Here is a 57,671-nt window from a genome sequence, read left to right as displayed (position 1 = left end):
CGTCGGGATTGCGATCGTGACGTCGACCGCGGCGGCATTCGTGCCCCTTGAGGGGCTCGACGCCGAAGCCGAGCAGGTGCTGGCGCACTGGCTCGAGGACCTCGACGCGCCAAAGGTGGTTCACGACTTCAAAGAGGCGTATAAACTGCTCGCCCCACGCGGACTGCGCCTGGCCGGGGAGGTCGACGACACGGCGATCTCCGGTTACCTGATCCAGCCCGACCGCCGCAATTACGACCTCGCCGACCTGAGCCAGTACCACCTGAGGCTGACCCTCGGCGCAGGGCCCGGCGACACCTCAGGCCAGCTCGCCCTCGAACTAGGGGAGAAGGACGTAGCGGGCCCCGCGGTGGTGCGGGCCTTCGCGGCGCTGCGCCTGAGCGAACACTTCGCCGGGCAGCTCGTGGAGCGCGGCGCCAACCAGCTCCTTGGAGGGCTCGAGCTCCCACTCTCCGAGGTGCTCGCGGAAATGGAACTCACCGGCGTCGCCGTCTCCGTCGAGCGCCTCGACCGGCTCCTCGATGACTTCTCCAAGACCATCAGCTCCACGGGCGCCGAGGCATTCCGCATCATTGGCAAGGAGATCAACCTCGGGTCGCCCAAACAGCTGCAGACGGTCCTGTTCGACGAGCTCGGGCTGCCCAAGACGAAGAAGATCAAGACCGGGTTCTCCACCGACGCCGACGCCCTGACGGACCTCATCGTCAAGACAGGCCACCCGTTCCTCGAACAGCTGCTGGCCTACCGAGATGCGACCAAGCTCCGCCAGACCGTCGAGGGACTGCGCAAGTCAGTCGCCGATGACGGCCGGATCCACACGACCTACGCGCAGACAGTCGCCGCAACGGGCCGGCTCTCCTCCATCAACCCGAACCTGCAGAACATCCCGGTGCGTTCCGATGAGGGCCGGCGCATCCGCGAAGTGTTCGTCGTCGGAAGCGGAACCGACGGGACACGCTACGAGAGCCTCATGACCGCGGACTACTCGCAGATCGAGATGCGCATCATGGCCCACCTCTCCGGCGATGAGGGGCTGATCTCCGCCTTCCAGGAGGGGGAGGACCTCCACCGGTTCGTCGGATCCCACATCTTCGGGGTGGCGCCCGAGGAAGTGACGAGCGCCATGCGCTCGAAGGTCAAGGCCATGTCCTACGGACTCGTATACGGGCTGAGCTCCTTCGGGCTGTCCAAGCAGCTGGCGATTTCCGTCGACGAGGCCCGCACCCTGATGCGCGATTACTTCGAGCGGTTCGGCGCCGTTCGGGACTACCTGCGGGGCATCGTCGAGCAGGCCCGCAAGGACGGCTACACCTCAACCATCGAGGGAAGGCGGCGCTACCTGCCCGACCTCTCCAACGACAACCGCCAACTGCGCGAAATGGCGGAACGGGCGGCACTGAACGCGCCGATCCAGGGCTCGGCGGCGGACATCATCAAAAAGGCGATGCTCGGCGTGGACCGGGCGCTGAAGGCCGAAGGCCTCTCCTCGCGCATGCTGCTGCAGGTCCACGACGAACTCGTGCTTGAGATCGCCGAGGGTGAATCGGAAAAGGTCGAAGCCCTGGTCCGGCAGCAGATGGCCGGCGCCGCGGAGCTGTCGGTTCCCCTGGATGTGTCTGTCGGAACCGGCCTGAGCTGGCACGAGGCGGCCCACTAGGTCCCGCCCCGCCGCCTGCGGGAGGGTGGCGGTGAAGGGGGTGGCAGGGAAGGCGCCCGCAGTCTAGGGTGGGTCGGTGTGACCGACAACATGCTTCCCACAGGCCCCGCCGCTCCCTTCGATGTCCATTCCTTCCTGGTGTCGGGGAAGGAGGATGCTTCGCCCGACGGACGGTTCGCCCAGTGGTTCATCGCGGAGAACCTCGGATTCCACGAGCCGGACGTCGCCGACGAGGACTACCCGAAGTACGTGGAAGCGTTCTCCGCCGACGCCCGCACCCTCACGGGCGTGCATGATCGGGAGCAGGCCGCGCCGTCGCTGGATGCGAAGGTTCCGGTTGCCACGTACGGGACGATGGTGAACTCGCTGAACGTGGGCGGGGGAGCCCAGCTCGATGCGCACCTGATCACTGGAGTCACGGTCCGCGCAAGCCACCGACGCAGGGGGATCCTGCGTTCGGTGATGAGCGATGACCTGCGCGCGGCCGCGGCCGGCGGCAAAGCCGTGGCTGCATTGATGGCCTCGGAGGCGACGATCTATGGGCGGTTCGGCTTCGGCTGCGCCACCTTCGCGAACAGCATCGAGGTCGATGTCACCGAGCGGTTCGCCATTTCGGCGCCCCGGATCGGCACCACGGCCATCGTCGCGCCCGAAAGCGCCGTCGAGACGGCGGAATCCGTGTTCGCCCGGTTCCAGGCCGGCACCCTCGGCTCCGTCGGCCGGCAGTACTCCTACGCCCGCAGGGCAAGCGGCCGGTGGGGGCGGGAGCGCCCGGTCGAGGACCGCGGAGTGCGCATGGCGGCCCACTACGACGCCGACGGCGAGGCCGTCGGATACGTCAGCTACAAGTTTGCCGGCTGGGACACCACCCCCTACACGATGAAGGTCCTCGACCTCGTCGCGGCGACACCCGAGGCTTACCGGGAGCTGTGGCGGTACCTGGGCGACCTCGATCTCGTGCAGCGGGTCACCTGGGGCGGCGCGCGGCTCGACGACCCACTTCCGTGGGCGCTGCAGGACAGGAGGTCCTACCGGGTGACGGGCAGCGACGACGTGCTCTGGCTGCGCATCCTCGACCCGACCGCCGCCCTTGAGGCCCGCCCGTACACGTCGCCGGGCCGGCTGGTACTCCGCGTGGGCGACCCCCTCGGGATCGCTGCCGGCACCTTCGAGATCGACACGGCCGACGGCGGCGCCCGCGTCCGGGAACTCGACGCGGGTGCGCCCGCCGATGCTGAACTGGACGTCACGGCCCTCGGTTCGCTCTACCTCGGAGGGGTGCGCGCCCCGGCCCTCGCAGCCGGCGGCTCAATCACCGCTCTCACCGCTGGTGCCGTCGAAAGCCTGGACGCGCTGTTCCACGTTCCTGAGAACCCTTACTGCATCACGCATTTCTAGGAGGCAGCAAGCGGGGGAGAGTACCTTTCCCGCTTTGACTGGGTTGCCCCGCGAAGTTAGACTAGACGGGCGCGTATTGCGCTGTGGTCCGGGTCGGCTCCGCCGAACCCGGCCTTGCGTATTACCAATAGAACCGCTTTTTAGGTTTTATCCAATCTGTCCGCTTCCGGACATCGGATTCCCCTGGATCGCCAGCCTTTGGGCTGACCTTCAGCGTCCGTAATGACCGGATCAAGAAAACTTCCACAACGGAGCCCCAACTACATGACCATCACCACCACCGAGAAGCAAGGTACCCCGCAGGTCGCCATCAACGACATCGGTACCGCTGAGGACTTCCTCGCAGCAATCGACGCAACCATCAAGTACTTCAACGACGGCGATCTCGTCGAAGGTACGGTCGTCAAGGTTGACCGCGACGAGGTCCTGCTCGACATCGGTTACAAGACCGAGGGTGTCATTCCTTCCCGCGAGCTTTCCATCAAGCACGACGTTGATCCCGGAGACGTTGTCTCCGTCGGCGATCAGGTCGAAGCCCTGGTGCTCACCAAGGAAGACAAAGAAGGCCGTCTGATCCTGTCCAAGAAGCGCGCACAGTACGAGCGCGCCTGGGGCGACATCGAAAAGGTCAAGGAAGAAGACGGCGTCGTCACCGGTACCGTTATCGAAGTTGTCAAGGGTGGACTTATCCTCGACATCGGCCTGCGCGGCTTCCTGCCCGCATCGCTCGTCGAGATGCGTCGTGTTCGCGACCTGGCTCCGTACATCGGCCAGCAGATCGAAGCGAAGATCATCGAGCTCGACAAGAACCGCAACAACGTTGTGCTGTCGCGTCGTGCATGGCTCGAGCAGACCCAGTCCGAGGTCCGCTCGACCTTCCTCAACAAGCTCGAAAAGGGCCAGGTCCGCCCGGGCGTCGTCTCCTCGATCGTCAACTTCGGTGCGTTCGTGGATCTCGGTGGCGTCGACGGCCTGGTTCACGTTTCCGAGCTGTCCTGGAAGCACATCGACCACCCGTCCGAGGTTGTCGAGGTTGGCCAGGAAGTCACAGTCGAGGTTCTCGAAGTCGACCTGGACCGCGAGCGTGTTTCGCTCTCGCTGAAGGCCACGCAGGAAGATCCCTGGCAGACCTTCGCCCGCACGCACGCGCTGGGCCAGGTTGTTCCCGGTAAGGTCACCAAGCTGGTTCCGTTCGGTGCGTTCGTTCGCGTCGAAGACGGCATCGAAGGCCTTGTCCACATCTCGGAGCTGGCAGTCCGCCACGTTGAGCTTGCAGAGCAGGTCGTTTCCGTTGGCGACGAGCTCTTCGTCAAGGTCATCGACATCGACCTCGAGCGCCGCCGCATCTCCCTCAGCCTCAAGCAGGCCAACGAGGGCGTCGACGCCGACAGCACCGAGTTCGACCCGGCGCTCTACGGCATGGCCGCAGAGTACGACGAAGAGGGCAACTACAAGTACCCCGAGGGCTTCGACCCCGAGTCGAACGAATGGCTCGAAGGCTACGAGACCCAGCGCGCCGCCTGGGAGGCTCAGTACGCCGAGGCCCAGGCCCGCTGGGAGTCCCACAAGAAGCAGGTTGTGCAGCACGCGTCCGACGACGCCGCTGCAGCGAACGAGCCTGTGGAGTCGAACGCAACGAGCTACTCTTCGGAGCCCGTTGCTGCCGAGACCGGTTCAGGCACGCTTGCTTCGGACGAGGCGCTTGCGGCTCTCCGCGAGAAGCTGACCGGAGCCTAAACCCTCCGGCTTCCGCCGAACACTGAGAAGGACCCCCGCCGGCTGGTGGGGGTCCTTCTTTTTGCCCCGGCATGCCCAAGGGTGTCCATCGACAGTGCAGTACTTGCCGGCGCACCCATCGAGGGTGCAGCAATGACCGGGCCAAGGGCGTATGGGGCGTCGGTTGTGCGTCCTCGATGGGCTAGCGCCGCACGGAACAGGTCACAGTGAAGCGGGGGTTGCGGTCGATCTGCCGGGTCGGGCCGACGAGGCGCTCGAGCGTGGGCCGGTAGGCGAGATGGCTGTTCCAGACCGTCCAGAGCTCGCCGCCGGGAGCCAGAACGCGTGCGGCGTCGGCGAACAGCTTCACCGCGATTCCGGTGTGGACGCTGCTGCCGATATGGAAGGGCGGGTTCAGGACGATCAGGTCGGCGGACCCGTCCGGCTGGGCCGACAGCGCGTCGTCCCTCACCACACGTATCCGGTCCTCGACGCCGTTTGCCTGGGCGGTGCGGCGGGCCGAGGCAACCGCTGAAGCCGACTGGTCGGAGGCGAGCACCGTGATGCCCGGGCGGGTGAGGGCAAGGTAGGCGGCGATCGCCCCGTTGCCGCAGCCGAGGTCGATGACGTGCTCAGCCGTCCGGGCCGAGGCGAGGTGCGGCAGGAGGAACCGGGTGCCGGGATCGAGCGCCGCTCCGCCGAACGTTTCCCCGTAGGCGCAGAGCGTCAGGGGCTCACCGAGGCCGACGTCGTGGGCCTCCGAGAGGGGAAAGGCCGAATCCCCGGCGTGCTGGGGGGAGTGCGCCGTAAGTACGCGGGACTTCTGGCGGGCCAGTCCGGCCGACACCGAACCGAAGTGTTTCCCAAGGACGGTGTTCATGGCCCGGGTCATGTGCTTGAGCCGCCCGGCGGCGTAGACGGTGACCGACGAATCAGCGTAGGCCGCAATGTGCCAGGCGGCCTCATCGAGGGCATTGAGGGAGCGTGGAAGCTGCATCAGGACCGTGCGTGCACCGAGCAGCAGATCGGTACCGAGTTCCTGCCGGGTGAACCGGGCTTCGGCCCCGAAGCGGGCAGCGTTGGCGTCCAGGGCGAGCTCGTGGGAAAGCGGATCCTGATGGACACGCGGATTCCCGGCGCCGTGGAACAACACCGCACCGAGGGTGAGGGCTCCGTACCTGTCACCAAGCACTACAACACCGCCGGGGTCAGCCGCGAGTCGCTGCGCAGCGGTGTCGAGCAGCAGGGTATCGGCTGAGTCGAAGGCCTGGAGATTGCCCGCTTCGACATCGGGCCGGCGGCGCAGCCCCGCAAAATCGAAGGCCCGGGATTCGGACTCCGTCAAGGCGTGTTCCCTGCCGCCCGGGAGGAGGACCCGGCAGCGCACCCCATCGGGCCGGGGGCCACTGGGGCGGCCTGTTGCTTGGAAGTCACCTGCGCCATTCTAGACGGCGCCGGTACCCCGCGGCGTAAGGGTCCGCCCGCCAGGATGCTACGGGGAACCGTCAGGGTCCCTGTTGGCGGCGTCGTCGTCCTGTTCTTCGCCGCCGTCACGGATTTCGGCGCGCCCGGCCATGCTGCTTCCGCGGCCGTTGCGTTCGCCGCCGGGGCTGTCGTCCCGCTTGTCGTCCCAGCGGCCGGAACGGGCGGCTGCCCGTTCCTGAGTGCCGTCGGTGCCATCGGCATCGGTGCTGTAGGGGGCGCGAGGAGGCGGCGGCTGCACATCGATCAGCTCGTTCGCCGCATGCGCAAGGAGATCCCGTTGGAGCGGCGGAAGCATGAAGGAGCCATGGAGGTAGGCTTCAATTTCGTATTCTCCTGCGTCGCCGCCGATGCCGAAGTAGTAGATCCAGAGGTCATTCAGGGAGATGTGGGCGTGGCGCATGGCACGCAGCAGCAGCAACCGCTGCTGCTCCTGGTCAAATGAGTTGCTCACTGACAGTCCTCAGCGCGGGAGGTCGGCGGAGCCGTCAACGAGGTTCTGGGCGACGCTCCGCAGGTCACTTCCGCAATGCATTGCCGCGTCAAGCATTCTGCGCATCGCTTCATCGGACCCAACGCCGCGGCGCTCCATCACGATGCCGCGTGCAGTGTGGATGGTGTCCCGGCTGTGCATGGCAGCCTGGAGTGTCCTGCTCAGTTCGGCGGGTGCCTTGTCCGGCTGCGCATTTCCGAGGAGCGTCGCCGCAGGCGTCGCGAGCAGCGCCAGCTGGCGGCGATCCCGCTCGGTGAAGGCATGGGGAAGCGGCGAGTAAACCTTGAGCGCCCCGATCGCTACGCCGTCATAGATCAGCGCCGTACTGAGCACCGACCGGATGGGCAGGTCGGCGACGGCGGCGCACCACATCGCCCAGCGGGTCTCCGTGCGCACGTCATCGATCTGTACCGTCGAACTGCCGGCCCAGGCGGTGAGGCAGGGGCCCTGCCCCAATTCGTACTGAATGGCATCGGCGGCGGCAACCACGTCATCGGTGTAGCCCGTGCTCCTGCGCCCACCCTCGGCGTCCATAATGCTGACGCCCGCACCGATCGAGCCGGGGATCGATTTCTTGATCGCCTCGGCAAGGCCTTCGACGGCGGTGCCGGCGCGGGACTCAGTGAGGAGGAGGCCCCGGATGCGCGCCATGACAAGTTCTTCCGGCGGTAGGTTCATCATTGGCACTCCACACAGGGGGTTGGCGCCGCGGGCTGCGGGCCAATTCAGCATACACAGTGCGCCGCGGCGGAGGAGAAACCGGGACCGGCCGTGACGATTCAGATGACCAGTGCCCCCGCATAATCGCCGCCACACTGGTCGCACATCGCGAAGACTGCCTCGGGTGGCAGCTCAGCAGCGTGAGCTACCTCAACCACGGTGCCGCCGTTGCCGACTGCCTCGAGAACCAGGGACTGAAGAGCACTGGCGGCCTGGTCCCGCTGGAACTCCGCCGACTCAAGTTGAGCTGCCGCGGTTTCGAGAATTCGGAGGGTATGAGTGTTCACGGGAATGTCTTTCTACGGGCGGCAGGGAACCGGAGTCTTGCGGATCTGAATCTGGCTACATTCCCTTTTCCGAAGACACGGCACCGACCCCGGTGCAACACCACGTGCGGTGGGTTCCGGCAGGTGGCGGCTGTTGGGGAGCGTTGTCGCTGGATGTCGAAGGGCGATTCCGTAGGCAGCTCCATGGCTGTCTGCTCAACCTCTCCCAGCCTATGGTGCGCGGTCACTGCCTGCAAGAAAAAGGTGGAAGCGCCGGCCGGACGCGCTTGCCCGGCCCGGGGGAGCGGCGGAGAACGGGGTTCCCGGGATTGGTTGCCGGTGGCAGTCCGGCATCTATACGCTGGCTCCACGGCACCGACGAGGTTGGAGGAACAGTGAACGATTCCCCTAAGCACAACGAGCTTCCCCTTGCGGATTATGACCATATTCCTTTGGGAACCCTTCCGTCGCGGATCACATCCCTCGACGAAGGCCAGCTGACAGCCCTCCTTGCCTTCGAGGAACAGCACGGCAACCGCCTGCCCGTCGTGCAGGTGCTGCAGCGGCGGCTTGAGGCCGTGCGGAACGGCGCCGATCTTTCGGATGCGGCGGCGACGAGCATGCCGGAGATGACGCAGGGCCGGGCGGGTTCACCGGTCAGCCCCTCGACGTCGGGACCTCCGGTGAATCCGCCGTCGCAGGGGGATCCAACCAACCCCAGCCAGCCCCGCTGAGCGCCTTGCCGCCCGGCGGGTCAGGCTCAGGTCATCGGTCGGCGGCGGGACGCAGGAGTCTCCTGGCCTCGACGAGTTCAAGCGAGAGGGTCTTGTACCCGGTGGATTCGAAGAGGACCGTCACAGCGCCCTCCTCGTAGCTCATGACAACGCCTGGACCCCATTCGGCGTGCTCCACGCCCGACTGCAGCGGGTACGGCCCCGCGGTTCCCTGGATTTCAACGGCAGGCTCCGGGTCGTCGGCGAAGTTGGCGCAGTTGTCGCAGTTCCCGCACGCCTCGGGCAGATCCTCGCCGAAATAGCCGAGGAGGAACTGGCGCCGGCATCCCCTGGTCTCGGCGTACCTGCGGATCATCTCCACCCTCGACTTGTCGATCGCCTCCCGGATCTCCGCCTGCCGGGCGGCACGGTCGGCGGCCAGGTCCGAGGATATGTCTTCCGCGGTGTACCCGCCGTCGCGTGCGGAGACGGCTCCGGCTGCCTCAAGCAGATTCAGCAGCCCCGCGGTCCTGCGCCGGCTGTATCCGGTGAGCGTTGAGAGCGCGGCGGCCGTCGCCGGCTCCTGCCCGGCCTTCACCACGGCGAAGATGCCGGCGAGGTCGGCGCGGTCAGCGGTCTTCGCGGCGAAGAACCGGCGCAGGGAGAGGTCTTCCGGCCGGTAGTGAAGGGTGGCGGTTGCCGGAAGTGCGTCGCGCCCTCCGCGGCCAATCTCCTGGTAATAGCTGTCGAGTGAATCGGCAATCGCCTCGTGGAGCACGAACCGCACGTCGGGCTTGTCGATTCCCATGCCGAACGCCGTGGTGGCGACGACGACGTCGACCTCCCCTCGCATGAACCCCTCATGCACGGCATTCCGTTCCCCGGCGCGCCGCCCCGAATGGTAGGAGTCGGCCCTGACGCCGCGTTCCCGGAGCTCGGCCGCGAGGGTGTCGGCGGACTTCCGTGTGGCGACATACACGAGCCCGGGCGGTTCGAGGCCGGGCACCTGCTCGAGCACTGCGCGGTGCTTGTCCCGCTCCCCGACATGCTGGATCACGTCGAGGAAGAGGTTCGGCCGGTCGAAACCCTCGACATGCACGACGGGGGAGTCGAGGTGGAGCCGTTCGGCAATTTCCTGTTGCACCGGTTTCGACGCGGTGGCGGTCAACGCCAGGACCGGGCAGCGCAGCGCGTCGACGAGGTGCCCGAGCTGCAGATAGTCCGGGCGGAAGTCGTGCCCCCACGCCGAGACGCAGTGCGCCTCATCGACGACAAGCAACGACACCTCAAGGGACTGCAGCCGTTCGATGACCTCGGCCCGGGCAACCTGTTCCGGGGCGAGGAACAGGAACTTGGCCCTGTGCGCCTCATCCGTTTCCGTCAACGCGGCCCACGCCTCCTCGGCGTCTGCCTGGCCGAGCGAGGAGTTGAGCACGTACGCGCGGGTGTCACCGGTGCTCTCGTTGATCGCGTCGGCCTGGTCCCGCTGCAGGGCTATCAGGGGTGAAATAACGACGGCGGTACCCGGCAGGACCATTCCGGGAACCTGGTAGATGGCCGACTTTCCGGATCCGGTGGGCATCACGCAAAGCGTGTCCAGCCCGTCAAGGAGCGCCTGCATCGCGTCGCGCTGGCCCTGTCGGAGGTCGTGCCAACCGAAAAGCGACGACGCCGCTTCCTCGAGGTGGGTAAGTGAAGTGGCCATGAACCTTCCCCGGCAAAGAACTAAGGCGACTTAGCATATCGTGCCGGAGGGGTGCTCCGGGCAGGATGGTCGGCCTTGACAGGGTTCGCCGCGCTACCCTAGGCGGATGCTCAACGTGGGATTGACCGGAGGGATCGCTGCAGGGAAATCGCTTGTGGCCCAGCGGCTGCGAGGCCTCGGCGCCGTGCTTGTCGATGCCGACATCATCGCGCGGGAGGTGGTGGCCAGAGGTACCGACGGGCTGAAGGAGGTGGCGGCCGAATTCGGCAACGAAGTCCTCCTCCCCGACGGCACCCTCGACCGCGCGGCCCTCGGCGAACGGGTCTTCGCCGATGCCGAGGCGAGGAAGCGGCTGAACGCCATCGTTCACCCAAGGGTGCGCGCGCGGGCGGAAGAGCTCGTCCGTGCCGCCCCGCCCGGTGCCGTGGTCGTCGAAGACCTGCCCCTGCTCGCCGAAACCGGCCAGGGGGCGCGGTTCCATCTGGTCATTGTCGTCGATGCCCCCGACGACCTGCGGGTGGCACGCATGGTGCGGGACCGCGGGCTCAGCGAGGCGGCGGCCCTCAGCCGCATCGCTGCCCAGGCGGGCAGGGAGGAACGCAAGAGCATCGCCGACATCGTGATCGAGAACTCGGGGCTTCCCGAAGACACGCTGGCCGAGGTCGACCGCCTGTGGGAGCAGCGGCTCGTACCGTTCAGGGACAATCTGACGGCCCGCGTGCCCGCGGTGCGCCCGGCGGCGCCGCCTGTGGCATACGACCCCCGCTGGCCCTCCCAGGCGGCGCGTCTCGCTGCCCGGCTGGAGAGGGTCGACCCCCGCGTGCTCGCCGTCGAGCACATCGGACCGACGGCCCAGCCCGGTGCCCGGGCGTTGGACGTCCTCGACTTCCAGGCCGGTGTGGGTTCGGCGGACGACGCCGCCGCCCTTGCGCAGGTGTTTGCGGCGGCGGGATTCCCGCCGGTCGGCCCCACGGGCGAGCCCGGGGCTGTGGAACGCCGTCACGCAAGCGCCGACCCGGGAAGGGCGGCGGAGCTGCGCGTGCGGACGCTCGACTCGCCGGCCTGGACCGCAAAGGCCCTCTGACGCCGCGCACCGTCACCTGCCGGAACCGGGTTCAGCCTCAAGCAAAGCGGACCGCCGTTGTCCGCGGAAGACGCTAACGTACTAGGTATGAGTCTTGCGCAGGATATCAAGCGGGTTGTTGCCCCGTTCGAGGTAATCAGCGAATATCAGCCGGCGGGGGACCAGCCCACCGCGATCGCCGAATTGAGCGAACGGATCAAGGCCGGAGAGAAGGACGTCGTCCTGCTCGGCGCCACCGGCACCGGCAAGAGCGCGACGACGGCGTGGCTGATCGAACAGGTGCAGCGGCCGACGCTGGTGATGGTGCAGAACAAAACGCTTGCCGCCCAGCTGGCCAACGAGTTCCGGGAACTGCTGCCCAACAACGCGGTCGAGTACTTCGTCTCCTACTACGACTACTACCAGCCCGAAGCGTACGTGCCCCAGACTGACACGTTCATCGAAAAGGACTCCTCGATCAACGAGGAGGTCGAGCGCCTCCGGCACTCGGCCACCAACGCCCTCCTGACCCGGCGCGACGTGATCGTTGTTGCGACAGTGTCGTGCATCTATGGCCTTGGCACGCCCGAAGAGTACATCGAGAAGATGGTCACCCTCCGCAAGGGCCAGGAGATGAACCGGGATGCCCTGCTGCGCCAGTTCGTGGGCATGCAGTACACCCGCAACGACATGGACTTCCACCGCGGGACCTTCCGTGTGCGCGGCGACACCGTGGAGATCATCCCCATGTACGAGGAGCAGGCGCTGCGGATCGAGTTCTTCGGCGACGAGGTCGAGAACATCTACACCCTCAATCCGCTCACCGGCGACGTCATCCGTGAAGAGGAGGAGATGTACGTCTTCCCTGCCTCGCACTACGTTGCCGGACCGGAGCGCATGACGCGCGCCATCAAGGCCATCGAGGACGAGCTGCAGGTGCGCCTTGCCGAGCTCGAGTCCCAAAACAAGCTTGTCGAGGCACAGCGGCTGCGGATGCGGGTGACGTACGACCTCGAAATGATGGAGCAGATGGGATTCTGCAACGGCATCGAGAACTACTCACGGCACATCGACGGCCGGGGGCAGGGGAGCGCCCCGCACTGCCTGCTCGACTACTTCCCCGACGATTTCCTCCTCGTCGTCGACGAATCCCATGTGACCATCCCGCAGATCGGGGCGATGTACGAAGGGGACATGTCGCGCAAGCGCACCCTCGTCGACCACGGCTTCCGGCTTCCGTCGGCAATGGACAACCGCCCGCTGAAGTGGGACGAGTTCCTCGAGCGCATCGGACAGACGGTCTACCTTTCCGCAACGCCCGGCAAGTACGAGCTCGGCAAGTCCGACGGGTACGTGCAGCAGATCATCCGCCCCACGGGCCTTGTTGACCCGGAGATCGTGGTCAAGCCCAGCAAGGGTCAGATCGATGACCTGCTCGACGAGATCCGCACCCGGACCGAGCGTGACGAGCGGGTGCTTGTCACAACTCTCACCAAGCGCATGGCCGAGGATCTCACCGGATATCTCCTCGAGCACGGCGTCAAGGTTGAGTACCTCCACTCCGACGTCGACACGCTCCGGCGGGTTGAGCTGCTGCGGGAACTGCGCATGGGCACCTTCGACGTGCTCGTCGGAATCAACCTGCTCCGGGAGGGGCTCGACCTCCCCGAGGTGTCGCTGGTCAGCATCCTCGACGCCGACAAGGAGGGCTTCCTGCGCAGCGCGACCTCGCTGATCCAGACAATCGGACGCGCGGCACGCAACGTCTCCGGCCAGGTGCACATGTACGCCGACCGGATCACCGACTCGATGGAACGCGCGATCGATGAGACGAACCGCCGCCGCGCGATCCAGGTGGCGCACAACCTTGAGCACGGCATCGATCCGACACCCCTGCGCAAGCGGATCGCCGACATCACCGACACCATCAACAAGGAGGACGCCGACACCCGGGAGCTGCTCGAGGCCGCCTCGAAGGGCCGGAAGCAGAAGCCGGGGAAGGGAACGCACCGGGAGGGCCTCGCCGCTGTGCCGGCCGAGGACCTCACAGACCTGATCCAGCAGCTGACCGACCAGATGCACGCCGCGGCAACGGAACTGCAGTTCGAACTCGCCGCCCGGCTGCGCGACGAGGTCGGTGACCTGAAGAAGGAACTGCGCCAGATGCAGTCGGCCGGGCACGTGTAGCGGTATGCCCGGCCGGGGGCGCTTCGTCGAGCTTCGGATACACGGAGTCGGCCAGCAGGAGTACCTGAACAGCATCATGAGCCCGCTCGTCCGGCGGCTGAATCCCTGGACCGAGGCCGCCGAACCGCCGGTGCTCCCGCGGCACAGCCTCAGCCTGATCAACTGGTCGCGGTCGAACCGCAGGCGCACCGGTTTCCTCTGGTACCTGGTGTTCCCCTTCACCCTCGCCAATGTGGCAGGGCGGATGATCGAGCGGCCGGCCGGGCGAACCGGCACCGCCTCCCTCAACTGGTGGCTGCTCCAGGGCGTGGCGCTGCTGTTCACGCTTACCCAGCTCGCCTGGCTGACCGTCCTGGGCGAGACACTGCTGAAGCATCTCGCGGGGCCGCTCTCCGTGGCGGACACGACGGGGGCGGTGCGGGTCGTTCCCGTCGCCGCGGCCCTGCTCATGGCCGGATTCCTCGGGTACCGGTGGGTGAACGTCATCCGCCGCCAGGAGGAGCAGCGCAGGCGCCGGGCCGGGATCGTCGCCGCCGGTCACGCGGCCGCACTGCTGATGACCGGCGTCGTCCTCGCCGCCGTCCTGCCCGGCCAGGCCGTCTACCGGCGCTGGCCCTCATCGGCCGGCCCGGACGGGCTGTACCGCCTCGACGCCATGGCCGCCTGGGTGGCGGGGAGCATGCTGCTCGTGCTGGCCCTGGGCTTCCTCTCAGTCCTGGGCTACTGGCTCGGGCCCCGCGCGGCGCGGGGGGAGCAGGTTCCGCTGCTTGCCGCAATGGGCCTCCTCACCATCGGGCTCTACCTCATGCATACGGTGAACGCGCTGGTACGCATGGTGCTTGATAACCTGCTCGGCTACGTCGTCGGCCTGTTCGGGGGCCGGGCCCGCGTCGACGCGGCCTCCCGGGTCCTGCTCGCCTGGGACAACCCGGCCGACGCCGGTGACAGCCGGCTCGACCTCTTTCCGCTGCTTGCGCTTCTGGCGCTCCTTGGAGCCCTCGCCGCGGCTGTGCTGGTCCTCCTGAAGGAACGATCCCTGGGCCTGTCCCCGCTGTGGGGCGGAAGACGGGAGCGCCTGCTCTGGGGGCAGCGGATCGTGCAGCGCGCCCCGGTGTTCCTCCCGGTCCTCCTGCCACTCGCGAGCGCGCTCGGCCTCGCCGGCATGGCCGCGGCGGTGAGCATGGGTGAGGGACGGCTCGGCGGCCCCTGGCTGGCACTGGCAATCCTCCTGCTGCAGGTGGCAGGGGCAGTGGTCGTCCTCACGCTGCTGCTCGGGCAGCTGAGGCTCCTGCAGGAAGTGCTGGGGAAGGTGGCCGACGCCGCGGGGTTCTGGCCGGTGAGGGACCATCCGCTCTCGGGAGCGTCCTACCGCGACGCGGTGATCGCCGGAATCGGACTCGAAGCGGAAAAGGCGAGGCCGTCCCGGGTTGCCCTGGTGGCGCACAGCCAGGGCGGCGTCATCTGCGCCTGGCTGATTGCCCACACCCGGATCCTCGGACGCTGCAGCGAAGTCCACCTGGTGACGACCGGGTCCCCGCTCGGTCCCTTCTACTCGGTGTTCTTCCCCGCCTACTTTCCCGAGGAATGGTTTCGGCGGTTGGCCGAGCGCTCAACAAGCTGGGTCAATTTCTGGCGCGACACCGACCCGCTCGCGGCTCCGGTCCGTGGCGCGGCAAACGTGAAGCTGCCCGACCCCGACGAGTACGGTGTGATCCGCGGGCATGAGGGGTACTGGAACTCCCGGGAGATCCTCTCACATGTCGAAGCCCTCGCGGATGAGGAACCTATTTCTCCATACCGGCAGGCCGCCGGTACGATTGACCCTACGTAGGGGAGTATCCCAAGCGCTACGAACGTCAACACGCAGGGCAGCGAAGCTCCGCCGGGCGTAGCGGTCGGTCGGCGAACGTGCCCCGGCGGAGAGACTTACGCACTTCCGTCGCAGCTCCCGAAAGGCGTTTCATGCCCGAATTGCCCATCGCGTTCGAGATAGGCACATTTATTGTGCTCGGACTCGTCCTCCTCTTCGACCTCCTGCTCGTCGTCAAGCGGCCGCACGTGCCCTCAATGAGGGAAGCCGGCCTGTGGGTCGCCTTCTATGTTTCCCTGGCGCTGATCTTCGCTGTCCTCATGTTCATTTTCACCGGCCCTGAGTACGGCAGCCAGTTCGTCGCCGGTTGGATCACCGAGTACAGCCTGAGCATCGACAACCTCTTCGTGTTCATCATCATCATGGCGCGCTTCTCGGTTCCCCGGAAATATCAGCAGGAAGTGCTCATGGTGGGCATCATCATCGCGCTGATCCTCCGCGGAATCTTCATCGTCCTCGGCGCAGCAGTCATCGAGAACTTCAGCTGGGTCTTCTACATCTTCGGCGCCTTCCTGCTCTACACCGCCTACAAGCAGGCGACTGACTCGGGGGAAGACGAGGAACACGCCGGCGAGAACAAGCTCGTCACCAAGCTGCGGGCCGTGCTGCCCATGTCGGAGAAGTACGACGGCGGGAAACTCCGTACGGTCGTCGACGGCAAGAAGGTCTTCACCCCGATGCTCGTCGTCTTCGTCACGATCGGCCTGACCGACCTGTTGTTCGCCGTCGATTCGATTCCGGCGATTTTCGGGCTTACCCAGAGCGCGTTCATTGTCTTCACCGCGAACATCTTCGCGCTGATGGGACTGCGCCAGCTCTACTTCCTGCTCGGCGGTCTCATGACCCGGCTCGTATACCTCAAGCATGCGTTGTCCGTCATTCTCGCCTTCATCGGCGTCAAGCTGATCCTCCACGCAATGCACGTCAACGAACTGCCGTTCATCAACGGCGGCGAGCACATTGAGTGGGCCCCGGAGATCCCCACGTTCGTCTCCCTCGCCGTCATCGTCGGAACGATCGTGGTTGCAGTGATTGCGAGCCTGATGAGCTCGCGCGGCAAGGCGGCCAAGGTCGACGCCGACCTGACCGCGGCGGACCTGAAGTCGCGGCAGTCCGACTCCGCGGAGTAGCGCGAAGCCGACCCAAACCGCCTCCAAGGCGGCACCAGCGTCTCCGCGGGAGGCACAGGACGTGAAGAAGGCCGGGACCTTGGCTTACGAGATCCCGGCCTTCTCCATGTGCGGCTACACGCTGAACGGGCGTCCGCTCAGCTCTTCACTGAGCGTCCACAGGCGCTCGGCACTCTCGTGATCCACCGCCCAGGAGTGGACGCCTCTCGGGCCCTGATGGTCGTCGGGCACCTCGACGGCGATGTCCGCGTCCTCCGTGTATACCCCGCCGAGGCCGTCAAGCTGCGGACTCAGCGCAGCCCATACGGTTGTCGCGGCACCCTCGGGGATGCTCTTGTACGCTTCGTTGTCCACCGGCTCGCCCTGCTCATCGACCGCCCCGAGCGCCTGGAGCTCCTCACGGCTGAGGTGCCTGGAAATGCCGGTGGGGATGGTGCCGGGGTGCACCGCGAAGGCACGCACGTCGTGAGCGCGTCCCCGGGCGTCGAGGGCGAGTGCGAACAGGGACTTCGCCGTCACCGACTGGCCGTAGGCCGACCATTTCTCGTAGGCACGCTCGTCGTAATTGGGATCGTCGAAGTCAACGCCGGAGAACCGGTGGGCGAGGGACGTCAGGCTGACGACGCGGGCGCCCTGCGCCTGCTTCAGAGCCGGCCAGAGGCGCTGCGTGAGCTGGAAATGGCCGAGGTGGTTCGTGGCGAAATGCGCCTCGAACCCACGGGCGTCCCGGGTGAACGGCACGGCCATGATCCCGGCGTTGTTGATCAGCAGGTGCAGGGGGCGGCCCGATGCCGTGAAGCGGTCGGCGAAGGCATCAATCGAGGCGGGGTCGGCGAGATCAAGGGGCTCGAGTTCCACACCCTCGAGCCCGGCCAGCGCCGTCCGGGCCTTATCTGCGTCACGCGCCGGAACGATCACCGTAGCGCCCGCTCCCGCAAGGACACGCGTCACTTCGAGGCCGAGGCCCGAAGATCCGCCGGTGACGATGGCCGTGCGCCCGGTCAGGTCGCGTCCGGCGACCAGTTCAGCGGCAGTGGTGGTCGGACCGAAGCCGGAGGGCAGCGGTTTCTGAGGCGTGTTCATGGGGGAGTCCTTCGTTCCGGGTGGGACGGCGCAGGAGATTCTTCCTGCTTGCCGGGGGCGGTGCGCAATGGAATATGACGTCATTGTTCGACACTCGCTGAACGTTCAGTCTACCTTGGCGCCCGGCACCCCGGCCGGGCTTGCGCCCACGGCGAAGGACACAGCGAAGGGAACCCAGCGAAGGGAGCAGGGGACCGCTGCTGCACCGTCAGGGGCGGGGCGGTCGTCCTTGGACAAACGGACGGCGCCGCAGGAAGCCTGCGGCGCCGTCGGCGGATCCGGTAAGGAAACGGCTCAGTGACCGGTGCTCGTCGTTCCGAACATCAGCGTCCGGCGGCGCACGTCGTAGAACACTGTCTCGGAGGCGACGAGGAGATCCTGGAGGTTGTCCGCATCATCCGGGTCCAGGGTCAGCACTTCCTCCCACGCGCCCTGGTCGAGGACAAGTTGCAGGGTGTAGGTGCCGGGCTGGCCCGGCTCTCCGGCGACCCAGCTGAACTGGTAGTGGCTGAGCTGGCGGACCTGGATGCTGTCATCCGTTACTGGTTGCTGCGGGGTGGGGACCACGTGATGCTCCTTTACCTAAGCCCGCGGACATGCGGGCAGGACGTTCCGGTCTCGGACGGGGTGAGCTCCCGCCCGTCAGCGGGACTTTGGCCGCTGGTTGCATAATCTAGCGGCGCCCTAGCGAGGCCGTAAAGGCAAGGAAAAAGGTGGGGGAGGCCTTGACGAACGGTGCGGCCCAGCCCGTTGGGCACCGGCGCCCCGCCGGGCGTTGCCGCGGGGCCGCCTTTCAGGCCGCCCCGCCCCGCCGTTCACGCGTTCGACGGCGGGGGTCTACGCTCCGCCCTTGGTCCGTGGGAGGTAATTCTCCACCTGGCTGACCGGCCGGACCGTCGCCTTATTCGGGTCCTCACCGAACTCAAGCCGCGCGCGGCGCTGGCGCAGGAGGTCCCAGCACTGGTCGAGGTTCTCCTCGAGGCGCTGCAGGCGCACCTGGTTCTGCCCGCCGCGCACGCTTTCCTCACCGGTCTGGCGCAGGTCGTGCTCTTCGGCCACAAGCGCTTTGATGCGTTCGAGGATGTTCTGATCGTCCACGGTGTCCCCTTTTCGACTTTTTACTGACCGCCGTACCCGTCAGGGTACTGAGCGGGCGGCCGAAAGACCAGAGCAGGGGCGCTGCGTGACGGGCAGATCCGCGGGTTCACTCCTCGGTGCGGCGTGGCCGGGAAAGCAGTGCGGTAAGGCCCACGGCAATGCAGGCCGCGAAGAGGATGAATTTCACTACGGTCAGGGTCGATGCGGCGGTCACCGTTCCCGGATCCACCGGAGACGCCGCGAACATGCCCTCGATGAGCAGGTTCTCGGTGATGTCCGCTATCGCATACAGCACCGGAATCGGCAGGAACAGCCAGCGGAACCTTCGTCCCACTGTATGAAGGATGAGCAGGGTAAGGGTTGCGGCAAAGACGAGGGGGAACAACAGGTCCCAGAAATAGTGCGACGCCCCGTACCGCTCATACAGCTCATCGGTCATCAGGGTCCGCACTGCCCTCACATAATCAGGGCTGTACCCGGTGAAGGAGGTTTCGGGCATCGCATATCCACCCACCGCCCGCCGAAGGGAGGCCAGCTGCAGCCCGTTCACGGCGGCGAGCAGGATGCTGAGTGCGAATCCGGCGATGATGAGGATCCACAACTTTCTCGCTCTTCCGGAAGCCTGTGTTGGTCGGCGTTCCTGCGTTGGTCGGTGTTCGCGATGGCGCTGGGATGATTCGCCGGAAGTGGTCATGGGCCATTGTGTGCAGCCGTGCGGCTCAATTGACCTTCCAATTTGATAACCGCTTGCTGCCCCAGCGGAAAGCGGTCCGACGAGCCGCGAGGGGCCCTTCAGTCGGCGGGCCATGATCCGCGCAACGCCGCCTCGATGTCCGCGCAACCGGCCCTGAGGAGCGCCTTGTCCGGAGCCCGGAGAGATGAGCGCTCAATGGCGGTGTGCGTCTCCGCGGCTTGGGCGCGTAGCGCTGGATGGTGATCACCGTCCCTGTCGCTCCACGCGATTTCCCGAAGCATGTGAACGATCCGTCCGGCGGTCCGCGGGTCCTCCATCGCATAGGCGAGCAGCTGCCGCATCGCCAGGTCAAGCAGCTCCGGAAAGGTGGGGTAACGCAGGACCACACGGACCTGTCCGTGTTCGTCGACGAGCGCTTTTGGCCCGGTCGTCCGTTGGGCAAGCACGCAGAAGACGCTCGAAATGTGTCCGAGCGCATGGACCGCGGTCGTGGGGTCGTTGATGCCCGGTGAGAGGGCTTTGCTGGTCACGTCGAGCAGTTGCTGCAGCCCGAAACTCGCATCCCGTATGGATGTTCTCTCAAAGCTGGTCGCCAGGCCGGCACAGAGTTTCTCCTGCAGGGCGTTCCTTCGCTGCGTATCGATGCCGCTCCCCTTCATGCTCCACGCGCGCCCTATGGGCACCCCGGTAATGAGGGACGCGCCAGGCATTGCGTCAACGGTAATGAGGGTGTCGGTCTCGACCGCTGCGCTGAGCGCGGCGTCATTTGAAAGGTCGATGAAAAAACCGGAGGTGTCGCTGTCGATCACCGCATGGGAGGCACCTTTTCCCGCGTCAAGCCCGGCTGGTGGCGGTGCATCGTGGGGGAAGATCCGGTCGATCGCCCTGTTCGCTTCTGCGTGGACGTTACGCAGCATCGTTTCAACCCGGATCTCCCGCGAGAGGTGGGCGAGAAAGAGAACAAGGGCAACGACGCTGGCGATGGTGAGGACGAAGGCCACGGTAACCGATATCTCGGGAACGAATCCTGCGCCGGCGCTGGTCTCGACACGGATGCTACGCAGCACCGTCAACGCGAAGACGAACGTGGCAAGAAACAGGGCGAGCGTGTTGTGAACGAACCTGTCCCGGGTGAACGTTCTGAGCAGCCGGGGCGAGAACTGGCTGCTCGCGAGCTGGAGCGTCACGACGGTCAGGGAGAAGGTCAGCGAGGTCACGGTGACGAGGGACCCGGCGATTGTCTCCATGAGGGAGCGGGCGGCCTCTGGGCCTCCGCCGAATAAGAGCCCTGAGACCGGGGCGGGCAGGTCGTCGTCAATCCGCTGATCCAGGTACGGCAGGTACTGTCCCAATCCGAGAGCCAGGCAGACGGCGAGAAGCGGTACCGGCCAGAGCTGTGTTTTCAGGGAGTCCTTAAGCAGTACGGCGCGCGCGCGTCTGTTCATGCCGGCCCTCCCTCTGGTCGCCGGGCGGTCTGGGAGGTGCGCCGTCGAGCTCCATCGACAAAGGATAACGCTGCCGGGGTGCCATAGGGCCGTAAGGCACCTAGCACACGTTGATAAGGTGGCTGTCAATCGATTCGTGAACCCGGCTGACGCTCCTCCGCCCGGCAGCAGGGTCACCAGCGCTGTTCCGGTACTGGTTGACGGTCCGACGCCTTCACCATCCAGCTCGAGAATCCACAAGTTCGAGGAGGCAACACAATGATTCACGGACCGGCAGCCCGGCAGCACGAACCGAGGGAAAACCATGTGGTTTGACGGTTGGGCCGACGTCGTCAGGACCCTCGCCGTGGGCTCGGCCGCCTATCTGACCCTGGTGCTCGTCCTCCGTGCCTCGGGCAAACGCACACTCGGGCAGCTCAACGCTTTCGACTTCATCGTGACCGTTGCGCTTGGCTCGACGCTCGCCACGATCCTCCTCAGCAGTGAGGTCGCCTGGACCGAAGGGTTCGCCGCCTTGGCCCTGCTCGCGGGCCTCCAGTACCTTGTTGCGGCGGTCTCGGTCCGATGGCCGGGCGTACGGCGGGTTGTGACCTCCGAGCCCGTTGCGCTGATGCGGAACGGGGAGCTGCAGCATTCCCAACTGCTGAGCAACCGGCTCACGGAATCCGAAGTGCTTCAGGCGGTGCGCGGCAGCGGATCGGGGGACCTCGCCGACATTGCGGCGGTGGTCCTTGAGACCAACGGAACGCTCAGCGTCATTCAACGTTCGAAATTCGGCGACGGGTCGGCGATGAAAGGCGTAGTGAGCGGAAACTGATGGAGGAAAACCCTGACCCTCGCCAACAACTCGACGCGGTGGTGCCTTCCGGCGGCCCCAGACCGGAGGAAAAGCTGGGCGCCGCCGAAATCTTCGCCCGGCGCCTCGACAAACCGATGGGCGTGCTCGGGGTGGTATTCCTCTTCGTGGTCCTCGGCCAGCTTCTGGCGACCGAAGCGCGCCTGAGCCTCGCGCTGGCGATCGTCGGATGGCTGTTCTGGGCCATCTTCGTGGGGGAATTCCTGCTCCGCGCCTACATCGCCGGCTTTCAGTGGAGCTTCTGGAAACGCAACTGGTGGCAGGTGATTTTCCTTCTTGTGCCTTTCCTCCGTTTTTTCCGCGCGCTACAGGCCCTGCGCCTGATCCGGGCGGCACGGCTCGCCCGGTTCGGCGGCATCGTTTCGGCAGGCATCCGCGGTTCACGGTCCGCGGGCCGCCTTCTCTCGAGCCGGATCGGCTGGCTGGCGGCGGTCACCGCCGTGGTGATCCTTGCCTCAAGCCAGCTGCTCTACGCGACCGGATCCCACACCAGCTACGGGGACGCCTTGTACGAGGCGGCGATGGCCACGATCACCGGCAGCGGAATCACTTCCCCAAGCGGTTTTTCGCGGATCCTCCAAGTGATTCTGGCCCTTTACTCGGTGGCCGTGTTCGCTACCCTTGCGGGATCCCTCGGCGCGTTCTTCCTCCGGGGAGACCAGGGTCGGGCAGGCACAGCGCCGACAGGGCTGCGGTCCCCGGCTGCATCTCCCGAGGACGGCTAGGCGTCCCCGGTCAGGGCGAGCAGCCGGTTGAAGATGGCCTCGCCGTCATCCGAAATCCCGTCGTGGTGGAAGTCCGGTGTCTCCCACACCTTCAGGCCCTTCACCGACGCGGCTGTCTCAAGGGACAGCGCGCGGTCAACGTAGATGTCGTCACGGTAGACGGCGGCCGCGGCGCGCACCGAGTTCCGGGACAGGACGCCGGGGTCGTACAGCGCACCCCAGTCCTCCTTCTCGGCCAGGAGGTGGGCAGCTTCCTTCAACGGCCGCAGCGCCGGGTCCTCGTCGAAGTACCACGGATAGACCATCTCCCCGGTGAGCAGCGGCTCCTCCACCTCCGCACGGAACTGGCGGTACTTGTCCAGGACCCGCTCCGCGGACCAGCGTGAGGCATCCCCCTGGCAGTAGATCGACTCGTGCATGAGCGCGTAGAGGGGGTTGGAGCTGCGGGAGACGAGCGGTCCCACCTGGTCGAGGAACACCTGGGACAGCCGCGGGCCGCCGGGAGTGTCAACAAAGGCGTCTTCAAGGAGGTAGTGAAGCGCATCGACCCGTGTATTTCCCCCGAGGAAGGACCCGACCATCTGGAAGCGCCGGGTGCTGAGCCGCTCTCCCGTGGGCAGGCGCTCATCAACCCGCTCCAGATGCCGGGCGATGCGGGTGACGAGCTCACGGTCGCCGGGATACCAGGCGAAGTATTCGTTGTTGCGCTCCTCAACCCGGGCGTAGGTGGCCGTATACACCCGGTCGGGGCTTCCCGTCAGCGGGGCGAGCCCGCCGGTGATCAACACGCGCTCGAGGGCTTCGGGGGCCCGGGACAGGTAGGTCAGTGCGCAGAAGCCGCCGTAGCTTTGCCCGAAGATGGTCCATGGCCCGCCCACGAGCCGTTGGCGGAGGATTTCGGCGTCGGCGACGATCGAGTCGGCACGGAAGTGCGTCAGGTACCGCACCTGCTCCGCCGCTCCGCCACGCGCCGCGAGCGTCATGGCGTCCGCCGGGGTGGAGAGGCCGGTTCCGCGCTGGTCGAGCATGAGGATGCGGAAGGTCTGGGCGGCGGCCTTCATCCACCCGCTGAGCTGGGTGGCACGGTTGCCCCGGCCGCCCGGACCGCCCTGAAGGAACAGCAGCCAGGGCAGGCGCTCCACCTCGTCGTCGCTGTGGTCCGTTGAGGTGTACTCCCGGGCGAAGACGGAGATCGTTTCGCCGTCGGGCACTGCATGGTCAAGGGGCACGGTGAACCGGTGAGCTGTCGCCCTCAGCCCCCGCATCAGGAAGGTCGGCCCGGGCTGGTAAGCGTCCGCGCCGCCGGCGGTGGCTTCCGTACGCGGGGTGGCCGCCCTGCTCCGGGCGCTCACTGTGCCTCAGTCCCCGCGAAGCCGCTGAGCGCTGCACCCGTGAGCCGGAAGGTCGACCAGTCGGACTGCGGGCGGGCGCCAAGGTTCTCATAGAAGCGGATCGACGGTTCGTTCCAGTTGAGCACCGACCACTCCACGCGGGCGTAGCCGCGCTCCGTGGCGATGCGGGCGAGCTGGCGGAGCAGGGCCTTGCCGTGCCCTGCTCCGCGGGCGGTGGGGCGGACATAGAGATCCTCGAGGTAGATCCCGTTCACACCCTCCCACGTCGAATAGTTGAGGAACCAGAGGGCGAACCCTTCGATCTCACCCCGGCTCTCCGCCACGTGGGCGTAAATTGTCGGAGTTGAGCCGAACAGTGCCTCGGTGAGCTTGGGGACCGTGTTCTTCACGGCATCCGGCTCTTTCTCGTAGATCGCCAGATCGTGGATGAGCTGGAGGATGGTCGGCACATCCTCGGGCCGGGCTTCGCGGATTACGTTCATCCTCCAAGCCTAACGAGGCGGCCGACACCTCAGCCGCCCCCGGGCTACGGCGCGCCGACTCCTATGACTTCAACCACGGGCGTACCGGCGGCATCGGAGGCCGCCAGGTCGATGACCGCGTTGATCCCCCAGTCGTGGTTCCCCTCCGGGTCCTTGAAAATTTGGCGCACCTTCCACACCCGCGGCTGCTTGTCGATGATCAGCAGGTTCGGTCCGCGCGCCTCGGGGCCGTCGTCGATGTCCTCGTAGTCGTTGAAGTACCCGTCCATCGCCTCCGCCCAGCGGTCCGCGGTCCAACCCGAGTCGGAGTCGAGCGCCCCAAGCGCCTCGTCCTTCTCATCGGCGAACAGCTGGACACGCTGGAACATTTCGTTGCGGACCATCACCCGGAAAGCGCGCTCGTTCGAGGTGACCGAAGGGGGCTCCTCCGGCAGGTCGACGTCCGGCCCGACGGTTCCGCCGGCCAGGCCGGAGACATCCCCGGCCGCGAGCCGCGCCCATTCGTCGATCAGGCTGGAGTCGACCTGCCGTACCAGCTCGCCCAGCCACTCGATGATGTCGCTGAGGTCCTCGCGCAGCGCATCGCTGGGAACGGTCTGGCGCAGCGCCTTGTAGCAGTCGGCAAGGTAGCGCAGCAGGATGCCCTCGGAGCGGGTGAGGGAGTAGAACGCGACGTACTCTCCGAAACTCATCGCCCGCTCGTACATGTCGCGCACCACGGACTTCGGGGCGAGCTCGAAGTCGCCAAGCCACGGCGCCGTCCCGCGGTAGACGTCGAAGGCCTGCTGAAGCAGTTCGGCGAGGGGCTGCGGGTAGGTGATCTCTTCCAGCCGGGCCATCCGGGCGTCGTAGTCGATGCCCTCGGCCTTCATTGCGGCAACCGCCTCCCCGCGGGCCTTCTTCTCCTGTGCGGAGAGCACCTGGCGCGGCTTTTCCAGCGTCGCTTCGATAACGGAGACGACGTCGAGGGCATAGCCGGGAGCCTCGGGGTCGAGCAGTTCGATGCTTGCAAGCGCGAAGGGGGACAACGGCTGGTTGAGCGCGAAGTTCGCCTGGAGGTGGACCCTGAGCCGGATCTGGCGCCCGTCGGCGTCGGGTTCGGGGAGCTTCTCGACGATGCCGGCGGTGACGAGTTCCCGGTAGATGCCGATCGCACGGCGCATCAGCCGCAGCTGCGAGGCCCGGGGCTCATGGTTCTCGCTGAGCAGCCGCTGCGCCGCCTTGAACGGGTTCCCCGGGCGTTCGAGCAGGTTCAGCAGCATGGAGTGGCTGACGGTGAACGAGGAGGTCAGCGGTTCCGGGACGCCCTCGACGAGCCGGTCGTACGTGGGCCGTCCCCAGGAGACAAATCCCTGCGGCGGCTTCTTCCGGACCACCTGGCGCAGCTTCTTCTGGTCGTCGCCGAACTTGGACACGGCCTTGGCCATCGCCTTGGTGTTCTCCACAACATGTTCGGGGGCCTGGACCACGACGGTGCCGGCGGTGTCGTAGCCCGCCCGGCCCGCCCGCCCGGCGATCTGGTGGAACTCCCGGGCGTTGAGCAGCCGGGTCCGGACGCCGTCGTACTTGCTCAGCGCGGTGAGCAGCACCGTGCGGATCGGCACGTTGATGCCCACCCCGAGGGTGTCGGTTCCGCAGATGACCTTGAGCAGGCCCGCCTGCGCGAGCTGCTCGACGAGCCGGCGGTACTTCGGAAGCATCCCCGCGTGGTGGACGCCGATTCCGTGACGGACGAACCGGTTGAGGGTCTTGCCGAAGCCGGAGGAGAACCTGAAGGAACGAATCAGCTCGGCGATGCGGTCCTTCTCTTCCCGGGTGCACACATTGACGCTCATCAGGCTCTGTGCCCGCTCGATGGCCTCGGCCTGGCTGAAGTGCACAACGTACACCGGCGACTGGTTCGTCGAAAGGAGCTCTTCGATCGACTCCTGCACCGGCGTTTCAACGTAGTAGTAGTGAAGGGGGATGGGCCGCTCCACCGAGGTCACCGTTGCAGTGGGGCGCCCGGTACGGTTGGTCAGTTCCTTCTCGAAGAGGGATACATCGCCAAGGGTGGCCGACATGAGCAGGAACTGCGCCTGGGGCAGCTCGAGCAGCGGCACCTGCCAGGCCCAGCCGCGCTGGGGGTCGGAGTAAAAGTGGAACTCGTCCATCACCACTGTGCCGAGCTCGGCTGCCTCTCCTTCGCGCAGGGCAAGGTTCGCGAGGATTTCGGCGGTGCAGCAGATGATCGGTGCGTCGGAGTTCACGCTCGAGTCACCGGTGATCATGCCGACGTTCTCGGCGCCGAAGATCTCGGTGAGCGCGAAGAACTTCTCGGAGACCAGGGCCTTGATCGGGGCGGTGTAGTAGGTCCGCCGCCCTTCGGCCGTGGAGAGGAGGTGCGCGGCGATCGCCACGAGGGACTTGCCGGATCCCGTGGGCGTCGCAAGGATCACGTTGCTCCCCGAGACGAGTTCAAGCACCGCCTCGTCCTGCGCCGGGTACAGGGAAAGTCCCCGGGACGCCGCCCAGTCGGTGAAGGCCTCGTACACCGCGTCGGCCTGGGGCTGATCGGACGATGGCGCGGGGAGATGCTCTTGAATCCTCATTGTCGCTTCAGCCTACCCGTGCCGGGGTTAGGGTGAGCTATGCAACGGAGCATCGTGACGTGGAACCCCGCCAAATATTCGCAGTACGCGGACGAGCGCGGGAGGCCCTTCTTCGACCTGACCTCCAGGATCAACCATCCGTCCCCCCGCCGCGTCGTCGACCTGGGTTGCGGGCCCGGGGAGCTGACCGCGGCGCTCGCCGTGCGTTGGCCCGGGGCGCAGGTCACCGGGATCGATTCCTCGCCCGAGATGGTCGGCCGTGCCAGCGCGCTCGATGCCCCGGGGAACCTTACGTTCCTCGAAGGCGACGCCGCCGAGTGGACGCCCGGGCCCGAGGACGACGTCGTGGTTTCAAACGCCCTGCTGCAGTGGGTGCCGGGGCATCAGCAGCTCCTGCCGCGGTGGGCGGCGGGCCTGCCGGACGGAGGGTGGCTGGCGGTGCAGGTGCCGGCGAACTTCGACGCGCCATCGCACTCCCTGATGCGCCGGCACGCTGGTTCCGCCCGGTGGGCGCCCCTGCTTGACGGAGTGCTGCGGCATGCCGACGCTGTGGGCGAACCGCAGGACTACCTGCGCCTCCTGGCCGGGGCCGGAATGCGCGTCGAGGCGTGGGAGACGGTCTATCACCACGTCCTCCAGGGGAAGGACCCTGTCCTTGAGTGGGTGCGCGGAACCGGACTGCGGCCGGTGCTCGATGCACTCTCCACGGCGGATGCCGCCGAATTCGAGGAAGGGTATGCGGAACTGCTGCGCGGCGCGTACCCGGTTGAGTCCTTCGGGACGGTGTTCCCGTTCCGCAGGATCTTCGCAGTGGGCAGCAGGCCCTAAGAACGGGCCCGTCCGGGAAACACCGCCGGACTACCTTCCGGCATCGGTCCCGTGCCGGCCCTGCGCGGCCGCTGGTGAGGATGCGCATGCACCTGGCGGCGGGCGCCTGCCGTGTGCATGAGAAAAAGACGGTGTGAACCGCTTGGCGCGTTGATACATTTGCCGCATGTGGAGGAAGCGTGCGGGGAACGCCGCACCAGCCACGGAGTCATCGGCCGGCCACGTGGTGCTGCTGGGAGATTCCGTATTCGACAACGCCGCCTATGTGTCCGGCGGCCCCGACGTCGTGGCGCAGCTGCGCGGCGAGCTGTCCCGCGGCTGGGCCGCCACCCTCCTGGCCGTCGACGGTGATGTGGCCTCCGGCGTGGCCCGGCAGCTGCGCGGGCTGCCCTCCGACGCGACCCACCTCGTGGTAAGCGTCGGCGGGAACGACGCCCTGGGGTACGCGTACCTGCTCGACCAGCCGGCCAGCTCGGTCGCGGCGGCCCTGGGGATGCTCAGCGACGCCCGCGACTCCTTCGCGTCCAGCTACGACGCGATGATCGAGGCGGTGGCGGCAGTCGGACTTCCCACCGCTGTCTGCACCATCTACGACACTCCACCCTCTGAACCCAATCAGCGGATCATCCGGACGGCGGCAGCCATCTTCAACGACCACATCACCCGCGCCGCGTTCTCCCGCGGCATCTCGCTGATCGATCTCCGGCTGATCTGCAGCGACGACGGCGACTACGCCAACCCGATCGAGCCGTCCGTTAAGGGCGGCAGGAAGATCGCGATGGCGATCGCCGGTGCCCTGTCGGTAGGGCAGACCGCCGTCAGTTCTGTTTTCGTCGGCGCGCCCCGCCACGCCGCACGCTAGACAGACTTGTCTACCTGTCGGTAACATCGTTGCAGGACGGTACGTGGAAATGTATGGCAGCGGGTGGCGCATGTGTGCCTGCGGCCGGTCCAGGGGGCGGTCATCCTGCGGGTTGTTGGATGCCGGAGACAAACACACCGGCCATGCCATAAGGATGAAATGCTCGACGAATACCTGCCCCGCCCGTTCTCCGCCGATCCCGAGCGGATCCGCGTGCCCGAAGATGCAAGCGCCCTCACAGTGGACCCTGCAATAACAATCCGGTTCCAAGCCCTGGAAATCATCCAGAAGACGCTTCGCAGTCCTGACGCCGCAGGCGAGGACGGGCGGGCCCGGCTCCGGCAGCGGCTCGAATGGTCGAACGCTCCGGAACGGTCGGAAGAGGTGCTGCTGGAGCATCTCCAGGAGATGGTGCGGCTCAACAACCCCGGCTTCGACATGTCCGACGGCGATCCCTTGGATTGGGAGCGCCACTGATCCGCCGCTGACCCCTAAGGCCGCAGGCTGCAGGTGCCGCTCAGTCAGCCCGGTGGTGCTCGATCAGCCACCGCGCCATGGGTTTCGCCCGTTCTGCCGCCCGCGCGTCGGACTCGGCGGCGGCAACGATCGCACCTTTCATCAGCAGCACGTAAGCGTGGGCAAATTCTTCAGCATCCTTGAGCATGGCTTCCGCGGCGAGCTCCTCAACCCCGCCGCGGATTTTCGTCAGGTACTCCGCGCTCGCCCTCCCCAGGGGATGGCTGTGGCCCAGTTCGAAGAGCGTCTTGATGTAGGAGCACGACTCATAGTCGGGACGGCGGAACCATTCATCGAGCACATCGAAGATTGCAAGAAGTCTTTCCTCGGCTGTGTCTGCCCGGCGCGTTGATTCCGCGACCAGGTATCCCACGGTGAAGAGCTCTTCGCGCCGCGCAAGGAACGCGAGGACGAGGTCGTCCTTCGATGGAAAGTGGTAGTAGAAGGTGGCTTTGGCGATTCCCGCCTCACGGATCAGCTCGTTGACGCCGACATCGCGGATGCCGCGCTGCATGAAGAGGTCGTAGGCCGTCGCGAGTATCCGCTCGCGGGGCTCGGCCACCGGTGACGCGGTATCCATTAGGCTCCTAATGCTGCGGACGGATGTTCAGCTTCCTTTGTGTCCATACCACCAGTATTCGGGGTCGGCGTGCACACCGCGAGTAATTTCTTGACTTAAAGGGCCGGCTCCTGCACTGGTGTGCGGGGTGGCACGATCGGGATGCCGGCCGTGGGGAAACTGCTGTGGAACACCGACGGGGCCGGCGCCGCCACCGGGGCAACAGCGAGCGTCACCCTCTCGGCACCGACTGTCACGAGCCGGTCCCGCACCTGCACGTCGATGGACGAGCCACCGGCGAAGGAGAGGCCGATCGACCCCGGTTCAAGTTCAACCCTCAACGATCCGCCGCGGTGCTTGAGGCTGAACGAGAGTCCGGTCCATTCGGCCGGGAGGCGCGGATCGAAATACGGAACCGGTCCCTGGTCGCGGAACCCGGCGAACCCGCTGACAAGGGAAGCCCAGACGCCTCCGGCGGCAGCGATGTGAACGCCGTCGATCGTGTTGCTGTGCGAATTGTCCAGGTCGATGAACGCGGCATCGGTGAAGTGCGACAGCGCTACATCGCCGTAACCCACCTCAGCCGCCATGATTCCCTGGACGCACGCGGAAAGCGTTGAATCTCCCGTGGTGATCGGGTCATAGAAGTCGAAGGCGCGCTGCTTCTCTTCGGCCGTGAAGTCCTGCCACTGAAGGTACATCGCCAGCACGGTATCGGCCTGCTTGAGCACCTGGTGCCGGTAGATCACCAGGGGATGGAAGTTGAGCAGCAGCGGATACTTGGAGCGCGGCGTTGACCAATCCCAGGGTTCGAGGGTCATGAAGTCGGCGTCCTGCGAAAACACCTGGAGCACCTCGTCAAAGGGCATCTGCATCCGGGCCGCGGCCTGCAGCCACAGGTCCCGCTCCGTCTCGTCGATGTCCGAGCGTTCAAGCGCCGCGGCGGCACGCAGGTTGAACCGTGCCATAACGTTCGTGTACAGGTTGTCGTTGACGACGGCCGTGTACTCATCCGGTCCGGTGACTCCGTGGATATGGAAGCCGCCGTCCTTGCCGAAAAAGCCGAGCGAGAGCCACATGCGGGCCGTCTCGATCAGCAGATCCGCACCCTTCGACTGCTGGAAGGCGGCGTCGCCATTGGCCCAGATGTACCTGTTGGTGGCGAAGGCGATCGCTGCGGCGATGTGGAACTGTGCGGTTCCGGCCGCGTAGTAGGCGCTTGCCTCGAGACCGTTGATCGTGCGCCAGGGGAAGAGCGCCCCGTCGACGCTCAGCTCCCTGGCCCGCGCCCTGGCTTCGGGCAGCAGCTGATGCCGGAACTCAAGCACCTTCCGGGCGGCCTTCGGGTTGGAGTAGGTGAGGAATGGGAGCAGATAGATCTCCTGGTCCCAGAAATAGTGGCCCTCGTATCCCGATCCGCTTACGCCCTTCGCCGGGATGCCGGCTACCCCGGCCCTGGCGGTCGCCTGCGCGAGCTGGAACAGGTTCCACCTCACGGCCTGCTGGAGATCTGCTGGACCTCCGATCTCAATGTCGCCCGTTGCCCAGTAGTCCCTGTAGTGCGCTGTGCTCTCCTCGAAAAGCGCCGCGGCGGGCCGAACCGAGGCTTCCGCGGCCGATGCGACGTCGGATCCACCCCCGGCATCTGCGACGGCGTACCCGACGCTCTTTTCGAGCCGCAGAGGCAGTCCGTCGTCGATGGTGAGGACGTACCGTACGCTGCTTTCGTCCTGGTCGGCGGTCGTCTCCAGAGGAGCCTGCTGGGTTGAGATCCAGTGATCCACGGCAACGCCGACCTGCTGCTTGGATTCCTCGGTTTCCCATGCCAGCCGGAGGGAGCCGGTGTCGCCGTCCAGCCGCAGCGGGAGCAGCACGCGTCCTGCGTGCCTGCCGGAGCGCCGGGGATCGTGCTCGGAGTGGTCCTCAACGGGCTGGTCCTGCCGGTTGATGACCAGGGAGGTGATATCCGCCGACACCGCCCGGTCCGCCGACACCTCGAGGCTGATGGCCAGGCCGCCGCGCGTTTCGTATCCAACGGCACGCCGCTCCACGGTGGTCACTGCGGCACCGGAGCGGGTCAGCCAGGTGATCCTGCATTCGTAGATTCCCGTGGTGAAATCCACGGTGCGCCGGTACTCTGCCACGGCCGATCCGGCCAGGGTGAGCGGTTCACCGTCAATGACGACCCTGAAGTTGTTGGCGTCTGGCACATACAGGATCCGTTGACCGGTGCGGGCGAACCCGAAAGCATTTTCGGCGTGCTTGATGTCCCAGGTTTCGTGGAAACCGTTGATGAAGCTGCCCGGCAGCTCCGTATCGGCCGCTGACCAGTGGGCACCCCGCACACCAAGGAAGCCGTTCCCGATGCAGAACAGCGTTTCGAGTGCGCCGGTGTCCCCGGGCTTGGAGAAGGTCTCAACGAGTCCCCATGGAGTGCGGGGGAAACGTTCCCGGTCCGCGTTGATAAGCGCCATTTTTCGGCAGTCCTTTGGTGATGGTGGTTCGAGGGTTGTCGAAAGGGCTAGAGCAGTTCGTCGAGGTCGCCGACAACGAAGGTTGCACCGGCCTGCAAGAGGGTCTCCCTGCCGGCCCCTCGGTCGACGCCGATCACCGAATGGAATGCGCCTGCGCTGCCCGCCTGGACCCCTGAGACTGCGTCTTCGACAACCACGCAGCTCTCGCTGGGAAGCTCAAGGAGTGCCGCCGCGTGCTCATACGTTGCCGGGTCCGGCTTGCCGGGGATGCCTGCTGCGGCAGCCACGGTGCCGTCGACAACGATGCGGAAGTGCCCGTCGAGTCCTGCGGCCTTGAGCACGGCCGGCGCGTTCCTTGAGGAGGAGACCACGGCGAGCGTGAGCCCGGCGTCCTCGGCGGCCTCGATGAAACGGACCGATCCCGGAAAGGGATCGACGCCCTGGGTCCTGACGATGTCGTTGAAGAACCTGTTCTTGCGGTTGCCAAGGCCCTGCACTGTGTCATGAGCCGGATCATCATCGGCTGGGCCTTCGGGAAGCGTGATGCCGCGCGAGGCAAGGAAATCCCGCACCCCGTCGAAGCGCGGCTTGCCGTCGATGTGGTCGAAGTAGTCGCCCCCGGAGTACTGCCGCACGCCTGCGCGGCCTCGCAGGTAGTGCTCGAACAGGGCCTTCCATGCGGTTTCGTGGACCTCGGCTGTGGGCGTCAGTACGCCGTCGAGGTCGAAGAGCACTGCTCGTGCGCCCGTCCAATGGCGGAATGTGTTCATTGTCGGACGAAGTCCATTCTTGAGTTCGCGTGCCTCGGCTCACCGGGCGACCGCGTTCGGCGTCCAGCAGCCGGCGGTGGCAATGGGTGGGAGGGCGTGCCGCCAGGAAAAACCGCGCGGCCCAACGTCACATTCTTCCCTATACAGACAAGTCTTTCTACCCGAGGCGAATTGTTACGTCTCGGAGCGCTTGTGTTACTGCCTGGGCGCTCGTCCGCCAGCCGCGCTCCGGCCATTCCTCAAGGTGAATCCGCGGGATCATCGGGGCGCGGCCGCCGCAGCCCGTTCAGGGGAACGGACCCGGCCGCGCTGCCCCGGCAGGGCATGGTCCGGCGTAACGGCCGCGGGTAGAATTTCGGCACGCTGGCTGCCACCCTTGTTCGCGGCCGGAGCAGGGGCAACCGTGCAGGGCCCCACAGCACCAGCAACAAGGGCAGGACGAACGACAGGGAAGGACGACCAATGGATGTATCGACGCTGACCTCACTCCTTCGTGAGGCAGAGGAGCACCACGGCGGATACGAGGCGAACTCGGCCCCCCATCACTGGTCAGGCTGGTACGCCGCGTACATCGTGGCGCGTGATCAGGGCCGCACCCCGGAACAGGCGTACGACGACGCAGTCCAGCACCTCGAAGGAGGAGCGCAGTAGTGAGCCGCCCGGGGTAGGTCGAAGCAACCCCGGGCGGCTCACCGATGCCAGAACGGCGGTTATTCGCCGCTCTGCTCCCGCACGAGGTACGAGGCGAACCACTGCGGCCAGTTCGGGTCCTCCTGCATGCTCTGCTTCCCCTGCTCCTGGTAGGCCGCGGCCGCGCGCTGGAGTGCCTGTGCGAGGTCGGCCTGCGAGCCGAAAGCGGTATCGCCTTCGACGCGGCCCGGGAACCGCTGGGTCACTTCCTGCAGGATCCAGCCGTTTCCGTCGGGATCGCTAAATGAGACGAACGACCCGTACGTGCCGCGGTCGGGGTGCGGACCGGAAACAGGTGCGTCATTGCCTGGGAACCTGCATGCGTAACCGGCCTCGCAGTGAAAGACCTCACTCGCGTCGACACCGCGGGCGACGAGATCCTGCTGTGCTGCCACGATATCCGTGACGATCAGGTGCATGCCCTGGGCGGAGCCGGGCTCGGCAAGCGTGACCTTGCTGCCGAATTGGATGGAGCACCCGGAACCGGTGGGCGTGTATTGAAGTCCGCGGAAGTCGCCGTCGACGAATTCGCCGTCGAGCCTCCATCCCAAGCTGTCGTAGAACTGTTTGGCGCGATCGACATCCGAAACAGGAATGACGATCACCTCCAGCTTCATGTCGACCGCGGCGCTCGTCGTCCCGGTGTCTGCGCTGGTGTCGGGTTGTGTTGTGTTCACGTTGGCCTCCCTTGTCGTACCCTGTCAGGTCAGCTACAGGGTCGCACTCCGGAGCACCCGAGGCGCCAGTGATGAACCCTAGTCTGGACACTGGTCCCGACAACGGCCCGTGCCCCGTCCCAGGTTCGGGAGCAGTTTCCGCAACGGTCAGCGCGAAGAGGTGGTTTCCTCCGGCAGGTGCCCTTCTCGTTGGTCCGCGGGAGCGCTGTTACCAGCCGCGCTCCCGCCATTGCCCGAGGTGCGGACGCTCGGCGCCGAGCGTCGTGCCCCTGCCGTGGCCTGGATGGACGAGAGTGTCGTCGGGAAGGTAGTCGAAGACCCGGTCCACAACGTCGGCGTACAGCGAGGCGAAGCGCGCGGCATCTCCCCGGGTGTTCCCTACGCCGCCGGGGAAGAGCGAGTCGCCAGTGAACAGGTGCGCGGGCCCGTGGGGATCGCGGTACAGCAGCGCCACCGATCCGGGCGTGTGGCCGCGGAGCTTGATTACCTCAAGCTCATAATCGTCGAAGGAATGCACGTCACCGTGCTCGAGGGCCATGTCGGTCGGAACCGCGATGTCCGGGATGTCCTCGGTGCCTGCGGCCGTGCGCACCCCGGTGCTGTCGACGATCCGGCGCAGCGCCCGGACGTGGTCCCAGTGCGAGTGTGTCGTCACAAGCAGGGCGAGCCGGGCCTCGGCATCTGTATCGGCCGCGCCCCCGCGGAGCAGGGCGAGGATCGCATCAGCGTCGTCGGCCGCGTCAATGAGCACCTGCTCTCCGGACGCCTTCCCGGTGAGCAGGTACACGTTGTTGTCCATTTCGGAAACGGCGATCGTGCGGATGGTGACGTCGGAGAGGTTCAGCATGGGGCAAGTGTAGGCACTGGAATATACGCGCTCGCAGGGTTTGCTGAATACCTGCTGCTACCGGTCGTAATCACGTGTGGAGGCGGTATCCTGCACTTACGAACGCTAGGGACGGGCGACGCATACGCCGCCGTGCTCGGTGGGGAAAGGGGAACCCTTGGACAACGATGTTCCCGATTGGCTGAAGCTCGACCAGTCAAACCCGGCTCCACCCTATGAGCAGCTGCGCGCGCTCATCGTCGAGGCGGCCAACAGCGGCCGGATTCCCGTGGGCACCCGCCTCCCGCCGGTACGCACCCTTGCCGCGCACCTGGGTGTCGCGGCGAACACTGTCGCTCGGGCGTATCGGGAGCTGGAGCGCGCCCAGATCGTTGTCACCCGGTCCCGGGCGGGCACCGTCATTGCCGCCGCCGGAGACGAGGCACGCAAGCGGGCGGCCGACGGCGCCGCGGACTATGCGCGGATCGTCAAGGCCAGCGGACTCAAGGAGGAGGAAGCGGTCGCGTACCTGCGGGCCGCGTTGCGCCGAGCGTGAACGCTTGGCGCGGGAACCGCCGCCGCGGCGGGAAACATCACGTATTCGAATATGTTTTCGAAGACGGTTTGAATTAGAGTAGAACGGTGTCTAAAGCCAACTCCCTGGAGCAGCACGCCTCCGACGCACACCTCCCGGTCCACGACCTCTCCCGGCTCATCGTCAAGGGAGCCCGCGAGCACAACCTCCGGAACGTCGACCTCGACCTGCCCCGCGACGCCATCATCGTCTTCACCGGACTGTCAGGTTCGGGAAAGTCGTCGCTGGCGTTCGACACGATCTTCGCCGAGGGCCAGCGGCGCTACGTCGAGTCGCTTTCCGCCTACGCGCGCCAGTTCCTCGGCCAGGTGGACAAGCCCGACGTCGACTTCATCGAGGGCCTCTCGCCGGCGGTGTCGATCGACCAGAAGTCAACGAGCAAGAACCCGCGGTCGACGGTGGGCACAATCACCGAGATCTACGACTACATGCGCCTGCTCTGGGCCCGCGTAGGACGCCCGTACTGCCCGATCTGCGGGGAGCCGGTCACCAAGCAGACGCCCCAGCAGATCGTTGACCAGCTCCTCGAACTCGAGGAGGGGACCCGGTTCCAGATCCTTGCGCCGGTGGTGCGCGGGCGCAAGGGCGAGTTCGTCGACCTGTTCCAGGAACTGACCGCGAAGGGGTACTCGCGTGCCAGGGTCGACGGTGAGCTCATCCAGCTCAGCGACCCTCCGAAGCTCGGCAAGCAGTTCAAGCACACGATCGAGGTCATCGTCGACCGCCTCGTGGTCAAGGACGGCATCCAGCAGCGGCTGACCGACTCCGTCGAGACGGCGCTGAAGCTCGCCGAGGGCCGGGTCCTTGCCGACTTCGTCGACCTGCCCGCCGACGACTCAAAGCGGCTCCGCGCGTTCTCGGAGCACCTCGCATGCCCCAATGAGCACCCGCTTGCGATTGACGAGATCGAACCGCGCTCCTTCTCCTTCAACAACCCGTTCGGCGCCTGCCCGGCGTGCACCGGCATCGGCACCAAGCTCGAGGTGGACGAGGACCTCGTTGTCCCGAACCCCGACCTGACCCTTGCCGAAGGCGCCATCGCGCCGTGGTCCCTGGGCACGGCGACCCTCGAATACTGGACGCGGCTGCTCGAGGGCCTCTCCAAGGAACTGAACTTCAGCATGGACGTGCCGTGGCGGAAGCTTCCCGACCGCGCTCGCGAGGCCGCCCTGTACGGCAAGGACCACAAGGTGGTCGTGCAGTACCGCAACCGGTTCGGCAGGGAACGCAAGTACAGCACGGGCTTTGAGGGCGCTGTGCAGTACATCCACCGCAAGCACCTAGAGACCGAGTCCGATCACGCCCGTGACCGGTACGAGGAGTACATGCGCCAGATCCCGTGCCCCGCCTGCGGCGGCGCCCGGCTTAACCCGGCCTCCCTTTCCGTGCTCATCAACGGCAAGTCGATCGCCGAGGTGGCGGCAATGCCGATGCGCGACTGCAGCGACTTCCTCAACAACCTCGTGCTCACGGGGCGAGAGGCCCAGATCGCGAACCAGGTGCTCAAGGAGATCCAGGCCCGCCTGACGTTCCTGCTCGACGTCGGGCTCGAATACCTGAACCTTGAGCGCGCGGCGGGAACGCTCTCGGGCGGCGAAGCGCAGCGCATCCGGCTCGCCACCCAGATCGGCTCGGGGCTCGTCGGGGTACTGTATGTGCTCGATGAACCCTCGATCGGCCTGCACCAGCGCGACAACCGCCGCCTTATTGAAACCCTGACCCGGCTGCGCAACCTCGGCAACACCCTGATCGTGGTTGAGCACGACGAAGACACAATCCACGAGGCGGACTGGATCGTGGACATCGGTCCGGGCGCGGGGGAGCACGGCGGCGAGGTGGTCCACTCCGGATCCCTGGCCGACCTGCTCACCAACGAGAAGTCGATCACCGGCGACTACCTCTCCGGCCGCCGTAAGATCGAGGTGCCGGCGAAGCGGCGCAAGATCGACCGCTCACGGCAGCTGAAGGTCGTCGGGGCGTGGGAGAACAACCTGCAGAAGCTCGACGTTTCCTTCCCGCTCGGCGTGCTGACCGCGGTCACGGGCGTCAGCGGTTCGGGCAAGTCGACGCTGGTCAACGACATCCTCTACAAGGTGCTCGCCAACAAGCTCAACGGAGCGAAGCAGGTCGCGGGCCGGCACAAGCGCATCGACGGGCTCGACCACCTCGACAAGGTGATCCACGTCGACCAGAGCCCGATCGGGCGCACCCCGCGCTCGAACCCGGCCACCTACACCGGCGTGTTCGACCATATCCGGAAGCTGTTCGCGGAAACCACCGAGGCGAAGGTGCGCGGCTACCTGCCCGGGCGGTTCTCCTTCAACGTCAAGGGCGGCCGCTGCGAGGCGTGCTCGGGCGACGGAACGCTGAAGATCGAGATGAACTTCCTGCCCGACGTCTACGTGCCCTGCGAGGTCTGCCACGGCGCCCGGTACAACCGGGAAACCCTCGAGGTGCACTACAAGGGCAAGACCATCGCCGACGTCCTGGACATGCCGATCGAGGAAGCGGCCGAGTTCTTCGCGGCGTTCAGCCCCATTGCCCGCCACCTCAAGACCCTGGTCGAGGTCGGGCTCGGGTACGTGAGGCTCGGCCAGCCCGCCACAACGCTCTCCGGCGGTGAAGCGCAGCGGGTCAAGCTCGCCAGCGAACTGCAGAAGCGCTCGAACGGGCGCAGCGTGTACGTCCTGGACGAGCCGACCACCGGCCTCCACTTCGAGGACATCCGCAAGCTGCTGCTCGTCCTCCAGGGACTCGTCGACAAGGGCAACACGGTCATCACCATCGAGCACAACCTCGACGTGATCAAGAGCGCCGACTGGGTGATCGACCTTGGTCCCGACGGCGGTTCCGGCGGTGGCGAAGTGATCGCCACGGGCACTCCGGAGCAGGTCGCGCGCAGCGAGCGCAGCTACACGGGGACCTTCCTGGCGGAAATCTTCGCTGCCGCTGACTGAACATTCCGGAAGGAGCATACGGGTGCGGTTGGCGGAACGCGCTGTGGCAAACTTGGCCGGTGACTAATTCGCGTGTGCTTGTTCTTTTCGACCTTGACGGAACGCTTGTGGACCCGGCCGGGGCGATAACGGGCGGCATCAGCGCCGCCCTGATTGAACACGGACTCGCCGTCCCGCCGGCGCAGCTGCTCAACAGCATGGTGGGCCCTGCGCTTGTCACCTCGCTCGGTTCGATTGCCGGGGTACCCTCGGACCGGATCGACGCCGTCCTGGGAACCTACCGCGCGGGTTACCGCTCGACCGGCATGGCCCAGAGCCGGCCCTACCCGGGAATCGTCGACTGCGTCACGGAGCTGCGGGCCGGCGGGTGCCTTATCGCCGTCGCCACGCAGAAACCGACCTGGCTCGCCGAGGAGCTGCTCACGGTGCAGGGCATGCGGCACCTTTTCGACTCCGTCCACGGTTCGCCCCGGGACGAGCGGGCGGCGGCCGGGCTCGACGGCAAGGCCTCGATCATCGCCGCAGCCCTGTCCGAGCACGCCGGGGGCTACGGCCGCGCGGTGATGGTGGGCGACCGCTCGCACGACGTGCACGGGGCAACCGCCAACAAGCTCGACTGCATCGGGGTCGGCTGGGGGTTCGCCGGGCGGGGTGAGCTCAAGGACGCCGGGGCCACGAAGGTCGTCGACACCGCCGATGAGCTGCTGGAGGTGCTCCGTGGGCTTATATGACCTGACCCGCAGCACCACTCGGGGACTGATCGCAGGCTTGTGCCGCCCCACGGTCGAGGGCCTCGGGAACGTTCCGGCGGACGGCGCCTTCATTGTCGCGGCGAACCACCTTTCCTTCCTCGACAGCGTCCTCATCCAGGCGCTCATGCCCCGGTCGGTTGCCTTCTTCGCCAAGGCCGAGTACTTCACCGGCACCGGAGTAAAGGGACGGCTCATGCGGTCCTTCTTCGAAGGTGTCGGCTCGATCCCGGTGGAGCGCGGCCAGCAGGCCGCCAGCGTCCAGGCCCTGAAGACCCTGCTCGAACTGCTCGAGGCGGGCAACGGGGTCGGGATCTACCCGGAGGGCACGCGCTCACGGGACGGGCGCCTTTACCGCGGCCGGACCGGGGTGGGATGGCTTGCCCTCACCACCGGCGCACCCGTTGTACCCGTGGGGCTGATCGGGACCGATGCGCTCCAGCCCGCGGGCAAGAAGGGGATTCGCCCCCAGCACTTCACGATGCGCGTGGGCACGCCCCTTTACTTCGAGAAGACCGGGCCGGACCATTCACTGCCGGCGCGGCGCAAGGCGACCGATGCCGTCATGGACTCGATCGCCGACCTCACCGGCCAGGAGAGGTCGGCCAGCTACAACCAGAGCAAGACCACCGACTAGGCGGGCCGATTGTCAGCGGTGAGCTGAAACGGCAGGCCCGCCGCCGTCGCAACCATAGGATTAACACGTGGCCAACCCAGCAAGCTACCGCCCCAAGACGGGCGAGATTCCGCAGGACCCCGGCGTCTACCGGTTCCGGGATGAACACGGGAGGGTCCTCTACGTCGGCAAGGCGAAGAACCTCCGCTCCCGTCTCAACTCCTACTTCGCAAACCCGCAGGGACTGATGCCGCGCACCCGCGCCATGGTGCACACCGCCGCGGGGGTCGAGTGGACCGTCGTCGGAAGCGAGCTTGAGGCCCTCCAGCTCGAATACACCTGGATCAAGGAATTCAACCCGCGGTTCAACGTCATGTTCCGCGACGACAAGTCCTACCCCTACCTTGCGGTGACGATGGGGGAGAAGTTCCCCCGCGTCCAGGTGATGCGCGGCGACAAGAAAAAGGACACGCGCTACTTCGGACCCTTCTACCCGGCGAAGGCGATCCGCGAGACCGTCGATACCCTCCTGCGGGTCTTCCCGGTGCGCACCTGCAGCAGCGGGGTCTTCAAGCGCGCCGAACGCTCCGGCCGGCCCTGCCTCATGGGCTACATCGACAAGTGCTCGGCCCCCTGCGTCGGCAGGATTTCCCCCGAGGACCACAAGGCCCTCGCAGGGGAGTTCGTCGCGTTCATGTCCGGCGAGGCAAAGCGTTTCATCACCGGCCTCGAGCAGAAAATGGCAGCGGCGGTGGCCGAACTCGATTACGAGTCGGCCGCCCGCACCCGCGACGACATCGCCGCCCTCAAGCGGGTGTTCGAGCGCAACACGGTCGTCCTCAGCGAGGACACCGACGCCGACATCTTCGCCCTCACCGAGGACGAGCTTGAGGCCGCCGCCCAGGTGTTCCATGTGCGCGGCGGACGCATCCGGGGACAGCGCGGCTGGGTCGTCGAGAAGGTCGAAGACATGGACACGCCCGACCTCGTCGAGCACCTACTGCAGCAGGTGTACGGCGAGAGTGCCAGCACCGACAGGATTCCCCGCGAAGTGCTCGTTCCGGTGATGCCCAGCAACGCCGAGCAGATGCTCGAATGGCTCAAGGGCCTGCGCGGGGCACGCGTCGATGTCCGGGTGCCGATGCGCGGCGACAAGGCAACCCTGATGGGGACCGTCCAGCAGAACGCCGCCGACGCCCTGCGCCTCCACAAGAGCCGGCGGGCGGGGGACCTCACCACGAGGTCGGCCGCGCTCAGCGAACTCCAGGAAGCGCTCGAACTGCCCCAGGCGCTCATGCGTATCGAATGCTTCGACATTTCCCACGTGTCCGGGACGAACGTCGTAGCGTCGATGGTCGTTGTCGAGGACGGCCTGCCCCGCAAGTCCGAATACCGCCGCTTCGCCATCACCGGTGACGCCGCCCGCGACGACACAGCCTCCATGTACGACGTCATCTTCCGGCGGTTCCGGAACTACCTTGCCGGCGCGCCGGCGGCAGGCGCGGCGGACGACCAAGCGGACGGTCAAGTGGATGACCCCGGGGACGACCACGCACTTGACGCCGGAGCTGCCGACGACGCCGCGGCCGGGACCCCCCTAGCCGACACCACCACCCCGGCCCAGCGGAACAAGTTCGCCTACCCGCCCAACCTCGTGGTCGTCGACGGCGGCCCGCCGCAGGTCGCCGCCGCTGCCCGTGCGCTGAAGGACCTGGGGATCGACGACATCCACGTCATCGGGCTCGCAAAACGGCTGGAGGAAGTGTGGGTTCCGGACAGCGACTTCCCCGTGATCCTCCCGCGCGCCTCCGAGGGCCTGTTCCTGCTGCAGCGCATCCGGGACGAGGCGCACCGTTTCGCGATCACCTTCCACCGCCAGAAGCGCGGCAAGTCGATGACCGCCTCGGCCCTTGACGGCATCCAGGGCCTCGGCCCAGCAAAGCGCAAGGCCCTGCTCAAGCAGTTCGGGTCGGTCAAGAAACTCAAGGCGGCCACTGTCGCCGAACTGCTTGAGGTGCCCGGCATCGGGCCCGCCCTTGCAGAGACAATCCGGTCAGGACTGGCAGGGGACCCCGCTGAGGAGCTGGTGCCGTCTGTGAACCTCGCCACGGGCGAGATTCTCGATTCTTAGCTAGGCTGGGAGGAGCGCGCGCTGTCGGCGGCGTACTGATCAATTGCACGAACAACAGCTGGGACGGACGCATACATGACTGAGGCGGAAAGCCTGACTCCGGTCAAACCCACCGAATCCGAGCTGCTGGTGGTCACCGGTATGTCGGGCGCCGGCCGGAGTACCGCCGCGAACGCCCTGGAGGACCACGGCTGGTACGTTGTCGAGAACCTCCCGCCGCAGATGCTTGGAACCCTCACCGAGCTGGTGGCCCGTATGCCGCAGTCCATCCCCAAGCTCGCCGTCGTCATCGACGTGCGCAGCAAGGAACTGTTCACCAACATCAAGGCGGCCCTCGCCGGGCTGCGCGCGGCAGGAGTGAACTACCGCGTCCTCTTCCTGGACGCCGACGATTCGGTCCTCGTGCGCAGGTTCGAGCAGGGGCGCCGCCCGCATCCGCTCCAGGGCGATGGGCGGATCCTCGACGGCATCGCCACTGAGCGTGAAGTGCTCAAGGAGATGAAGCACGCCTCCGACGTCGTCGTCGACACGACGGACCTCAACGTCCACGCGCTGGCAACGGCCGTCACCGAACTCTTTTCCGAGTCCGGCCCCATCGTGCTCCGGCTCAACGTCATGAGCTTCGGCTTCAAATACGGGCTGCCGGTCGACGCGAACTTCGTTGCCGACGTGCGGTTCATTCCCAACCCGCACTGGGTGCCCCAGCTGCGCCCGCAGACAGGCCTCGATGAGCCGGTGCGCGACTACGTGCTCGCAGCGGCCGGTGCAAGCGACTTCATCGGGCGCTACGTCCAGGCCCTCGTGCCGGTGCTCGACGGCTACCGGCGCGAAAACAAGCACTACGCGACGATCGCCGTGGGCTGCACCGGGGGCAAGCACCGTTCGGTGGCCGTCACCGAGGAGATCGCCCAGCGGCTGGCCCAGCTTCCCGGCGTCCAAGTGGCCGCCCACCACCGCGATCTGGGGCGCGAATAATGGCCCTCTTCTCCGGGCCGCTGCCGCTGGTTCCCGTGCCCAACGCCAACCGGTCGGGCGCCCAAAACCACGAGAACGCGCCCTCGGTTGTCGCCCTCGGAGGAGGGCACGGGCTCTCCGCGTCGCTCTCCGCCCTCCGCCTTCTCACCCGGGACCTCACCGCCGTCGTCACCGTTGCCGACGACGGCGGATCCTCGGGCAGGCTGCGCCGCGAACTGGGCGTCCTTCCGCCCGGGGACCTGCGCATGGCCCTTGCCGCGCTGTGCGACGACACCGACTGGGGCCGCACCTGGCGCGATGTGATGCAGCACCGCTTCACATCAACCGAGGGCGTCGAGGGCTCGCTCGACAACCACGCGCTGGGCAACCTGCTGATCGTCACCCTGTGGGAGCTCCTGGGCGACCCCGTCGCCGGGCTCCAGTGGGCCGGTGCCCTCCTCGGGGCCCGCGGCAAGGTGCTCCCCATGGCGAGCGTTCCCCTCACCATCGAGGGCGACATCCTGACAGAGGCGGACGGCCAGCTGCGCCTGAAGACGATCGTCGGGCAGGCGCAGCTGGCCGTGGCCGCGGAGCAGGGAAACGTCAGCGGCGTGCGGCTTCGCCCGGAGTCGGCCCCGGCCTGCAAGGATGCCCTGGAGGCCATCGAACTGGCCGACTGGGTGATCCTCGGCCCCGGATCCTGGTACACCTCGGTGCTGCCCCACCTGCTGCTCCCGGAGCTCCGCGACGCCCTGTGCCGGACGTCCGCCAAACGGTGCCTCACCATGAACATGAGCAACGAAACAAAGGAAACCCAGGGCATGACGGCGGTGGACCATCTCGCCGTCATCCGACGGTATGCGCCGGACTTCACCGTGGACGTCGTGCTGGCCGACCCGGCCGTCGTGGGGGACCGCGGCCAGTTCGAGGCAGCGGTCGCGGAGATGGGGGGCCGCGCCGTTCTGGGTAAAGTGGGATCGTCATCGGGTAAGCCCGTGCACGACCCGCTGCGGCTCGCCACGGCTTATCACGACATTTTTGGGGAGAACTAGGAGTGTACTTGTGGCGCTGACTGCGGACGTCAAAGAGGAGCTCTCGCACCTCGAAGTGAAGAAGTCCTCGGTCCGGAAAGCCGAGGTATCTGCGTTGCTCCGGTTCGCCGGCGGGCTGCACATCATCTCCGGGCGGATCGTCATCGAGGCCGAGGTGGACCTCGCCTCAACGGCGCGGAGAATCCGCGCCGCGATCGCGGAGGTGTACGGGCACAACAGCGAGATCATTGTTGTCTCCGGCGGCGGCCTGCGCCGCGGCAACCGGTACGTGGTGCGCGTGGTGCGCGACGGCGAGTCCCTTGCCCGCCAGACCGGCCTACTCGACACCCGCGGGCGCCCTGTGCGCGGCCTGCCCTCGGCCGTGGTGAACGGTTCGGCGGCGGACGCTGAAGCGGTCTGGCGCGGGGCCTTCCTCGCGCACGGCTCGCTCACCGAACCGGGACGCTCGTCCTCACTCGAAGTGACGTGCCCCGGTCCCGAGTCGGCGCTCGCGCTGGTCGGTGCCGCACGGCGGCTCGGCATCGCGGCGAAGGCGCGTGAAGTGCGCGGAGTCGACCGCGTCGTCATCCGCGACGGCGACACGATCGCCGCCCTGCTCACCCGGATGGGCGCCCACGACGCGCTCATGGTCTGGGAGGAGCGGCGGATGCGCAAGGAAGTGCGTGCGACGGCCAACCGACTGGCGAACTTCGATGACGCCAACCTGCGCCGGTCCGCGCAGGCCGCAGTGGCGGCCGGCGCCAGGGTGGAGCGGGCCCTTGAGATCCTCGGCGAATCGGTTCCGGAGCACCTGCGGTACGCCGGAGAACTGCGGGTGGGCCACAAGCAGGCGAGCCTCGACGAGCTCGGACGGCTGGCCGACCCGCCCATGACGAAGGACGCCATAGCCGGCCGGATCCGCAGGCTGCTGGCCATGGCCGACAAGCGCGCTCTGGAGATCGGCATCCCCGCCACCGACGCGAATGTCACTGCAGACATGCTGGAGGAGTGAATAGTTGCATAGGATGGAACAGCAAGCCCGCTGTTCTGCTGCGGGACACCGGCGGTTCCCCCCGACACCCCGGGGCTGGAAAGCGCCGGCGGCACGGTAAATCATTAGATGGAGGATTTCGTGAGCCAGTACGTACTGCCCGACCTAGATTACGACTACGCTGCCCTTGAGCCGCACATCTCAGCACGCATCATGGAGCTGCACCACAGCAAGCACCATGCCACCTACGTCAAGGGCGCCAACGACGCCCTCGCGCAGCTCGCCGAGGCGCGCGAGAAGGGCGAGTTCGGGAACATCCCGAAGCTTTCGAAGGACCTCGCCTTCCACCTCGGCGGCCACACGAACCACTCAATCTTCTGGAAGAACCTCTCCCCGGACGGAGGCGACCTTCCCACCGGTGAGCTTGCCGCAGCACTCGATGACTCCTTTGGCTCCTTCGAGGCGTTCCGCGGGCACTTCAGCGCCGCGGCGATCAGCCTCCAGGGCTCCGGCTGGGCGGTGCTCGCCTACGAGCCCCTCGGCGGCAACATCGTCATCGAGCAGCTCTACGACCAGCAGGGAAACATCCCCGTGGGAACCATCCCGCTGCTCATGCTCGACATGTGGGAGCACGCCTTCTACCTCGACTATGTCAACGTGAAGGCCGACTACGTCAAGGCGTTCTGGAACATCGTGAACTGGGAGGACGTCCAGGCCCGCTTCGAGCGCGCCCGGTCCGGGGCCTCGAGCCTCGTCGTCCCCGGTTCCTAGCACTTCCGGGGAACCGCAGGCAAGGCGCAGGTCCGCGAGACCCGCGGCTGCGCTGTAGGTAGAGTTGAGCCGGGCGGGGGCGATGGCGTCCGCCCGGCGCGAACCGAAGCAAGAACCTCGACTTGCGATTCCGGCAGGTCGATTCAGATTTTCCGCACATGGGCGTGCGGGCGTGTTACCACGCCGGCCCAGCCATATGCGTCCGGGGACCGGCAAGACCACCTAATAAGGAGATGGAAACCAGTGACTACTCGTATTGGAATCAACGGTTTTGGCCGGATTGGCCGCAACTACTTCCGGGCCGTGCTCGCACAGGGCGCCGACCTGGAGATCGTGGCGGTCAACGACCTCACCAGCCCCGAGGCCCTCGCCCACCTGCTGAAGTACGACTCCGTGGCCGGGCGCCTGGGAGTCAGCGTCGAAGCCGACGGCGGCGACCTCGTCGTGGACGGCAAGCGCATCAAGGTCCTTGCCGAGCGCGACCCCGCGAACCTGCCCTGGGCCGACCTGAATGTCGACATCGTCATCGAATCCACGGGCTTCTTCACCAAGGCCGCCGATGCGCAGAAGCACATCGACGCCGGCGCGAAGAAGGTCCTGATCTCGGCTCCCGCCTCCGACGAGGACTTCACCGTTGTCCTCGGCGTCAACGACGGCGACTACGATCCGGCGAACCACAACATCATCTCGAACGCCTCCTGCACCACCAACTGCCTCGGCCCGCTGGCCAAGGTCCTCCAGGACTCCTTCGGCATCGAGCGCGGACTCATGACCACGGTCCACGCCTACACGGCCGACCAGAACCTGCAGGACGGCCCGCACAAGGACCTCCGCCGCGCCCGCGCCGCCGGAATCAACATGGTTCCCACCTCCACCGGTGCCGCCAAGGCCATCGGGCTGGTCCTGCCCGAACTCAAGGGCAAGCTCGACGGCTACGCGATCCGCGTCCCGGTCCCCACCGGCTCGGCAACCGACCTCACCGTCACCCTCGGCCGCGAGGTCACCGTCGAAGAGGTCAACGCAGCCTATAAGGCCGCCGCGGAAGGCCCCCTGAAGGGCTACCTCACGTACACCGAAGACCCCATCGTCTCCTCGGACATCGTCGGCGACCCGGCCTCGTCGATCTTCGACTCCGGGCTGACCAAGGTCATCGGCAACCAGGTCAAGGTTGTCTCCTGGTACGACAACGAGTGGGGCTACTCCAACCGCCTGGTCGACCTCACCGAAATCGTCGCCTCGAAGCTCTCCTGACGGCCGCGCCGTGAGCTACGCATCGATTGACGACCTGCTGGCGGAAGGCGTCAGGGGCCGGCGCGTCCTCGTGCGCTCCGACCTCAACGTCCCGCTCGACGGCCCGGACGCGGCACGCCGCGTGACCGACGACGGGCGCCTCCGCGCGTCCCTGCCCGTGCTGCGCAAGCTCAGCCAGGCGGGGGCCGCGGTCATCGTCACCGCCCACCTGGGCAGGCCGAAAGGCGCTCCCGAGGAAAAGTACTCGCTGCGGCCCGCCGTGGACCGGCTGGCCGAGCTCGCCGATTTTCCGGTGAGCCTGGCCGGTGACACGACCGGACCCGCGGCGCAGGCTGCGGCGGAGGCGCTGCAGGACGGTCAGGTGCTCGTGCTGGAGAACGTCCGCTTCGACCCCCGGGAGACAAGCAAGGACGAGGCCGAACGCCGCGCCCTTTCCGCGGAGTTCGTGCAGCTCACCGGGGACACCGGCGCCTACGTGAACGACGCGTTCGGTGCCGTCCACCGCAAGCATGCGAGCGTCTACGACATCGCTTCGCTGCTGCCCGCCTACCAGGGGGACCTGGTCCGGGCGGAGGTCGAAGTGCTGCAGCGGCTCACCACGGCCCCCGAGCGGCCCTTCGTCGTCGTGCTGGGCGGGTCCAAGGTCTCCGACAAGCTCGCGGTGATCGAGAACCTGCTGGGCAAGGCGGACCGGCTGCTGATCGGCGGCGGAATGGTCTTCACCTTCCTCGCCGCCCAGGGCCACAAGGTCGGCGCGAGCCTCCTCGAAGAGGATCAGCTCGACACGGTGCGCGGCTACCTGGCGCGCGCCTCCGAAGCGGGAAGCGAGTTCGTCCTGCCCACCGACATCGTGGTGGCCGAGAAGTTCGCTGCCGACGCCGGGCATGGGGTGGTAGCGGCCGACGCCATCGAATCCGGCCCCTACGGCGCCGGCGGCCTCGGGCTCGACATCGGCCCGGTCTCCGGAACCGACTTCGCCGCCCACATCGCCGCGGCCAAGACCGTGTTCTGGAACGGCCCCATGGGCGTGTTCGAGTTCCCGGCCTTCGCCGGCGGCACCAGGGCCGTTGCACAGGCCCTGGTCGACGCGCAGCAGGCAGGCGCGCTCACAGTGGTCGGCGGCGGCGACTCGGCGGCGGCCGTCCGAGGCCTCGGCTTCGACGACTCGCAGTTCGGGCACATTTCGACCGGTGGCGGAGCCAGCCTGGAGTACCTTGAAGGCAAGGAACTTCCGGGACTGACCGCGCTCGAGCGCTCCTAGCCCGGCCTGCCCTGCCCGCGGGACGCATCGAGCGTCCCGCGGGCAGAATCAGGCAGTACAACGAACGAAAACGGAGATCGACATGACAACCTCGACGAACGGCGTGTTCGACCGGCGCCCGCTGATCGCAGGGAACTGGAAAATGAACCTGGACCATGTCCAGGGCATCACCTTCCTGCAAAAGCTCGCCTGGACCCTCGACGACGCGAACCACGACTACGCCCGGGTGGAGGTTTCGGTCTTCCCGCCCTTCACCGACCTGCGGGGGGTACAGACCCTGGTCAAGGGCGACGACCTGGCCGTGGTCTACGGCGCCCAGGACCTCTCGCCGCACGACTCCGGCGCCTACACGGGCGACATCTCGGGCCAGTTCCTCAGCCGCCTGGCCTGCACGTACGCGCTGGTGGGCCACTCCGAACGCCGCACCATCCATGCCGAGTCCGACGAGCTGATCAATTCGAAGGTGCACGCCGCCTACCGGCACAACCTCGTCCCGGTGCTCTGCGTGGGCGAGGGGCTCGAGGTCCGGAAGGCAGGCACCCACGTCGAACACACGCTTGAGCAACTGCGCAAGGGCGTCGCGGGCCTCAGCCCCGAGCAGGCCGCCAGCCTCGTTGTCGCCTACGAGCCAGTCTGGGCCATCGGAACTGGTGAGGTCGCGGGCCCCGGCGACGCCCAGGAGATGTGCGCGGCCCTCCGCGCCGAGCTGGCAACCCTGTTCGACACAGCGACGGCCGACAAGATCCGGCTGCTGTACGGCGGATCGGTCAAGGCGGCCAACGCCGGGACAATTCTCAAGGAGCGCGACGTCGACGGCGTGCTTGTCGGCGGCGCGAGCCTCGACGTCTCGGAGTTTGCTAGTATTGTCAGGTTCGAACAGCACCTGGTGACAGGCTAGTTACTCGCGGACGCCCGCGCCCGCGCGGGTCATCAGCCTTGAAAGGGCACAGTGGAAATTCTTCGAATCATCCTCCTCGTACTGCTGGGGATCACCAGCCTGCTTTTGACCCTGCTGATCCTGCTCCACAAGGGCCGCGGCGGCGGTATGTCCGACATGTTCGGCGGAGGAATGACCTCGAGCATGGGCTCCTCCGGCGTCGCTGAGCGGAACCTGAACCGGTTCACCGTTGCGCTGGGCCTCGCTTGGGGCGTGGTGATCGTCGCGCTCGGGCTGATCCAGCGCTTCGCCGACTCCTAGGACTTTCCAGCCCTGCCGGACCTCAAGCCATCGACGGCCAAAAAAGCCCCGCCGCACCGAAACCGGTGCGACGGGGCTTTTTCGTGCTGTCCGTCCCTAGAGCTCGGCGTCCTCGCGTTCGATCAGCCGTCCGGGAAGCTGCTCCGCTGCGTCCTGGTCAACCAGCCACAGGGTCTTCCGGTGTCCGCGCGCCCCTGCTGCCGGCACCTGGACCGCGCCGGCTCCTGCGAGGGCGAGCCCGACGGCGCCGGCCTTATCAACGCCGCTCACGGACAGCCACACTTCTTCGGCCGAGGTGATCGCCTCGAGTGTCAGCGAGATCCGCTGCGGCGGAGGTTTCGGGGCGTCCGGCACGCCCACGACCGTCTGACCCTTGGTGCGGATGCCCGAAAGTTCGGGGAAGAGGGAGGCAACGTGCGCGTCCGGCCCGACACCCAACAGGAGGACATCGAAGCGGGGGAGGCGCGGGTCCGGGCCGGGGAAGGCCGAGTCCTGTTCCGCCGTCGCCGCCTCCTGGAGGCGGCGCGCGTAGTCGGCTGCGGCGGCGTCCTCATTCTCGAACTCGTCGCTCGATCCGAACTCGTGGACCTTCTCCGGATCGACGTCGAGCTGCGCGAGCAGCGCATCCCACGCCTGCACGGCGTTCCGCTCGCCATCGTCGGCGCCGAGGAAGCGTTCGTCCCCCCACCAGAAGTGGACGTTGTGCCAGTCGACAGCCGGGCAGGCGGGGGACTGGGCGACAGCGCGGAGCGCGGCCGTGCCGATCGACCCGCCGGTGAGTACCACCGTCGCCGTTCCCCGCTCATTCTGCACGTCGACCAGCCTGGTGATCAGGCGCGCGGCCACAGCGGCAGCGAGCAGGGACGCACTCGGGTGGATGCTTACCTTCGGCTCAGCGTTCACTGGCGCGTACACTCCTTAGATTCGTCCTTGCGAGACCCTCTGTAATGACTTCTCCAAACACCTCATCCGGGTCAAGCCGGCGAAGCTCCTCCGCAAGACAGTCTTGCAAACTCCGGCGCGGCAGCGAAATCTTCTGGACGGGCTGGCCCGGCTGGAAGAGCTCGGCGACCTCGCCCTCGGGCCGGCTGAGCTCGACCTCACCATTGGCCCGGGACAGCCGCACCCGGCGCAGCCCGGTACCGGCGGTGCCCTCGGTGATGGTGACCGGAGCGTCGAGCGCGAGGGCAAGCCACGCGGCGAGCAGCACGGTGCTGGGGGAGCCCTCCGCCCCCTCGACTGTCACCGCGGTCACCGGGGCCGGATCCACCTGGTCGAGCACCGCGGCGAGCTGGATCCGCCAGTTGGTCAGCCGGGTCCAGGCGAGGTCGGTGTCGCCCGCAACATAGGTCTTCTGGAGGTTGAACAACGCCCCGATCGGATCGGGCTCGGTCGAGGTGTCGGTGATCCGCCGGTGGGCGATCGCGCCGATCGAGGTTTCAGCCGCCGAGGCGGGAGCACCCTGGGGCCACCACGCAACGATCGGTGCGTCGGGGAGCAGCAGGGCCGAGACGAGGGACTCGTTCTCGCCGGCAAGGTCGCCGTACCCCTTCAGGACAATCACTTCGGAGGCGCCGGCGTCCCCGCCGACGCGGATCTGGCCGTCGAGGCGGGTTTTCTCTTCGGGCGAGCCCTCGGCGAGGACGATGATGCGGCACGGGTGCTCCCGGCTCGCCTCATTCGCCGCCGCAATGGCCTCCTCCTCGTAACCGGACCGCGTGATCACCACGAGGGTGAGCACACGGCCGAGTGCGACAACCCCGCCCCGGTCCCTGAGGCTCATGATCTCCTTGGAGACCTTCGAGGTCGTGGTGTTTGGTAGGTCAACAATCATGGCCTTCTCCAGGTTCTGCCGTCGACGGCCAATAGTTCATCGGCCGATGCGGGCCCCCAGCTTCCGGGCTGGTATTTGTCGGGTTGCTGGTTCAGGGACGCCCAGTACTTCTCAAAGGGGTCGAGGATCTGCCAGGACAGTTCCACCTCCTGCTGGCGCGGGAACAGCGGCGGCTCTCCGAGGAGCACGTCGAGGATCAGGCGCTCATAGGCTTCGGGGCTCGACTCAGTGAAGGAGTGGCCGTACCCGAAGTCCATCGTGACGTCGCGGACCTCCATCTGCGTGCCGGGGACCTTCGATCCGAACCGTATGGTTGCACCCTCATCGGGCTGCACCCGGACCACCACGGCGTTCTGGCCGAAGTCGTCTTCGTTGTGGTCAAGGAACAGGAGGTTCGGCGCCCGCTTGAACACGACGGCGATCTCGGTGACGCGGCGCCCGAGGCGCTTGCCCGCGCGGAGGTAGAACGGCACACCGCTCCACCTCCGGGTGTTGATGTCGAGCCGGATGGCGGCGAAGCTCTCGGTCGCGGAATCGGCTGGAATGCCGTCCTCCTCGAGGAAGCCCTTCACCTGCTCACCGCCCTGCCAACCGCCGTCGTACTGCCCGCGCGCCGAATAGCAGGTCAGGTCATCGGGCAGCCGGACGGCGGCGAGGACCTTCTCCTTTTCCGCCCGCAGGTGATCGGCGTCGAAGGAGATCGGCTCCTCCATGGCGGTGAGGGCAAGCAGCTGCAGCAGGTGGTTCTGGATGACGTCGCGTGCCGCTCCGACGCCGTCGTAGTACCCGGCCCGCCCGCCGATCCCAATGTCCTCGGCCATGGTGATCTGGACGTGATCGACGTACTTGGCGTTCCACAGCGGCTCGAACAGCTGGTTGGCGAAGCGCAGGGCCAGGATGTTCTGGACCGTCTCCTTGCCCAGGTAGTGGTCGATCCGGAACACGGAGTCAGGCGGGAACACCTGCTCCACGATGCTGTTCAGTTCGCGGGCCGACTCGAGGTCGTGCCCGAACGGCTTTTCGATGACCACCCGGCGCCACTGGTCCTCGCGCGGCTCGGCGAGCCCGTGCTCGTACAGCTTTTGGCAGACCACCTCGAACGCTTTCGGCGGAATCGACAGGTAGAAGGCATGGTTGCCCCTCGTCCCGCGGGTGGAGTCGAGCTCGGCGAGGGACTCACCGAGCTTCCGGTAGGCGTCGTCGTCGTCGAAGTTGCCCTGGACGAAGCGGATTCCGGCCTCAAGCTGCTCCCACACCGTCTCGTTGAACGGCGTGCGCGCATACTGGGTGACCGAATTCCTCACCTCCTGGGCGAACTCCTTGTCCGACCACTCCCGCCGCCCGAACCCGACGAGCGCGAAGCTCGGCGGAAGCAGGCCGCGGTTGGCGAGGTCGTAAATCGCCGGCATCAGTTTCTTGCGGGCAAGATCGCCTGTCACGCCAAAGAGGACGAGCGAAGATGGACCGGCGATTCGGTTGAGGCGCCGGTCCCGGGGGTCCCGTAGGGGATTTACCGGTTTCGACGTAAGAATGTCCTGCATTATTACCCGTTCTTCTGAATTATTTGCCGGCTTCGGTGAGGAACCCGATGACGCGGGAAAGCTGTTCCATCCCGGCCGCGCGGTTGGTGAGATGGAGCCGGAGCACCGGCCGGCCGTGGGCAGCGAGCACCTGCGCGTCGCCTGCCGCCTGCGCGGAAATCAGCTCGCCGAAGGTGAACGGCAGCCCCGGAATCTCGAGGTCGGTCCCTGGTGTCCCGGTGATCTGGAGGAACACGCCGGTGGCCGGTCCGCCCTTGTGGAACTGGCCGGTCGAGTGGAGGAACCGCGGGCCCCAGCCGAAGGTGACCGGCCTGCCGGTCTGCGCCGCGAGGGTGCCGCGCAGGTCCTCAAGGGATGTCTGTTCATGCCGGTTCAGGTAGGCCTGGACCGAGAGGTACCCGGTCGGCTCAAGGGAGCCGAGGAGTGCCTGCACCGCGTCGCCGACCGTTGCCGCGTTACCGAGCAGACCGGCGTCAGCCCGCACCTCGATGGCACCGTCAACGAAGTTCGCCGGCGCCGGTTCGGGCTGCTCATCGAGCAGTCCGCGTGCCGCCTTCTTCGCCGCCTCGACATCGGGCTGGTCGAAGGGGTTGATGCCAAGCAGCCGTCCCGCAACCGCCGTGGCGAACTCCCATACGAGCATCTGGCTGCCGAGGGAGCCACTGACGACCGCACGGGTCTCCTCATCCCCTGGCGCAGCGGAGTCGCTGCCGGAGAGAAGAACGGGGACGACGTCGTCGGGCACCCGGGCAAGTTCGGGCGCGTCAACGGAGGCCACGACGGGCAGCAGGCCCGTCTGGAGCTTGCCTGTCGATTCGGCGATGAGCTGTTCCGCCCAGTCGGCAAACCCTGGAAGTCCCGAGCCGTTCTCCGCGAAGACGATTTTGTCGCGCAGCGGCTTTGTTCCGCCCAGCACGGCGCCGAGGCGCAGCCCCGCGTTGTCCGGGCCGTCCTCGGCGAGGAACTCGGAGATCTCCTCCGCGTCGGCGACAAGGGTGGCGATGTCCGCCCCGGCAAGGCCCGAGGGCACCAGCCCGAAGGCGGTGAGCGCCGAGTAGCGCCCGCCGACCTGGGGATTGGCGTTGAAGACCTGGCGGTAGCCGGCCTCGCGGGCAGAGCCGTCAAGCGGCGAACCGGGATCAGTCACAATGACGATCCGCGACTTGGCGTCGATTCCCGCTTCGGTAAAGGCCTTCTCGAAGGCGCGCCGCTGCGAATCGGTTTCAACCGTCGACCCGGATTTCGAGGAGACGACGATGGCCGTCTCCTGCAGGCGCTCCGCCAATGCGGCACTGACCTGGTCCGGGTCCGTCGAATCGAGCACCACGAGGTCGACTCCGGCGGAGCGGGTGATGACCTCCGGGGCGAGGGAGGATCCGCCCATGCCGCAGAGCACGAACCGGGTCACCCCCTCGGCCGCGAAGTCCTGGCGGAGCTGGTCGATCTGGGTGATGAGCCGGCGGGATTCCTCGAACAGGTCCACCCAGCCGAGGCGGATCGAGGCTTCCGGTTCTGCGTCGGGGCCCCACAGCGTGGCGTCCTTGGCCATGATGCGGGAGGCCACCTTGTCATCGACGAGGGCAGGCACCGCTGCGTCGATTGCCGCGGCGGCCGCCCCTGAGGCGACGAGTTCGAAAGATCCCATATCGATCAGCGTCCTTCGGTGTTGAGGGCGGTCTGCCCTTCGGTGCTCAGGGCGGTCTGCACGGTCTCGAGGAGCTCGGACCAGCTGGTCACGAACTTGTCGAGGCCTTCGGTCTCAAGCTGCTCGACGACCTCCTTGTAGGAGATGCCCAGCGCGTCGAGGTCGTTGAGGACCGCGTTCGACTCCTCGTACGTTCCAGTGACCGTGTCGCCCTCGATGACGCCGTGGTCGGCCGTCGCTTCGAGCGTCTTCTCCGGCATCGTGTTGACGACGCCCTGAGCGACAAGGCCGGTCACGTACAGGGTGTCGGGCAGCGACGGGTCCTTGACCCCGGTCGAGGCCCACAGCGGACGCTGCGGGTTCGCGCCGGCACCGGCAAGGACCTGCCAGCGCTCGGTTGCGAACTGCTCTTCGTACACCTGGTAGGCGAGGCGGGCGTTGGCGAGCCCGGCCTTGCCCTTGAGCGCCTTCGCCTCGGGGGTGCCCAGGGCGTCGAGGCGGCCATCGATCTCGGCGTCGACGCGGGAGACGAAGAAGGAGGCCACCGAGTGGATCTTGCTCAGGTCGTGGCCGTTCTCCTTCGCCTTCTCAAGGCCGACCAGGTAGGCATTGATGACCTCGCGGTAGCGCTCCAGCGAGAAGATCAGGGTGACATTGACACTGATCCCCGCACCGATGGTCTCCGAAATCGCCTCAAGGCCTTCCACTGTGGCCGGGATCTTGATCAGGACGTTGGTGCGCTGGACCTTGGCGTGGAGGCGCTTGGCCTCCTCAATGGTGCCCTGGGTGTCCCGGGCAAGGCGGGGGTCGACCTCGATCGAGACGCGGCCGTCGAAACCGCCGGTGCGCTTCGCCGCTTCAGCGAAGATGTCGCAGGCCTGGGCGACGTCGTGGGTGGTGATGTCGAAGACCGCCTGGTCGACCGAGGCACCGGCCTGGGCCAGTGCGCCGACCTGCGAGGCGTACGACTCGCCCTGCTTCAGTGCGGCGGCGAAGATGCTCGGGTTCGTCGTCACGCCGACGACGTTGAGGTCCTCGATGAGGCGCTTGAAGGCGCCGGAGTTGATGCGCTCGCGGGAAAGGTCATCGAGCCAGATTGAGACGCCGGCGTTCGAGAGGTCGGCGGTGGGTGTTGAAGTCATTGTGTTCTCCTTAGGATCCGCCGCAGCGGATGCGAGGTGGTGGGTTACTGGTGGTCGCCGGTTTCGGTGGCGCGGTGGCCGGAGGGCATTGCCGCGGTTCCGTTGGGAGCCAGCGGAGCCTGCGATGCGGCGTCGATCGAATCCTTCGCGGCGGCAGCCACGGCTTCGGCGGTGATGCCGAATTCGCGGTAGAGGGTCTTGTAGTCGGCCGAGGCACCGAAGTGCTCGAGCGAGACGGCGCGGCCGGCGTCACCGAGGAGGCCCTGCCAGCTCTGCGCGACCCCTGCTTCGACCGAGACCCGGGCGCGGATGCTGCGCGGGAGGACGGACTCGCGGTACGCCTCGTCCTGGGCGTTGAACCACTCGAGCGACGGAACGGAGACCACGCGAGTCGCGATTCCCTCGGCTTCGAGCGTTTCCCGTGCCTGCACGGCGAGCTGCACCTCGGAGCCTGTAGCCATCAGGATGACCTCCGGCTTGCCGTTGCGCGCCTCGGCGAGCACGTAGGCGCCCTTGGCAACACCCTCGGCGGAGGCGAAGGTGTCTCCCTCCGCCGCACCGGCGCCGCGGGCGTAGGTGGGGATATTCTGGCGGGTCAGGACAATGCCGGCGGGGTTGTTGGTGTTCTCGAGGATGGTCCGCCATGCAACGGCAACCTCGTTCGCGTCGCCCGGCCGGACGACGTCGAGTCCGGGGATGGCGCGGAGCGATGACAGCTGCTCAACGGGCTGGTGGGTGGGTCCATCCTCGCCGAGGCCGATGGAGTCGTGCGTCCACACGTAGATCGCGGGGACGCCCATCAGTGCCCCGAGGCGCACTGCGGGGCGCTGGTAGTCGCTGAAGATCAGGAAGGTTCCCGAGAAGGCGCGGGTGCTGCTGTGCATCACGATGCCGTTGACGATGGCCGCTGCGGCGTGCTCGCGGATGCCGAAGTGGAGCACCCTGCCGTAGGGGTTGCCCGACCAGTGCGCGGTCTGCCGGCTTGAGGGGATGAACGACGGCGAGCCTTCGATCGTCGTGTTGTTCGACTCGGCGAGGTCGGCTGAACCGCCCCACAGCTCCGGAAGCACGGGACCGATCGCGGTCAGGACCTTGCCCGAGGCCGCGCGGGTGGACATGTCCTTGCCCGCCGGGAACTCGGGGAGCGCTTCCTCCCAGCCCTCGGGGAGGGTGCGCGAGGCGATGCGCTCAAGCAGTTTGGCGTTGTCCGGGTTGGCGCTGCGCCAGGCGTCGAAGGTTGTCTCCCAGGCTTCGCGGGCCTTCGAGCCGCGCTCGATGACGCCGCGGGTGTGCTCGAGCACCTCGGGGGCGACCTCGAAGTGCTGCTCGGGGTCGAAGCCGAGGGTCTGCTTCAGTGCGGCGACCTCATCCTTGCCCAGGGCTGAACCGTGGATCTTTCCCGTGTTCTGCTTGGTGGGAGCCGGGAATCCAATGATTGTGCGCAGCGAGACGATCGACGGCTTCGACGTCTCGTTCTTCGCGGCGAGCAGCGCGCGGTGGAGTTCGGCCACGTCTTCGACGTACTCGCCGGTCTTCGTCCAGTCAACGCGCTGGACGTGCCATCCGTACGCCTCGTAGCGCTTGAGGACATCCTCGGTGAAGGCGACGTCGGTGTCGTCTTCGATGGAGATGTGGTTCTCGTCGTAGAGCACCACGAGGTTGCCGAGCTCCTGGTGCCCGGCCAGGGATGAGGCTTCGGAGGTGACGCCTTCCTGGAGGTCGCCGTCGGAGGCGATCACCCAGATGGTGTGGTCGAACGGGCTCTGCCCCTGCGGGGCCTCCGGGTCGAACATTCCGCGCTGGCGGCGCTGTCCGTACGCGAACCCGACGGCGGTGGCGAGGCCCTGGCCGAGGGGGCCGGTGGTGATTTCCACGCCCTTGGTGTGGCGGTACTCGGGGTGTCCTGGAGTCTGCGAGCCCCAGGTCCGCAGCGCCTTGAGGTCATCGAGCTCGAGTCCGTACCCGGCCAGGTACAGCTGGATGTAGAGGGTCAGCGATGTGTGGCCGGGGGAGAGGACGAACCGATCGCGTCCGGTCCATTCCGGATCGGTCGGATCGTGGCGCATCGTTTTCTGG

General features: G+C 66.8%; 51 protein-coding genes (2 of these 51 only partly in view). 27 read left to right on the top strand and 24 right to left on the bottom strand.

Translation table 11 applies throughout. From position 1 onward, the window contains the following. The 3 genes from polA to rpsA form a co-directional block, all read left to right on the top strand. Positions 1–1,657, top strand: partial view of a DNA polymerase I gene (polA, locus tag AC4D14_RS04595; protein ID WP_490900386.1) — the 3' portion only. It extends 1,106 nt beyond the left edge of the window; only the last 1,657 of its 2,763 coding nucleotides appear in the window; its start codon lies beyond the left edge, outside the window; its stop codon occupies positions 1,655–1,657. Positions 1,658–1,735: 78 nt separating this feature from the next. After that, on the top strand, positions 1,736–3,055 hold the full coding sequence (locus AC4D14_RS04590; RefSeq protein WP_490900385.1) for a GNAT family N-acetyltransferase: 1,320 nt from the start codon (positions 1,736–1,738) through the stop codon (positions 3,053–3,055). Between the two features lie 264 nt (positions 3,056–3,319). Then, the gene (rpsA, locus tag AC4D14_RS04585) at positions 3,320–4,792 is read left to right on the top strand and encodes a 30S ribosomal protein S1 (RefSeq protein ID WP_490900384.1); all 1,473 of its coding nucleotides are present in this window, start codon (positions 3,320–3,322) and stop codon (positions 4,790–4,792) included. Positions 4,793–4,973: 181 nt separating this feature from the next. Here rpsA and AC4D14_RS04580 read toward each other — a convergent pair whose 3' ends face one another. From AC4D14_RS04580 to AC4D14_RS04565, 4 genes are all read right to left on the bottom strand, one after another. After that, positions 4,974–6,116 carry a class I SAM-dependent methyltransferase gene (locus tag AC4D14_RS04580; protein ID WP_490900383.1) on the bottom strand — a complete coding sequence of 381 codons (1,143 nt, stop codon included), beginning with the start codon at positions 6,114–6,116 and terminating at the stop codon, positions 4,974–4,976. Positions 6,117–6,263: 147 nt separating this feature from the next. Continuing rightward, the gene (locus AC4D14_RS04575) at positions 6,264–6,707 is read right to left on the bottom strand and encodes a hypothetical protein (protein WP_490900382.1); all 444 of its coding nucleotides are present in this window, start codon (positions 6,705–6,707) and stop codon (positions 6,264–6,266) included. Between the two features lie 9 nt (positions 6,708–6,716). Beyond that, on the bottom strand, positions 6,717–7,427 hold the full coding sequence (locus AC4D14_RS04570) for a GAF and ANTAR domain-containing protein (protein WP_490900381.1): 711 nt from the start codon (positions 7,425–7,427) through the stop codon (positions 6,717–6,719). Between the two features lie 98 nt (positions 7,428–7,525). Next, entirely contained in the window at positions 7,526–7,753 is a 228-nt protein-coding gene (locus AC4D14_RS04565; RefSeq protein ID WP_490900380.1) for a hypothetical protein, read from the bottom strand. Positions 7,754–8,127: 374 nt separating this feature from the next. Between AC4D14_RS04565 and AC4D14_RS04560 the strand changes: the two genes are divergently transcribed. Beyond that, a complete protein-coding gene (locus AC4D14_RS04560) occupies positions 8,128–8,466 on the top strand; it encodes a DUF8129 domain-containing protein (protein WP_490900379.1) in 339 nt (112 codons plus the stop codon). A 31-nt stretch (positions 8,467–8,497) separates the two neighbouring features. Here AC4D14_RS04560 and AC4D14_RS04555 read toward each other — a convergent pair whose 3' ends face one another. Beyond that, entirely contained in the window at positions 8,498–10,150 is a 1,653-nt protein-coding gene (locus tag AC4D14_RS04555; protein WP_490900378.1) for a RecQ family ATP-dependent DNA helicase, read from the bottom strand. 106 nt (positions 10,151–10,256) lie between these two features. Here AC4D14_RS04555 and coaE point away from each other — a divergent pair, with 106 nt between their 5' ends. The 4 genes from coaE (at position 10,257) to AC4D14_RS04535 (ending at position 16,400) form a co-directional block, all read left to right on the top strand. Next, positions 10,257–11,234 (top strand): dephospho-CoA kinase, encoded by a 978-nt coding sequence (gene coaE, locus AC4D14_RS04550; RefSeq protein ID WP_490900377.1) that lies wholly within the window; start codon positions 10,257–10,259, stop codon positions 11,232–11,234. 87 nt (positions 11,235–11,321) lie between these two features. Continuing rightward, the gene (gene uvrB, locus AC4D14_RS04545; protein ID WP_490900376.1) at positions 11,322–13,400 is read left to right on the top strand and encodes an excinuclease ABC subunit UvrB; all 2,079 of its coding nucleotides are present in this window, start codon (positions 11,322–11,324) and stop codon (positions 13,398–13,400) included. Positions 13,401–13,404: 4 nt separating this feature from the next. Next, positions 13,405–15,231: a hypothetical protein gene (locus AC4D14_RS04540; protein WP_490900375.1), complete on the top strand. Its 1,827-nt coding sequence runs from the start codon at positions 13,405–13,407 to the stop codon at positions 15,229–15,231. A gap of 131 nt (positions 15,232–15,362) precedes the next feature. After that, positions 15,363–16,400, top strand: coding sequence for a TerC family protein (locus AC4D14_RS04535; protein ID WP_490900374.1), 1,038 nt, complete (start codon positions 15,363–15,365; stop codon positions 16,398–16,400). A gap of 114 nt (positions 16,401–16,514) precedes the next feature. Here the strand turns inward: AC4D14_RS04535 and AC4D14_RS04530 are convergent, their stop codons facing one another. From AC4D14_RS04530 to AC4D14_RS04510, 5 genes are all read right to left on the bottom strand, one after another. Continuing rightward, positions 16,515–17,483, bottom strand: a complete 969-nt coding sequence (locus AC4D14_RS04530) for an oxidoreductase (protein WP_490900373.1) — start codon at positions 17,481–17,483, stop codon at positions 16,515–16,517. A gap of 294 nt (positions 17,484–17,777) precedes the next feature. Next, on the bottom strand, positions 17,778–18,050 hold the full coding sequence (locus tag AC4D14_RS04525; RefSeq protein WP_490900372.1) for a hypothetical protein: 273 nt from the start codon (positions 18,048–18,050) through the stop codon (positions 17,778–17,780). A gap of 270 nt (positions 18,051–18,320) precedes the next feature. Further along, positions 18,321–18,581, bottom strand: a complete 261-nt coding sequence (locus tag AC4D14_RS04520) for a DUF2630 family protein (protein WP_490900371.1) — start codon at positions 18,579–18,581, stop codon at positions 18,321–18,323. A 106-nt stretch (positions 18,582–18,687) separates the two neighbouring features. After that, positions 18,688–19,182 carry a hypothetical protein gene (locus AC4D14_RS04515; RefSeq protein ID WP_490900370.1) on the bottom strand — a complete coding sequence of 165 codons (495 nt, stop codon included), beginning with the start codon at positions 19,180–19,182 and terminating at the stop codon, positions 18,688–18,690. A 191-nt stretch (positions 19,183–19,373) separates the two neighbouring features. Further along, positions 19,374–20,720 carry a DUF2254 domain-containing protein gene (locus AC4D14_RS04510; protein ID WP_490900369.1) on the bottom strand — a complete coding sequence of 449 codons (1,347 nt, stop codon included), beginning with the start codon at positions 20,718–20,720 and terminating at the stop codon, positions 19,374–19,376. Positions 20,721–21,024: 304 nt separating this feature from the next. On the opposite strand from AC4D14_RS04510, the gene AC4D14_RS04505 reads away from it, so the two are divergent. Together AC4D14_RS04505 and AC4D14_RS04500 are read left to right on the top strand one after the other, a co-directional pair. Further along, positions 21,025–21,537: a DUF421 domain-containing protein gene (locus AC4D14_RS04505; protein WP_490900368.1), complete on the top strand. Its 513-nt coding sequence runs from the start codon at positions 21,025–21,027 to the stop codon at positions 21,535–21,537. Beyond that, the gene (locus tag AC4D14_RS04500) at positions 21,537–22,301 is read left to right on the top strand and encodes an ion transporter (RefSeq protein WP_490900367.1); all 765 of its coding nucleotides are present in this window, start codon (positions 21,537–21,539) and stop codon (positions 22,299–22,301) included. Before AC4D14_RS04505 ends, AC4D14_RS04500 begins: the two co-directional genes overlap by 1 nt. On the opposite strand, the gene AC4D14_RS04495 is transcribed toward AC4D14_RS04500, so the two are convergent. The 3 genes from AC4D14_RS04495 to AC4D14_RS04485 form a co-directional block, all read right to left on the bottom strand. Then, the gene (locus AC4D14_RS04495) at positions 22,298–23,566 is read right to left on the bottom strand and encodes an alpha/beta fold hydrolase (protein WP_490900491.1); all 1,269 of its coding nucleotides are present in this window, start codon (positions 23,564–23,566) and stop codon (positions 22,298–22,300) included. The two genes, AC4D14_RS04500 and AC4D14_RS04495, sit on opposite strands and share 4 nt — an antisense overlap. 83 nt (positions 23,567–23,649) lie before the next feature. Further along, positions 23,650–24,135, bottom strand: coding sequence for a GNAT family N-acetyltransferase (locus tag AC4D14_RS04490; RefSeq protein ID WP_490900366.1), 486 nt, complete (start codon positions 24,133–24,135; stop codon positions 23,650–23,652). Between the two features lie 44 nt (positions 24,136–24,179). Continuing rightward, entirely contained in the window at positions 24,180–26,726 is a 2,547-nt protein-coding gene (locus tag AC4D14_RS04485; protein WP_490900365.1) for a DEAD/DEAH box helicase, read from the bottom strand. 54 nt (positions 26,727–26,780) lie between these two features. Between AC4D14_RS04485 and AC4D14_RS04480 the strand changes: the two genes are divergently transcribed. The 3 genes from AC4D14_RS04480 (at position 26,781) to AC4D14_RS04470 (ending at position 28,893) form a co-directional block, all read left to right on the top strand. Further along, on the top strand, positions 26,781–27,554 hold the full coding sequence (locus AC4D14_RS04480) for a trans-aconitate 2-methyltransferase (RefSeq protein ID WP_490900364.1): 774 nt from the start codon (positions 26,781–26,783) through the stop codon (positions 27,552–27,554). 166 nt (positions 27,555–27,720) lie between these two features. Beyond that, on the top strand, positions 27,721–28,416 hold the full coding sequence (locus tag AC4D14_RS04475) for an SGNH/GDSL hydrolase family protein (protein WP_490900363.1): 696 nt from the start codon (positions 27,721–27,723) through the stop codon (positions 28,414–28,416). A 159-nt stretch (positions 28,417–28,575) separates the two neighbouring features. Next, a complete protein-coding gene (locus AC4D14_RS04470) occupies positions 28,576–28,893 on the top strand; it encodes a hypothetical protein (protein WP_490900362.1) in 318 nt (105 codons plus the stop codon). Positions 28,894–28,933: 40 nt separating this feature from the next. Here the strand turns inward: AC4D14_RS04470 and AC4D14_RS04465 are convergent, their stop codons facing one another. The 3 genes from AC4D14_RS04465 to AC4D14_RS04455 all read right to left on the bottom strand — a co-directional run bounded on the left by AC4D14_RS04465 (position 28,934) and on the right by AC4D14_RS04455 (position 32,735). Next, positions 28,934–29,512: a TetR/AcrR family transcriptional regulator gene (locus AC4D14_RS04465; RefSeq protein WP_490900361.1), complete on the bottom strand. Its 579-nt coding sequence runs from the start codon at positions 29,510–29,512 to the stop codon at positions 28,934–28,936. Between the two features lie 95 nt (positions 29,513–29,607). Continuing rightward, a complete protein-coding gene (locus AC4D14_RS04460) occupies positions 29,608–31,965 on the bottom strand; it encodes a glycoside hydrolase family 65 protein (protein ID WP_490900360.1) in 2,358 nt (785 codons plus the stop codon). A gap of 47 nt (positions 31,966–32,012) precedes the next feature. Further along, positions 32,013–32,735: an HAD family hydrolase gene (locus tag AC4D14_RS04455; RefSeq protein WP_490900359.1), complete on the bottom strand. Its 723-nt coding sequence runs from the start codon at positions 32,733–32,735 to the stop codon at positions 32,013–32,015. A gap of 462 nt (positions 32,736–33,197) precedes the next feature. Between AC4D14_RS04455 and AC4D14_RS04450 the strand changes: the two genes are divergently transcribed. Beyond that, on the top strand, positions 33,198–33,386 hold the full coding sequence (locus tag AC4D14_RS04450; protein ID WP_490900358.1) for a hypothetical protein: 189 nt from the start codon (positions 33,198–33,200) through the stop codon (positions 33,384–33,386). Between the two features lie 59 nt (positions 33,387–33,445). Here AC4D14_RS04450 and AC4D14_RS04445 read toward each other — a convergent pair whose 3' ends face one another. Together AC4D14_RS04445 and AC4D14_RS04440 are read right to left on the bottom strand one after the other, a co-directional pair. Further along, positions 33,446–34,102: a VOC family protein gene (locus AC4D14_RS04445; protein WP_490900357.1), complete on the bottom strand. Its 657-nt coding sequence runs from the start codon at positions 34,100–34,102 to the stop codon at positions 33,446–33,448. A gap of 208 nt (positions 34,103–34,310) precedes the next feature. Further along, the gene (locus AC4D14_RS04440) at positions 34,311–34,949 is read right to left on the bottom strand and encodes an MBL fold metallo-hydrolase (RefSeq protein ID WP_490900356.1); all 639 of its coding nucleotides are present in this window, start codon (positions 34,947–34,949) and stop codon (positions 34,311–34,313) included. A 157-nt stretch (positions 34,950–35,106) separates the two neighbouring features. Here AC4D14_RS04440 and AC4D14_RS04435 point away from each other — a divergent pair, with 157 nt between their 5' ends. The 13 genes from AC4D14_RS04435 (at position 35,107) to secG (ending at position 49,433) form a co-directional block, all read left to right on the top strand. Further along, positions 35,107–35,484: a GntR family transcriptional regulator gene (locus AC4D14_RS04435; protein WP_490900355.1), complete on the top strand. Its 378-nt coding sequence runs from the start codon at positions 35,107–35,109 to the stop codon at positions 35,482–35,484. 86 nt (positions 35,485–35,570) lie between these two features. Then, positions 35,571–38,480 (top strand): excinuclease ABC subunit UvrA, encoded by a 2,910-nt coding sequence (gene uvrA, locus AC4D14_RS04430; protein ID WP_490900354.1) that lies wholly within the window; start codon positions 35,571–35,573, stop codon positions 38,478–38,480. A 59-nt stretch (positions 38,481–38,539) separates the two neighbouring features. After that, positions 38,540–39,211: an HAD hydrolase-like protein gene (locus AC4D14_RS04425; protein WP_490900353.1), complete on the top strand. Its 672-nt coding sequence runs from the start codon at positions 38,540–38,542 to the stop codon at positions 39,209–39,211. Further along, entirely contained in the window at positions 39,198–39,866 is a 669-nt protein-coding gene (locus AC4D14_RS04420) for a lysophospholipid acyltransferase family protein (RefSeq protein WP_490900352.1), read from the top strand. Before AC4D14_RS04425 ends, AC4D14_RS04420 begins: the two co-directional genes overlap by 14 nt. A 67-nt stretch (positions 39,867–39,933) precedes the next feature. Beyond that, positions 39,934–41,976, top strand: coding sequence for an excinuclease ABC subunit UvrC (gene uvrC / locus AC4D14_RS04415; protein ID WP_490900351.1), 2,043 nt, complete (start codon positions 39,934–39,936; stop codon positions 41,974–41,976). A gap of 75 nt (positions 41,977–42,051) precedes the next feature. Then, positions 42,052–42,951 carry an RNase adapter RapZ gene (gene rapZ, locus AC4D14_RS04410; protein ID WP_490900350.1) on the top strand — a complete coding sequence of 300 codons (900 nt, stop codon included), beginning with the start codon at positions 42,052–42,054 and terminating at the stop codon, positions 42,949–42,951. Continuing rightward, positions 42,951–43,982 carry a gluconeogenesis factor YvcK family protein gene (locus AC4D14_RS04405; RefSeq protein ID WP_490900349.1) on the top strand — a complete coding sequence of 344 codons (1,032 nt, stop codon included), beginning with the start codon at positions 42,951–42,953 and terminating at the stop codon, positions 43,980–43,982. The genes rapZ and AC4D14_RS04405 overlap by 1 nt, the downstream gene beginning before the upstream one ends. 10 nt (positions 43,983–43,992) lie before the next feature. Continuing rightward, positions 43,993–44,973: a DNA-binding protein WhiA gene (gene whiA / locus AC4D14_RS04400; RefSeq protein ID WP_490900348.1), complete on the top strand. Its 981-nt coding sequence runs from the start codon at positions 43,993–43,995 to the stop codon at positions 44,971–44,973. 120 nt (positions 44,974–45,093) lie between these two features. Next, positions 45,094–45,723 (top strand): superoxide dismutase, encoded by a 630-nt coding sequence (locus tag AC4D14_RS04395; protein ID WP_490900347.1) that lies wholly within the window; start codon positions 45,094–45,096, stop codon positions 45,721–45,723. A gap of 243 nt (positions 45,724–45,966) precedes the next feature. Further along, complete coding sequence (gap, locus tag AC4D14_RS04390; protein WP_490900346.1) at positions 45,967–46,974, top strand: type I glyceraldehyde-3-phosphate dehydrogenase; 1,008 nt, start codon at positions 45,967–45,969, stop codon at positions 46,972–46,974. Positions 46,975–46,984: 10 nt separating this feature from the next. Continuing rightward, positions 46,985–48,235, top strand: a complete 1,251-nt coding sequence (locus AC4D14_RS04385; RefSeq protein WP_490900345.1) for a phosphoglycerate kinase — start codon at positions 46,985–46,987, stop codon at positions 48,233–48,235. A gap of 82 nt (positions 48,236–48,317) precedes the next feature. Beyond that, positions 48,318–49,133 (top strand): triose-phosphate isomerase, encoded by an 816-nt coding sequence (gene tpiA, locus AC4D14_RS04380; RefSeq protein WP_490900344.1) that lies wholly within the window; start codon positions 48,318–48,320, stop codon positions 49,131–49,133. Between the two features lie 51 nt (positions 49,134–49,184). Continuing rightward, entirely contained in the window at positions 49,185–49,433 is a 249-nt protein-coding gene (gene secG / locus AC4D14_RS04375) for a preprotein translocase subunit SecG (protein ID WP_087027007.1), read from the top strand. A 96-nt stretch (positions 49,434–49,529) separates the two neighbouring features. Here secG and pgl read toward each other — a convergent pair whose 3' ends face one another. The 6 genes in view from pgl to tkt are tightly spaced (at most 44 nt apart) and all read right to left on the bottom strand, a layout consistent with a single transcriptional unit that may run on beyond the window. Continuing rightward, a complete protein-coding gene (gene pgl, locus AC4D14_RS04370) occupies positions 49,530–50,336 on the bottom strand; it encodes a 6-phosphogluconolactonase (RefSeq protein WP_490900343.1) in 807 nt (268 codons plus the stop codon). Beyond that, on the bottom strand, positions 50,326–51,267 hold the full coding sequence (locus AC4D14_RS04365) for a glucose-6-phosphate dehydrogenase assembly protein OpcA (RefSeq protein WP_490900342.1): 942 nt from the start codon (positions 51,265–51,267) through the stop codon (positions 50,326–50,328). Before AC4D14_RS04365 ends, pgl begins: the two co-directional genes overlap by 11 nt. Next, positions 51,264–52,808: a glucose-6-phosphate dehydrogenase gene (zwf, locus tag AC4D14_RS04360; RefSeq protein WP_490900341.1), complete on the bottom strand. Its 1,545-nt coding sequence runs from the start codon at positions 52,806–52,808 to the stop codon at positions 51,264–51,266. The genes AC4D14_RS04365 and zwf overlap by 4 nt, the downstream gene beginning before the upstream one ends. A gap of 19 nt (positions 52,809–52,827) precedes the next feature. Then, a complete protein-coding gene (locus AC4D14_RS04355; RefSeq protein ID WP_490900340.1) occupies positions 52,828–54,453 on the bottom strand; it encodes a phosphoglucose isomerase-related protein in 1,626 nt (541 codons plus the stop codon). 5 nt (positions 54,454–54,458) lie between these two features. After that, complete coding sequence (tal, locus tag AC4D14_RS04350; RefSeq protein WP_490900339.1) at positions 54,459–55,595, bottom strand: transaldolase; 1,137 nt, start codon at positions 55,593–55,595, stop codon at positions 54,459–54,461. A 44-nt stretch (positions 55,596–55,639) separates the two neighbouring features. Continuing rightward, positions 55,640–57,671, bottom strand: the 3' portion of a protein-coding gene (tkt, locus tag AC4D14_RS04345; RefSeq protein WP_490900338.1) for a transketolase. 155 nt of this gene lie beyond the right edge of the window; only the last 2,032 of its 2,187 coding nucleotides appear in the window; the start codon falls outside the window, past its right edge — the gene reads right to left on this strand; it ends in the stop codon at positions 55,640–55,642.

It is taken from the genome of Arthrobacter sp. TJ-254 (assembly GCF_058269175.1).
This window is presented reverse-complemented; position numbering and strand designations above follow the sequence as displayed.

Coding starts and splice junctions, on each gene's coding strand:
- uvrB (WP_490900376.1), top strand. CDS start 11,322: ATGAGTCTTGCGCAGGATATCAAGCGGGTTGTTGCCCCGTTCGAGGTA.
- AC4D14_RS04530 (WP_490900373.1), bottom strand. CDS start 17,483: ATGAACACGCCTCAGAAACCGCTGCCCTCCGGCTTCGGTCCGACCACC.
- AC4D14_RS04365 (WP_490900342.1), bottom strand. CDS start 51,267: ATGATTGTTGACCTACCAAACACCACGACCTCGAAGGTCTCCAAGGAG.
- AC4D14_RS04570 (WP_490900381.1), bottom strand. CDS start 7,427: ATGATGAACCTACCGCCGGAAGAACTTGTCATGGCGCGCATCCGGGGC.
- AC4D14_RS04495 (WP_490900491.1), bottom strand. CDS start 23,566: ATGCGGGGGCTGAGGGCGACAGCTCACCGGTTCACCGTGCCCCTTGAC.
- AC4D14_RS04555 (WP_490900378.1), bottom strand. CDS start 10,150: ATGGCCACTTCACTTACCCACCTCGAGGAAGCGGCGTCGTCGCTTTTC.
- AC4D14_RS04485 (WP_490900365.1), bottom strand. CDS start 26,726: ATGAGGATTCAAGAGCATCTCCCCGCGCCATCGTCCGATCAGCCCCAG.
- AC4D14_RS04465 (WP_490900361.1), bottom strand. CDS start 29,512: ATGGATACCGCGTCACCGGTGGCCGAGCCCCGCGAGCGGATACTCGCG.
- coaE (WP_490900377.1), top strand. CDS start 10,257: ATGCTCAACGTGGGATTGACCGGAGGGATCGCTGCAGGGAAATCGCTT.
- AC4D14_RS04470 (WP_490900362.1), top strand. CDS start 28,576: ATGCTCGACGAATACCTGCCCCGCCCGTTCTCCGCCGATCCCGAGCGG.
- AC4D14_RS04510 (WP_490900369.1), bottom strand. CDS start 20,720: ATGAACAGACGCGCGCGCGCCGTACTGCTTAAGGACTCCCTGAAAACA.
- AC4D14_RS04505 (WP_490900368.1), top strand. CDS start 21,025: ATGTGGTTTGACGGTTGGGCCGACGTCGTCAGGACCCTCGCCGTGGGC.
- AC4D14_RS04490 (WP_490900366.1), bottom strand. CDS start 24,135: ATGAACGTAATCCGCGAAGCCCGGCCCGAGGATGTGCCGACCATCCTC.
- AC4D14_RS04535 (WP_490900374.1), top strand. CDS start 15,363: ATGCCCGAATTGCCCATCGCGTTCGAGATAGGCACATTTATTGTGCTC.
- AC4D14_RS04475 (WP_490900363.1), top strand. CDS start 27,721: ATGTGGAGGAAGCGTGCGGGGAACGCCGCACCAGCCACGGAGTCATCG.
- rapZ (WP_490900350.1), top strand. CDS start 42,052: ATGACTGAGGCGGAAAGCCTGACTCCGGTCAAACCCACCGAATCCGAG.
- AC4D14_RS04540 (WP_490900375.1), top strand. CDS start 13,405: ATGCCCGGCCGGGGGCGCTTCGTCGAGCTTCGGATACACGGAGTCGGC.
- AC4D14_RS04460 (WP_490900360.1), bottom strand. CDS start 31,965: ATGGCGCTTATCAACGCGGACCGGGAACGTTTCCCCCGCACTCCATGG.
- AC4D14_RS04450 (WP_490900358.1), top strand. CDS start 33,198: ATGGATGTATCGACGCTGACCTCACTCCTTCGTGAGGCAGAGGAGCAC.
- AC4D14_RS04440 (WP_490900356.1), bottom strand. CDS start 34,949: ATGCTGAACCTCTCCGACGTCACCATCCGCACGATCGCCGTTTCCGAA.
- rpsA (WP_490900384.1), top strand. CDS start 3,320: ATGACCATCACCACCACCGAGAAGCAAGGTACCCCGCAGGTCGCCATC.
- AC4D14_RS04405 (WP_490900349.1), top strand. CDS start 42,951: ATGGCCCTCTTCTCCGGGCCGCTGCCGCTGGTTCCCGTGCCCAACGCC.
- tal (WP_490900339.1), bottom strand. CDS start 55,595: ATGACTTCAACACCCACCGCCGACCTCTCGAACGCCGGCGTCTCAATC.
- AC4D14_RS04355 (WP_490900340.1), bottom strand. CDS start 54,453: ATGGGATCTTTCGAACTCGTCGCCTCAGGGGCGGCCGCCGCGGCAATC.
- tpiA (WP_490900344.1), top strand. CDS start 48,318: ATGACAACCTCGACGAACGGCGTGTTCGACCGGCGCCCGCTGATCGCA.
- AC4D14_RS04455 (WP_490900359.1), bottom strand. CDS start 32,735: ATGAACACATTCCGCCATTGGACGGGCGCACGAGCAGTGCTCTTCGAC.
- AC4D14_RS04500 (WP_490900367.1), top strand. CDS start 21,537: ATGGAGGAAAACCCTGACCCTCGCCAACAACTCGACGCGGTGGTGCCT.
- zwf (WP_490900341.1), bottom strand. CDS start 52,808: ATGCAGGACATTCTTACGTCGAAACCGGTAAATCCCCTACGGGACCCC.